The organism is Pseudomonas sp. PH1b, assembly GCF_000633395.1.
In the GTDB taxonomy this organism is placed as follows: domain Bacteria; phylum Pseudomonadota; class Gammaproteobacteria; order Pseudomonadales; family Pseudomonadaceae; genus Aquipseudomonas.
This window is the reverse complement of sequence record NZ_AYMU01000001.1, coordinates 1-56,390: the sequence shown is the minus strand read 5'-3', so window position 1 is coordinate 56,390 and position 56,390 is coordinate 1. Positions and strand designations below refer to the sequence as shown.

The 56,390-nt window shown below is 66.1% G+C and carries 49 protein-coding genes, 1 rRNA gene and 2 pseudogenes (1 of these 52 running past the window's edge); 24 read left to right on the top strand and 28 right to left on the bottom strand.

Translation table 11 applies throughout. From position 1 onward, the window contains the following. Nucleotides 1-580 carry the start of an MFS transporter gene (locus U873_RS0100255; RefSeq protein ID WP_025126322.1) on the bottom strand. It extends 626 nt beyond the left edge of the window, so only the first 580 of its 1,206 coding nucleotides appear in the window; its start codon is at nt 578-580; its stop codon lies beyond the left edge, outside the window. A gap of 133 nt (nt 581-713) precedes the next feature. Here U873_RS0100255 and U873_RS0100250 point away from each other — a divergent pair, with 133 nt between their 5' ends. Next, nucleotides 714-1,340 carry a TetR/AcrR family transcriptional regulator gene (locus U873_RS0100250; protein ID WP_025126321.1) on the top strand — a complete coding sequence of 209 codons (627 nt, stop codon included), beginning with the start codon at nt 714-716 and terminating at the stop codon, nt 1,338-1,340. Between the two features lie 14 nt (nt 1,341-1,354). Here U873_RS0100250 and U873_RS0100245 read toward each other — a convergent pair whose 3' ends face one another. Beyond that, nucleotides 1,355-1,843, bottom strand: a complete 489-nt coding sequence (locus tag U873_RS0100245; protein WP_025126320.1) for a hypothetical protein — start codon at nt 1,841-1,843, stop codon at nt 1,355-1,357. Between U873_RS0100245 and U873_RS0100240 the strand changes: the two genes are divergently transcribed. From U873_RS0100240 to U873_RS0100195, 10 genes are all read left to right on the top strand, one after another. After that, the gene (locus tag U873_RS0100240) at nt 1,842-2,642 is read left to right on the top strand and encodes a glucose 1-dehydrogenase (protein WP_025126319.1); all 801 of its coding nucleotides are present in this window, start codon (nt 1,842-1,844) and stop codon (nt 2,640-2,642) included. The two genes, U873_RS0100245 and U873_RS0100240, sit on opposite strands and share 2 nt — an antisense overlap. Beyond that, nucleotides 2,635-4,458 carry a glycoside hydrolase family 15 protein gene (locus U873_RS0100235; RefSeq protein WP_025126318.1) on the top strand — a complete coding sequence of 608 codons (1,824 nt, stop codon included), beginning with the start codon at nt 2,635-2,637 and terminating at the stop codon, nt 4,456-4,458. The genes U873_RS0100240 and U873_RS0100235 overlap by 8 nt, the downstream gene beginning before the upstream one ends. Nucleotides 4,459-4,500: 42 nt before the next feature. Beyond that, nucleotides 4,501-4,869, top strand: a complete 369-nt coding sequence (locus U873_RS0100230; protein ID WP_025126317.1) for a VOC family protein — start codon at nt 4,501-4,503, stop codon at nt 4,867-4,869. A 72-nt stretch (nt 4,870-4,941) separates the two neighbouring features. After that, nucleotides 4,942-5,403 (top strand): cysteine hydrolase family protein, encoded by a 462-nt coding sequence (locus U873_RS0100225; protein ID WP_025126316.1) that lies wholly within the window; start codon nt 4,942-4,944, stop codon nt 5,401-5,403. A gap of 264 nt (nt 5,404-5,667) precedes the next feature. Continuing rightward, the gene (locus U873_RS0100220; RefSeq protein WP_025126315.1) at nt 5,668-6,054 is read left to right on the top strand and encodes a hypothetical protein; all 387 of its coding nucleotides are present in this window, start codon (nt 5,668-5,670) and stop codon (nt 6,052-6,054) included. Nucleotides 6,055-6,087: 33 nt separating this feature from the next. Then, entirely contained in the window at nt 6,088-6,540 is a 453-nt protein-coding gene (locus U873_RS0100215) for a hypothetical protein (RefSeq protein WP_025126314.1), read from the top strand. A gap of 60 nt (nt 6,541-6,600) precedes the next feature. Continuing rightward, on the top strand, nt 6,601-7,506 hold the full coding sequence (locus tag U873_RS0100210) for an alpha/beta fold hydrolase (protein WP_025126313.1): 906 nt from the start codon (nt 6,601-6,603) through the stop codon (nt 7,504-7,506). An 88-nt stretch (nt 7,507-7,594) separates the two neighbouring features. After that, nucleotides 7,595-8,068, top strand: coding sequence for a hypothetical protein (locus U873_RS0100205; RefSeq protein WP_025126312.1), 474 nt, complete (start codon nt 7,595-7,597; stop codon nt 8,066-8,068). A gap of 22 nt (nt 8,069-8,090) precedes the next feature. After that, nucleotides 8,091-9,533 carry a TIGR01777 family oxidoreductase gene (locus U873_RS0100200; RefSeq protein ID WP_025126311.1) on the top strand — a complete coding sequence of 481 codons (1,443 nt, stop codon included), beginning with the start codon at nt 8,091-8,093 and terminating at the stop codon, nt 9,531-9,533. Nucleotides 9,534-9,542: 9 nt separating this feature from the next. Then, nucleotides 9,543-11,981 (top strand): alpha/beta fold hydrolase, encoded by a 2,439-nt coding sequence (locus U873_RS0100195; protein WP_025126310.1) that lies wholly within the window; start codon nt 9,543-9,545, stop codon nt 11,979-11,981. Nucleotides 11,982-12,074: 93 nt separating this feature from the next. Here U873_RS0100195 and U873_RS0100190 read toward each other — a convergent pair whose 3' ends face one another. Further along, nucleotides 12,075-13,058: a GlxA family transcriptional regulator gene (locus tag U873_RS0100190; protein WP_025126309.1), complete on the bottom strand. Its 984-nt coding sequence runs from the start codon at nt 13,056-13,058 to the stop codon at nt 12,075-12,077. Between the two features lie 92 nt (nt 13,059-13,150). On the opposite strand from U873_RS0100190, the gene inhA reads away from it, so the two are divergent. Then, nucleotides 13,151-13,837: an isonitrile hydratase gene (inhA, locus tag U873_RS0100185; protein WP_025126308.1), complete on the top strand. Its 687-nt coding sequence runs from the start codon at nt 13,151-13,153 to the stop codon at nt 13,835-13,837. Here inhA and U873_RS0100180 read toward each other — a convergent pair. Both U873_RS0100180 and U873_RS0100175 read right to left on the bottom strand, forming a co-directional pair. Next, nucleotides 13,826-14,185 carry an antibiotic biosynthesis monooxygenase gene (locus U873_RS0100180; protein WP_025126307.1) on the bottom strand — a complete coding sequence of 120 codons (360 nt, stop codon included), beginning with the start codon at nt 14,183-14,185 and terminating at the stop codon, nt 13,826-13,828. The two genes, inhA and U873_RS0100180, sit on opposite strands and share 12 nt — an antisense overlap. A 24-nt stretch (nt 14,186-14,209) precedes the next feature. Next, a complete protein-coding gene (locus tag U873_RS0100175) occupies nt 14,210-14,842 on the bottom strand; it encodes a LysE family translocator (protein ID WP_025126306.1) in 633 nt (210 codons plus the stop codon). An 87-nt stretch (nt 14,843-14,929) separates the two neighbouring features. Here U873_RS0100175 and U873_RS0100170 point away from each other — a divergent pair, with 87 nt between their 5' ends. After that, nucleotides 14,930-16,255: a PLP-dependent aminotransferase family protein gene (locus U873_RS0100170; RefSeq protein ID WP_025126305.1), complete on the top strand. Its 1,326-nt coding sequence runs from the start codon at nt 14,930-14,932 to the stop codon at nt 16,253-16,255. A gap of 50 nt (nt 16,256-16,305) precedes the next feature. On the opposite strand, the gene U873_RS36510 is transcribed toward U873_RS0100170, so the two are convergent. The 3 genes from U873_RS36510 to U873_RS0100155 form a co-directional block, all read right to left on the bottom strand. Next, nucleotides 16,306-16,875: a hypothetical protein gene (locus tag U873_RS36510; protein WP_157838041.1), complete on the bottom strand. Its 570-nt coding sequence runs from the start codon at nt 16,873-16,875 to the stop codon at nt 16,306-16,308. 24 nt (nt 16,876-16,899) lie between these two features. Beyond that, a complete protein-coding gene (locus tag U873_RS0100160; RefSeq protein WP_025126304.1) occupies nt 16,900-17,703 on the bottom strand; it encodes an aminoglycoside phosphotransferase family protein in 804 nt (267 codons plus the stop codon). Nucleotides 17,704-17,824: 121 nt separating this feature from the next. Next, on the bottom strand, nt 17,825-18,283 hold the full coding sequence (locus U873_RS0100155; protein WP_025126303.1) for an SRPBCC family protein: 459 nt from the start codon (nt 18,281-18,283) through the stop codon (nt 17,825-17,827). 155 nt (nt 18,284-18,438) lie between these two features. Between U873_RS0100155 and U873_RS0100150 the strand changes: the two are divergent. The 3 genes and pseudogenes from U873_RS0100150 to U873_RS0100145 all read left to right on the top strand — a co-directional run. After that, nucleotides 18,439-19,353 (top strand): annotated as a pseudogene (locus tag U873_RS0100150) (ADP-ribosylglycohydrolase family protein); the annotation flags it as partial. Beyond that, a complete protein-coding gene (locus tag U873_RS37100) occupies nt 19,354-19,761 on the top strand; it encodes a GFA family protein (protein ID WP_256244256.1) in 408 nt (135 codons plus the stop codon). Between the two features lie 39 nt (nt 19,762-19,800). Continuing rightward, nucleotides 19,801-20,199: a lysozyme inhibitor LprI family protein gene (locus tag U873_RS0100145; RefSeq protein ID WP_025126301.1), complete on the top strand. Its 399-nt coding sequence runs from the start codon at nt 19,801-19,803 to the stop codon at nt 20,197-20,199. Nucleotides 20,200-20,304: 105 nt separating this feature from the next. On the opposite strand, the gene peaD is transcribed toward U873_RS0100145, so the two are convergent. From peaD to peaA, 4 genes are all read right to left on the bottom strand, one after another. Next, nucleotides 20,305-21,423, bottom strand: coding sequence for a quinohemoprotein amine dehydrogenase subunit beta (gene peaD, locus U873_RS0100140; protein WP_025126300.1), 1,119 nt, complete (start codon nt 21,421-21,423; stop codon nt 20,305-20,307). Nucleotides 21,424-21,446: 23 nt separating this feature from the next. Then, complete coding sequence (gene qhpC, locus U873_RS0100135; RefSeq protein WP_025126299.1) at nt 21,447-21,770, bottom strand: quinohemoprotein amine dehydrogenase subunit gamma; 324 nt, start codon at nt 21,768-21,770, stop codon at nt 21,447-21,449. A gap of 1 nt (nt 21,771) precedes the next feature. Next, a complete protein-coding gene (peaB, locus tag U873_RS0100130) occupies nt 21,772-23,205 on the bottom strand; it encodes a quinohemoprotein amine dehydrogenase maturation protein (RefSeq protein WP_025126298.1) in 1,434 nt (477 codons plus the stop codon). Between the two features lie 79 nt (nt 23,206-23,284). Beyond that, nucleotides 23,285-24,865 (bottom strand): quinohemoprotein amine dehydrogenase subunit alpha, encoded by a 1,581-nt coding sequence (peaA, locus tag U873_RS0100125; RefSeq protein WP_025126297.1) that lies wholly within the window; start codon nt 24,863-24,865, stop codon nt 23,285-23,287. 414 nt (nt 24,866-25,279) lie between these two features. Here peaA and U873_RS0100120 point away from each other — a divergent pair, with 414 nt between their 5' ends. Together U873_RS0100120 and U873_RS0100115 are read left to right on the top strand one after the other, a co-directional pair. Further along, the gene (locus U873_RS0100120) at nt 25,280-26,950 is read left to right on the top strand and encodes a WG repeat-containing protein (protein WP_025126296.1); all 1,671 of its coding nucleotides are present in this window, start codon (nt 25,280-25,282) and stop codon (nt 26,948-26,950) included. A gap of 132 nt (nt 26,951-27,082) precedes the next feature. Next, nucleotides 27,083-27,748 carry an HAD family phosphatase gene (locus U873_RS0100115; protein ID WP_025126295.1) on the top strand — a complete coding sequence of 222 codons (666 nt, stop codon included), beginning with the start codon at nt 27,083-27,085 and terminating at the stop codon, nt 27,746-27,748. 528 nt (nt 27,749-28,276) lie between these two features. Here the strand turns inward: U873_RS0100115 and U873_RS0100110 are convergent. After that, a complete protein-coding gene (locus tag U873_RS0100110; RefSeq protein WP_025126294.1) occupies nt 28,277-29,992 on the bottom strand; it encodes a 2-isopropylmalate synthase in 1,716 nt (571 codons plus the stop codon). A gap of 339 nt (nt 29,993-30,331) precedes the next feature. Here U873_RS0100110 and U873_RS0100105 point away from each other — a divergent pair, with 339 nt between their 5' ends. Then, entirely contained in the window at nt 30,332-31,099 is a 768-nt protein-coding gene (locus U873_RS0100105; protein ID WP_029978011.1) for a helix-turn-helix domain-containing protein, read from the top strand. 4 nt (nt 31,100-31,103) lie between these two features. On the opposite strand, the gene U873_RS0100100 is transcribed toward U873_RS0100105, so the two are convergent. Genes U873_RS0100100 through U873_RS0100090 form a run of 3 tightly spaced genes read right to left on the bottom strand, consistent with a single transcriptional unit; the run spans nt 31,104 to nt 35,270 of the window. Beyond that, nucleotides 31,104-32,693: a DHA2 family efflux MFS transporter permease subunit gene (locus tag U873_RS0100100; RefSeq protein ID WP_025126292.1), complete on the bottom strand. Its 1,590-nt coding sequence runs from the start codon at nt 32,691-32,693 to the stop codon at nt 31,104-31,106. Then, nucleotides 32,686-33,795, bottom strand: coding sequence for an HlyD family secretion protein (locus tag U873_RS0100095; protein WP_025126291.1), 1,110 nt, complete (start codon nt 33,793-33,795; stop codon nt 32,686-32,688). Before U873_RS0100095 ends, U873_RS0100100 begins: the two co-directional genes overlap by 8 nt. After that, nucleotides 33,792-35,270: an efflux transporter outer membrane subunit gene (locus U873_RS0100090; protein WP_025126290.1), complete on the bottom strand. Its 1,479-nt coding sequence runs from the start codon at nt 35,268-35,270 to the stop codon at nt 33,792-33,794. The genes U873_RS0100095 and U873_RS0100090 overlap by 4 nt, the downstream gene beginning before the upstream one ends. 238 nt (nt 35,271-35,508) lie before the next feature. Here U873_RS0100090 and U873_RS0100085 point away from each other — a divergent pair, with 238 nt between their 5' ends. From U873_RS0100085 to U873_RS0100075, 3 genes are all read left to right on the top strand, one after another. Further along, complete coding sequence (locus U873_RS0100085; protein WP_025126289.1) at nt 35,509-36,087, top strand: DUF4337 domain-containing protein; 579 nt, start codon at nt 35,509-35,511, stop codon at nt 36,085-36,087. Nucleotides 36,088-36,290: 203 nt separating this feature from the next. After that, a complete protein-coding gene (locus U873_RS0100080) occupies nt 36,291-37,781 on the top strand; it encodes an aldehyde dehydrogenase (RefSeq protein WP_025126288.1) in 1,491 nt (496 codons plus the stop codon). 39 nt (nt 37,782-37,820) lie between these two features. Beyond that, a complete protein-coding gene (locus U873_RS0100075) occupies nt 37,821-38,144 on the top strand; it encodes a hypothetical protein (protein ID WP_025126287.1) in 324 nt (107 codons plus the stop codon). 178 nt (nt 38,145-38,322) lie between these two features. Here the strand turns inward: U873_RS0100075 and U873_RS0100070 are convergent, their stop codons facing one another. The 7 genes from U873_RS0100070 to U873_RS0100040 form a co-directional block, all read right to left on the bottom strand. Beyond that, a complete protein-coding gene (locus U873_RS0100070; protein ID WP_025126286.1) occupies nt 38,323-39,666 on the bottom strand; it encodes an NAD(P)/FAD-dependent oxidoreductase in 1,344 nt (447 codons plus the stop codon). Beyond that, nucleotides 39,663-40,334: a S8 family serine peptidase gene (locus U873_RS0100065; RefSeq protein ID WP_025126285.1), complete on the bottom strand. Its 672-nt coding sequence runs from the start codon at nt 40,332-40,334 to the stop codon at nt 39,663-39,665. Before U873_RS0100065 ends, U873_RS0100070 begins: the two co-directional genes overlap by 4 nt. Continuing rightward, entirely contained in the window at nt 40,324-42,042 is a 1,719-nt protein-coding gene (locus U873_RS0100060; RefSeq protein WP_025126284.1) for an ABC transporter ATP-binding protein, read from the bottom strand. Before U873_RS0100060 ends, U873_RS0100065 begins: the two co-directional genes overlap by 11 nt. Then, nucleotides 42,042-43,946 carry a sigma-54-dependent Fis family transcriptional regulator gene (locus U873_RS0100055; RefSeq protein WP_025126283.1) on the bottom strand — a complete coding sequence of 635 codons (1,905 nt, stop codon included), beginning with the start codon at nt 43,944-43,946 and terminating at the stop codon, nt 42,042-42,044. The genes U873_RS0100060 and U873_RS0100055 overlap by 1 nt, the downstream gene beginning before the upstream one ends. A 769-nt stretch (nt 43,947-44,715) precedes the next feature. Next, nucleotides 44,716-45,741 (bottom strand): histone deacetylase family protein, encoded by a 1,026-nt coding sequence (locus U873_RS0100050; protein WP_025126282.1) that lies wholly within the window; start codon nt 45,739-45,741, stop codon nt 44,716-44,718. A gap of 10 nt (nt 45,742-45,751) precedes the next feature. Then, complete coding sequence (locus tag U873_RS0100045) at nt 45,752-46,981, bottom strand: Zn-dependent hydrolase (RefSeq protein ID WP_025126281.1); 1,230 nt, start codon at nt 46,979-46,981, stop codon at nt 45,752-45,754. A gap of 18 nt (nt 46,982-46,999) precedes the next feature. Beyond that, nucleotides 47,000-48,313, bottom strand: coding sequence for an MFS transporter (locus tag U873_RS0100040; RefSeq protein ID WP_025126280.1), 1,314 nt, complete (start codon nt 48,311-48,313; stop codon nt 47,000-47,002). Nucleotides 48,314-48,491: 178 nt separating this feature from the next. On the opposite strand from U873_RS0100040, the gene U873_RS0100035 reads away from it, so the two are divergent. Continuing rightward, nucleotides 48,492-49,427, top strand: coding sequence for a LysR family transcriptional regulator (locus U873_RS0100035; protein ID WP_025126279.1), 936 nt, complete (start codon nt 48,492-48,494; stop codon nt 49,425-49,427). Here the strand turns inward: U873_RS0100035 and U873_RS0100030 are convergent. The 3 genes from U873_RS0100030 to U873_RS0100020 are packed head-to-tail and all read right to left on the bottom strand — an operon-like array spanning nt 49,421 to nt 52,400. After that, nucleotides 49,421-50,350 carry a glyoxylate/hydroxypyruvate reductase A gene (locus tag U873_RS0100030; protein WP_025126278.1) on the bottom strand — a complete coding sequence of 310 codons (930 nt, stop codon included), beginning with the start codon at nt 50,348-50,350 and terminating at the stop codon, nt 49,421-49,423. The genes U873_RS0100035 and U873_RS0100030 overlap by 7 nt on opposite strands. Further along, complete coding sequence (locus U873_RS0100025) at nt 50,347-51,102, bottom strand: class II aldolase/adducin family protein (RefSeq protein ID WP_025126277.1); 756 nt, start codon at nt 51,100-51,102, stop codon at nt 50,347-50,349. The genes U873_RS0100030 and U873_RS0100025 overlap by 4 nt, the downstream gene beginning before the upstream one ends. Then, nucleotides 51,099-52,400: an MFS transporter gene (locus U873_RS0100020; protein ID WP_025126276.1), complete on the bottom strand. Its 1,302-nt coding sequence runs from the start codon at nt 52,398-52,400 to the stop codon at nt 51,099-51,101. The genes U873_RS0100025 and U873_RS0100020 overlap by 4 nt, the downstream gene beginning before the upstream one ends. 156 nt (nt 52,401-52,556) lie before the next feature. Between U873_RS0100020 and U873_RS34155 the strand changes: the two are divergent. Next, a pseudogene (locus U873_RS34155) lies at nt 52,557-53,544 on the top strand (LysR family transcriptional regulator). Between the two features lies 1 nt (nt 53,545). Here the strand turns inward: U873_RS34155 and mrdA are convergent. Both mrdA and rrf read right to left on the bottom strand, forming a co-directional pair. After that, nucleotides 53,546-55,438, bottom strand: a complete 1,893-nt coding sequence (gene mrdA / locus U873_RS0100010) for a penicillin-binding protein 2 (RefSeq protein WP_025126275.1) — start codon at nt 55,436-55,438, stop codon at nt 53,546-53,548. 749 nt (nt 55,439-56,187) lie between these two features. Continuing rightward, nucleotides 56,188-56,303, bottom strand: a 5S ribosomal RNA gene (gene rrf / locus U873_RS0100005). Nucleotides 56,304-56,390: the final 87 nt, after the last annotated feature.

Sequence of the window (56,390 nt, the reverse complement as noted above, 5' to 3'; positions counted from 1 at the left end):
CGGTGGCTTTCTGCAGGACGAACAGACTGACCCCAAGCACCAGCGCCAGCAACGCCATCAAGGGCCCGGCTTCGGGAAACAGTGCCACGCTGAGCCCCACCGACAACGGCGGGCCGACAATGAAGCAGACCTCGTCGAGCACCGACTCCAGGGCATAGGCGGTCTGCAGTTGCGGCTGGCCGCGGTACAGCTCGGTCCAGCGGGCACGGACCATGGCCGACATGCTGGGCATGCAGCCGGCCAGGGCGGCAAACACGAACAGCGTCCACTGCGGCGCCTGCAACCGTGTGCACAGCAGCAGGGCCAGGAGTGCGCCGCCACCCAGCCCCGCCGCCAGTGGCAGCACCCGCCCCTGGCCGTATCGATCCACCAGCCGCGAGACCTGGGGCGCACAAAAGGCCGTGGCCAGGGCAAAGGTCGCCGCCACGCCACCGGCCAGGGCATAACCGCCGTGCAGTTGCGCGAGCATGGTGATCAGGCCGATGCCGGTCATGGAGATCGGCATGCGCGCGATCATCCCGGCCAGGACAAACGCCCGGCTGCCCGGGGCGGTGAACAATTCACGGTAGGGGTTTGCCATTTACAACGACTCCTTGGGGGGCTGCAACTTGCCACAAAATGCTCCGGCAGTAGAAATACATACGCCGCGTATGTTAAAAATCATGTAAACATACGCTCCGTATGTCAACCCATCATTTGCTGGAGAGCGCCCCATGAGCAGCCGCCCACGAGCCGAGATGATCGAAGCCACCCGCGCCAAGCTGATTGCCAGCGGCCGCCAGGCCTTTGCCCGCCTGGGCTACGCCAAGACCTCCATGGATGACCTGACCGCCGAGGCCGGCCTGACCCGGGGTGCGCTGTATCACCACTTCGGAGACAAACAGGGCCTGCTGGCGGCCGTGGTGGCACAGATCGACGGCGAGATGGATCAGCGCCTGGCACTGATCTCCCGCCAAGTGGCAGACCCCTGGCAGGCCTTCTGCGAACGTTGCCGGGCCTACCTGCAGATGGCCCTGGAACCGGAGATCCAGCGCATCCTGCTGCAGGATGCCCGGGCCGTGCTGAGCGATGTCGCCCAGGCCAGCGAGGAGCAATGCGTCGCGTCCCTGTGCGCCCTGCTGGAGCAACTGATCGAGGCCCGGGTGATTGCGCCGGGAGCGCCCCAGGCCCTGGCCCGGTTGATCAACGGCGCCCTGGTGGAAGCGGCCCTGTGGATAGCCAACGCCGCGCAACCGGCAGACAAGCTCGAAGAGAGCCTGGTCGCCCTGCAACTGCTGCTGCGGGGACTGCGCCTCGACAGCGCCGCGCCCTGCGCTGAAATGCTCCCTGGCACAAGGTAAGCCGCCATGGACAGCTAGACCGCCCCCCACCTCAGCCGGCCGCCACCTGCTTTCTGTTCGATGTCTCGACACTCCAGGTAGGCGACATTCTGCCGAGCCGCAGCGCTGCCCTGTAGAGCAGCCTGATCCAGTCCGCCACCGATTCCGGCTTCAGCCACGCGGCGCTGTTCGTGCATGCCGGCGCAGTGCTGATCGAGGCGATCAACAGCGGGGGCAAACTGAGCTCGGTACTCGGCCGGGCCGCCCGCGCCCGGGCCAGCATCAAGCTGCTCAGGCTCAAGAATCCCGGCGCGCTGGACCAGGCCCAACTGGCCGACGTTGCCAAGTCCCACCTGCACAAGCATTACTCGCTCAAGGGCGCCTGGCTGACCCAGGTCGCCGGCGCCGAGCTGATTCGCCAGCAGTTGAACAGTGGCCCCGCCCCTGAGCCTAAAAAAACCGCTGAACTCCCGGGCCCTTTTGTCAGTCAGCTGAACACGCTCCCTGATAAAGGAACGCCCCATGCAGCTCTCCCTCGATCAACAAGTGGCACTGGTCACCGGCGCCAGTTCCGGCATCGGTGCGGCCACCGCCATCGCCCTGGCGGCGGCCGGCGCCAGCGTGGTGCTCAACTACCATTCCCAGGCCGCCCCCGCCGAGGAACTGGCGGCCAGGATCAACGCCGAAGGCGGCCGGGCCATGGCCCTCGGAGGCGACGTGTCCGATGAGAAGCAGGTCGAGGCGCTGTTCGCCAAGACCCTCGAAGCCTTCGGCTTCCTCGATATCCTGGTGGCCAACTCGGGGCTGCAGAAAGACGCCCCGGCGGCCAGCCTGAGCCTGGCGGACTGGAACCGAGTGATCAACGTCAACCTCACCGGCCAATTTCTCTGTGCCCGCGCCGCGCTGCAGATTTTCCAGCGCCAGGGCGTGCGTGCCGGGGTGTCCCGGGCGGCCGGCAAGATCATCCACATGAGTTCGGTGCACCAGCTGATTCCCTGGGCCGGTCACGTCAACTACGCGGCGTCCAAGGGCGGTGTGGAAATGCTCATGCGCACCCTGGCCCAGGAATTCAGCCAGCAGCGCATCCGCATCAACGGCATCGCCCCCGGGGCGATCCGCACCCCGATCAACCGCGCCGCCACCGAAGGCGCGGCGGAGCAGGAACTGCTCAAGCTGATTCCCTACGGCCGGGTCGGCGACCCCGAGGACGTGGCCAACGCAGCGCTGTGGCTGGCCTCGGATGCCTCCGACTACGTGATCGGCAGCACCCTGTTCATCGACGGCGGCATGAGCCTCTATCCGGAGTTTCGCGGCAATGGCTGAACACCACTCGACCCAGCGGCCGATCGATGCCCACGGCATCATCGGCGACCTGCGCAGCGCCGCCCTGGTGGACGACCAGGGCAGCATCGACTTCTTTTGCTGGCCGGAATTCGACAGCCCGTCAATCTTCCTGTCGCTGCTGGATTCCCCCGCCGCCGGGATCTTCCAGCTGGCGCCGGTGCTGGCCAATGCCAGGCGCCAGCAGATCTACCTGCCCGACAGCAACGTCCTGCAGACCCGCTGGCTGGGGGACGAGGCGGTGGTGGAAGTCACCGACCTGCTGGCCATCGACGAGGATCCGCAGCAGCCGCCCCTGCTGGTGCGTCGGGTGCGGGTGGTCAGTGGCCGCGCCACCTTGCACCTGCAATGCGCGCCACGCCATGACTACGGCCGCGCCGCCACCCGGGCCCGCCTCGACGGCGCTGGGGTGTGCTTCGAAGCACCGGGGCAGCCCGGCCTGCGCCTGGTGGCCAGCCAACCGCTGCACATCGAACGGGACGCGGCGTTGGCGCAATTCACCCTGGAACAGGGCCAGGGCGCCGAATTCATCTTTGGCGGCCTGGAAGACCCGCGGGTGACCGGCAACGACAGCGACCTGCACCTGCGCCGTACCCTGAAGTTCTGGCGCGACTGGATCGGCCAGTCCAACTACCGCGGGCGCTGGCGGGAGATGGTCAACCGCTCGGCCCTGGCGCTGAAGCTGCTGACCTCGCGCCGCCACGGCTCGATCCTGGCGGCGGCCACCTTCGGCCTGCCGGAAAGCCCCGGCGGCGAACGCAACTGGGACTACCGCTACACCTGGGTGCGCGATGCCTCGTTCACCGTCTACGCCTTCATGCGCCTGGGCTTCGTCGCTGAAGCCAACGCCTACATGGGCTGGCTGCGCGGACGGGTCAGCGACTGCCACGGGCAACCGATGAAGCTCAATATCCTGTATGGCATCGACGGTCGCCAGGAGTTGCCGGAAAGCCCGCTGCCGCACCTGTCCGGTCACGGCGGCGCGCAGCCGGTGCGGATCGGCAACCAGGCCTATGACCAGGTGCAACTGGACATCTTCGGCGAGCTGCTGGACGCGGTGTACCTGGTCAACAAGTACGGCGAGGCGATCTCCCACGAAGGCTGGCAACACACGATCAAGGTGGTGGACCAGGTCTGCGCCACCTGGCAGCAAAAGGACGTGGGGATCTGGGAAATGCGCGGCGAACAGCACCACTTCCTGCATTCGCGGCTGATGTGCTGGGTCGCGTTGGACCGCGCCATCCGCCTGGCCTCCAAGCGTTCGCTGCCAGCCCCCTTCGCCCGCTGGGACCAGACCCGGCAGGCGATCTATGACGACATCTGGAGCCAGTTCTGGGACGAGCAGCGGGGGCACTTCGTGCAGCACATCGGCAGTACCGCCCTGGACGGCTCGATGCTGCTGATGCCCCTGGTGCGCTTCGTCAGCGCCAAGGACCCGCGCTGGCTGGCCACCCTCGACGCCATCGAGAACAGCCTGGTGCGCGACGGCATGGTCTACCGCTACCGCAACGACGACAGCGGGATCGACGGCCTGCCCGGCCGCGAAGGGGCCTTTGCCGCCTGCTCCTTCTGGTACGTGGAGTGCCTGGCCCGGGCCGGGCGCGTGGAACAGGCGCACCTGGAGTTCGAGCAACTGCTGCGCTATGCCAACCCCCTGGGGTTATACGCCGAGGAATTCGACAGCCATGGCCGTCACCTGGGCAATACGCCCCAGGCCCTGACCCATCTGGCGCTGATCAGTGCCGCGTGTTTTCTCGACCGGCGCTTGAGCGGTGACAAGAGTGTCTGGCAACCTTGAGCGCCGCCGGCCCCCGCTGCCGCCCGAAATGGAATGTTCGCCATGCCCGACTCGCCGATTATCGCGGTGATGATCCACGCCGCCGACTGGCGCGCCGCCACCGACTGGTACGCCCAAGCGTTCCCCCAGGCGCGGCGCATCGTCCACCAACCCGATGACTTCGGCCACCTGCAGATTAACGGCATTGCCATCGAGATCGTCGCCGCCGACGCCAAGGTGGGCCAGGGTCCGGCCGGCTCGGTGGTGTATTGGCGAGTGGCCGACCTGCCGGCGCGACTGCAGCACCTGACCGCCCTCGGCGGGCGCCTGTACCGTGGACCGATGGCCATTGGCGACGGTGAATGGATCTGCCAGGTGCAGGATCCCTGGGGCAATTGCATTGGCCTGCGCCAGGGCGCAACGCTCGCCTGAAGGAAGCGTTCCCGGCAGAATGACGGGTCTTTCGCGCCTGGTCCTCAAACACCGGCCCCTGGAGAACGCCCCATGCAGCAGGTCCTGCTGATCATCGATGTGCAACCCTGCTTCAACCCGCCCCAGTGGCTGGTGGACGGCATCAACCGCCTGCTGACGCGCATGCCTTCGGTGGCCACGGTAGAACGCCACGATGAAAGCCAAACGCCCTTTGCCCGCCAGTTGGGCTGGCAACCTTCCGCCGACGACCAGAGCCTGGTGGCGGCCGAACGCATCTTTATCAAGCACGGCTATGGACCGACGCCGGAGATGCTCGACTACCTGAAACGCCTGGCCCCCGAGCGAGTACTGGTGTGCGGCATCCAGACCGACACCTGCGTGCTGGCAGCGGGTTTTGCCCTGTTCGATGCCGGCTTGCAGCCGACCCTGATCACCGACCTGACGCAGGGCTCGTCCCTGGACCGCAGCGGCCAGCTGGGCATCGACCTGTGGCGGCATCATTTCAAGCACCTGATCCACAGTACCGACCTGTAGGAACCGGCTTGCTGGCGAAGGCGATCTTGCGGGCCTCTTCGCTGGCAAGCCAGCTCCTACAGTTGACTGGGGTATCGGGGGGAGCCCGTAGGAGCCGGCTTGCCGGCGAAGGCGATCTCGCGGGCCCCTTCGCTGGCAAGCCAGCTCCTACAGCTGGCAGGGGTATCGTGTGGGGGCCGTAGGAGCCGGCTTGCCGGCGAAGGCGATCGTGCGGGCAGCGCAGCGTTAGAATCAGCACCTCGCCCTCCTCCATAAGGAACCCCCATGAGCCTGGATCTGCACCTTGAAGCCGACAAGCACCTGACCACGGTGCTGCTCGGCCATCTGTTGCAAGGTTTCCCCGGAGCCGAGCAGGCCCCCATACCCGGTGGCCTGCAGGCGACCTTCACCTCAGGCCTGAGCCTGTACAGCGAAGAGGCGGGACTGGAACCCGAGATCCGAGCCGAAGACCGTAAAGGCTGCGACTTCGCCGTCGGCCTGCGCTGCTATTTGCGCATCAAGGGCCCCGAACCCGAGGGTCACAGTTGCCTGGAAGACATCCGCCGGCTGCTGGAAACCATCGTCCAGCACTGCGAGACGATGTTCATCCTCTCGTTTCAATACGAATCCACCCTCTACTGGCGCGACGCTGACGGGCTGCATGCAGCCTGAGCACTGAAAACACCCCTGAGTGATGCCAAGCCGATGAGAATACTATTCGCCCTGCTTGCCCTGCTGTTCAGCAACACCGCGCTGTGCGCTGCATTCAGCGATTCACCCGAAGCCCTGGTGCGCCAGTTCATTGCCGACTATCAGCAGTGGAGCGACCAGGCCAACGCCCGCCAGCCGCTCGATGCGCCCCTGCAAGCGCTCGACCTGGCGCAGCAGGAGTACGCCCAGTTGCTGGCCAAGTTCTGCCCGCCGGGTTTTCAGGGCCAGCCGATTGCCTTCAGCGACCCGGCCAACCACGGCACCGGCTATGAGCAGATCCTCTCCAGCAGCCGTACCGCCGATCGCGCCCTGTTGAAAACCCGGGCAATCCAACCCGGGACGGGGTTTGCCGCCGACTATCACTACCACCTGCTGTTCAGCCATCAGCGCTGGTACCTCAGCGAGGTGTTCTATGTCGACCAGGATGGCCAGTACGAGTCGCTGTAAGCTCCCTGGCGACGAACTTTTCAGCTAGGGTTTCCCGGTCCGACCCGCCTTGGAGCCATCATGCCCAGCCAACCGTTCCTGCATCATGTACAGACCCCGAGCCTGAACATCGCCTACGAGCAGCACGGCCCCCTGGGCGGCGAGCCGGTGATCCTGCTCCATGGTTTCCCCTACGACCCGCGGGCCTACGACGAGATCGCCCCGCCCCTGGCCGAACTCGGCTATCGGGTGATCGTGCCCTACCTGCGGGGCTACGGGCCGACGCGCTTTGCCAGTGCCCAGGTGATGCGCTCCGGGCAGCAGGCGGCCCTGGCCCAGGACCTGCTGGACCTGATGGATGCCCTGTACCTGCCCCGGGCCACCCTGGCCGGCTACGACTGGGGCGGGCGCGCCGCGTGCATCGTCGCGGCGCTGTGGCCGCAACGGGTGCGGGCCCTGATGAGCGCCGACGGCTACAACATCCAGGACATTTCCCGGGCCTGTGAACCCCGCGCCCCGGAGACCGAGCACCGGCTGTGGTACCAGTACTATTTCAACACCCAGCGCGGGGTCGACGGGCTGACCGCCAATCGCCGGGAGCTCTGCGAACTGCTGTGGCGCCTGTGGTCGCCCACCTGGGCGTCCGGGCCCGAACTCTATGGCCTGAGTGCGGCGTCCTTCGACAACCCGGATTTCGTTGCGGTGGTGATCCACTCCTACCGCCATCGCTTCGGTTATGTGGCAGGCGACCCGGCCCTGGAGGCCATCGAGCAGGCGCTGCTTGCGCAACCGCCGATCCGGGTGCCGACCATTGCCCTGTGCGGCGCCGACGATGGCGTCGGCCCGGTGCTCGAGCCCGATCCGGATGTCGACCTGTTCAGTGCCGGTTACCAGCGCCGAGTGCTGGCCGGGGTCGGCCACAATGTGCCCCAGGAGGCGCCGCAGGCCACCCTCGATGCCTTGCTGGAATTACTCCAGGAGCACTGAGCGCACACCTGTCGCCGGCAACGGACACACTGCATCCGGGGAAAAATCGGTACACTTCGCGGCCTCGATTCCCCCCACAGGACATGGAATGTTATCTGCCGCTTCCTCTCCCCGGCCCGGCCTGCGCCGGGCCCTGGTGCTCTGGCTGTACGCCGCCGGCGCCGGCCACCTGCTGGCCGGCCTGCTGCTGACCTGGGCCGGCCACAGCGCGCTGTTCAACGACTACCTGGGCACCATCGAGCAGGCCTTCTGGGGCAGTTCTGCGCCCAGTGCCGCACGGGCCCAGCAGGTCTGGTGGCTGGGCCTGTTCGGCGCCACCCTGCAAAGCTACTCCCTGTACCTGCTGGCCCTGGTGCACCTGGGCAACCGCCTGCGCAGCCCGGCGGCCTGGGCCTGGCTGATGGCCGGGATCCTGCTCTGGGCGCCCCAGGACATGTGGCTGTCGTGGCAGGTGCAGATGACCTCGCACCTGTGGATCGACAGCTTCGCCCTCCTGGTGCTGCTGCCACCGCTGCTGTGGCTGTACCGGCATGACCGCCGGTTCCGCGCTGCTTCCTTGTAACCCGTAAAAGGACTTCACCATCGTGGCTGACTTGCCAATCCTGCAGTGGGCCATCGCCCTGCTGCTCGCCCAGGGGGTGCTCGGCGCCCTGGACACGATCTACCATCACGAACTCACCGTGGCCCTGCCGCAACGCCATGGCGCCCGCAAGGAACTGGCGATCCACGCCCTGCGCTCGTGCTTCTACGGGGTGCTGTTCATGGGCATCGCCCACCTGGCGTTCCAGGGCATCTGGGCCCTGGTGATCGCGCTGCTGTTCGCCCTGGAGATCGGCCTGACCCTGTGGGACTTCGTGGTCGAGGACCGCAGCCGCAAGCTGCCGGCCATCGAGCGCATCATGCACACCGTGCTGGCGATCAATGCCGGGGCCTTCTTCGCCCTGTACGGCCTGCAACTGCTGGAATGGTCGCGCCTGCCCAGTGCCCTGGCGCCCCTGGACCTGGGCTGGCAAGGCTGGGCCCTGAGCCTGTTCGCCATCGGCGTGAGCGCCTCGGGCATCCGCGATGGCCTGGCGGCCCTGCGCCTGCAACGCCAGGGCCCGGGCAGCAACCCGTTCACCGGCGGCCCCGGCAAGCGGGTGCTGGTCACCGGTGGCACCGGTTTCATCGGCGAGACCCTGGTCAACCAACTGCTGGATGCCGGGCACACCGTCAGTGTGCTGGCCCGCGATCCGCTGCGCGCCGCCTACCTGTTCGACGGCCGTGCGCGCTGCTTGCGCAGCCTCGGCAAGCTCGGCCACAACGAAGCCTTCGACGTGATCATCAACCTGGCCGGGGCTCCGGTCGCCGGCCCGCGCTGGTCGGCCAAGCGCCAGGCGCAACTGCTGGCCAGCCGGGTGGGTACCACCGAGGCCCTGCTCAACTGGCTGCAGCATGCCCAGCACAAGCCGCAACTGTGGATCCAGGCCTCGGCCATCGGTTTCTACGGGGTGCGCGATGCCAGCCAGACGCTGGATGAAAACGCTGAGCGCGGCGAAGGCTTCATGGCCGACCTGTGCGCCCGCTGGGAGTCCTCGGCCGAACCGGCGACCCGTTTCGGGGTGCGCCAGGTGGTGCTGCGCCTAGGCATCGTATTCGGCCCCGGCGGCGCCCTGAAACCCTTGCTGATTCCGTTCCATTTCGGCTTTGGCGGACGCATGGGCGACGGTCGCCAGATCATCAGCTGGGTGCACCGCGACGACGTCCTGCAGGTGATCGCCAAAGCCATGGCCGACAACTCCCTGGCCGGCACCTACAACCTGGTGGCACCGGAACCGGTGAGCCAGGGTACGTTCGCCGCCACCGTTGGCAAGCTGCTCAAACGCCCGGTATGGCTGCATGTGCCGGCGGCGCCGGTACGGGCCCTGGCCGGGGAAATGGCCGAGCTGTTCTTCGACGGCCAGAAGGTGGTGCCCGCGCGCCTGCTGCAGGCCGGCTACCGCTTCCGCTACCCGACCCTGGACGCCGCCCTGCGCGACCTGACCTGAGGATTGTCCATGAGCAAGCCCCTGTTGTACCTGCTGGCGGGCAATGGCAGCGCCGCCGACTGGTGGGACGATGCCCTGCCGCACTTCCAGCGTTATCAGGTGCAGGCCCTGGAGCTGCCGGGGTTTGGCGGCAACCGGCAAGCGCCCTGCAACGACCTGGGCGAATACGCCGAAGCGCTGCTGGCCATGACCCTTCCGGGCAACGCGATTGTTGCGGTGGGGGTCAGCGCGCTGATCGTGCTGCATGCCTTGCAGCGCCGTCCGGGGCATTTTTCCCGCAGCGTGCTGCTGTCGCCGGTGGGGGCCTTTCTCTGGCAACGCCGCCTGCCGGCGCTGATGTCGCCGTTACCGGCGCGCTGGCTGATTCATGGCTTGCTCAGCCACAAGCCCGAATGGTTCGCCGGCAAGTTTTCCCGCCAGCCGTGGACGCCGCAACAGTACCGGCGCATGGGCGCAGGCTATGCCCGTTGCCGGGCCTTTGTCCCCCTGTGGGAACAGCTGCGGGCCGACACCGCATTGCCGTTGCTGGAGTGGATCAAGGACCCGGTGGAACTGGTCTGGGGGGATCAGGACCGGCTGCTGGGGATTGCCCAGGCCGCGGCCTGGTCGGCGATCCTGGCCCGGGCCGACCTGCGGGTCAGCCTCAAGCCGGGCTGGGGCCATTACCCGTGGATCGACGCCCCGGGTGAATTCGTCACTTGGCTGGAGTCCGGCGAGCCGGGGTTCGTCGCCCACACCAAGGGCGGTCGCCTGCGCCTGGCGCAGCTGGCCGGCCAGCCGGTGCCCAGCGCCCTGTCCCTGGACCGGGCCGACGACCCGCGCCTGCCGGCCCTGCTCGCCAGCCAGCCGCAGGCCCTGTGGGCGGTGCGCTCTTCGAGCTATGGCGAGGACCAGGCCGACTCGGCCAATGCCGGGCTGAGCACCACTTACCTGCGGGTCGCGACCGCGGAAGTGGCGCCGCGGATCAATCAGCTGCGCAACGCCGGCGTCGAGGAAGTGGTGGTGCAACGCTTTATCCAGCCGGCCCTGTCGGGGATCGCCTTCGTGCGCCACCTGGCGGTGGAACTGGAGTGGGTCGAAGGCCATCTGGAAAGCCTCGCCGACGGTCAGGCCAGCCCGCAGCGGGCGGTGCTCTCACGCCTTGGCGGGGCCTGGGCCAGCGGCGCGTTCGCCACGCTCCAGGGCTTGAGCGAAAGCGCCTTGTGGGATTTCCTGCAAGGGGTGCTGAAAGCCTTCCACTACGTGCCTGGTGATGTCGAATGGGCCTGGGACGGCAGCCAACTGTGGCTGCTGCAGTACCGGCCCATCAGCGATTACGGCTGGCGCCGACACCTGACCGCAGCCAATATCGCCGAGATCCTGCCGCCCCAACCCAGCCGCTTCGTCGAGTACGGCCAGCGCCGGGCGGCGGCGAGCATTCCGGCGATCATGGCCCGCTGGGACGCCCGGGTGCTGGAGGACAACGAACCCTTCACCGCAGTGTTCGGCGGCGCCTCCTACATCAATAACGACCTGTTTCTGGCGCGCCTGGCGGATTGGGGCCTGCCGTCTACCGGCTACGCCGGCGAAGTCGGTGGCGCGGCCCCGGCCCTGCCCTTGCGGCCAATGCGGGTCCTGCGCGCGCTGCCACGCTTGCTGCGCATGCAGCAGATCGCCCGGGGCCAGCTGCTGACCCTGGAGCGCGGGCTGCGGCGCTTCGATGATGAACTGACGCGCCTGCACCAGGCCGGAGCCGATGGCCAGCAACTGGCGGACTGGTTCAGCCGCTTCTATGTATTCGTGGTCCAGGGCAACCTGTGCATCGCCACCGCCCTGGCCAGCAGCGGCGGCGCCTGGCTGGGCCGGCCGCCCACCGCTTACGACAACCTGGAGCACAGCCCCCACAGGCTGCCCTGGGAAACCGATCCCGGCACCCCGCGACCGCCCTGCAGCGACCTGCCATTGCAAGCCTTTCCCCACTGGCGCCCGGCCATCGCCCTGGCCCATCGCCTGGGCCTGCCGGGGCTGCGTGGCTATTACCTGCAAGTGCGCGAATGGTATCGAGACAACCTGATGCGGATCTTTTTCCGCCTGCACCATGCGGTGCCCGAAGCCGACCGCGCCCATTGGTTTGCCCCCCACGAGCAGGTTCGCAGCCGCAGCGGCAGCTTCTGGCAGGACGGCCGCGAAGGCCACGAACAGGCCAGCGGCTTCATGATCTACCCGGGGCAGGTGCAGGGCGTGCTGGGGGTCGACATTCTTCTGGAAGACACCCTGGACCCCGGGCGCCACGCCCATTACCAGCAAGCCCGGGCAGTGATCGCCCGGATGGGCGGCCGGCTGTCCCACGGCTCGACCCTGCTGCGGGAACTGCGCAAGCCCTCGGCAGTGCTGCCCCAGGTGGACCCGGCCTGGATCGGCCGCGAGGTGCGCTACGAGGACGGGCAACTGAGCCTGGTCCAGGACTGAGGCCGGGGTTGAAGCCCGCCTTGCCTTGACCCTGGCCCGGCGCAACAGCGAGCTGCGCCGTCAATCGCCTTGGTCAGGCAATGACCAGCGGAATCAGGATTCCGGGCTTGCCGCGAAACGCTCGCGGTAGGCTTGCGGGGTCACCCCCAGGGCCCGCAGCACGCTGCGACGCAGGGTTTCTTCACTGCCGAACCCGCATTGGGCGGCAATGCGCTTGATCGGCAGGCCGCTGTCGGCCAACAGCCGCCGGGCGGTCTCCACCCGGATCAGCTCGATGGCCCGGGCCGGCGTCTGGCCGGTGTCGGCACGGTAGTGGCGGACGAAGCTGCGCTCGCTCATGGCGGCCTGCTGGGCCAGGACTGGCAGTGTCAGTTCGCGATTGAGGTTTTCAGCGATCCAGGCATGCAAGCCATCGAAACGCCCGCCTCCATTCTGCAACGCCAGGGTCACGCTGAACTGCGACTGGCCGCCCGGGCGCTTGAGAAACACCACCAATTGCCGCGCCACGTCCAGCGCCGCCTCGCGCCCCAGGTCGGCTTCCACCAGGGCCAGGGCCAGGTCGATGCCGGCGGTGACCCCGGCCGAGGTCCACACCGGACCGTCATTGATAAAGATCGGATTGGCCTCCACCCGCAGTTGCGGGTACTCCTGGGCCAGTTGATCGCAACGGGTCCAGTGGGTCACTACCCGGCGCCCATCCAGCCAGCCACTGGCCGCCAGCAGAAAGGCCCCGGTGCACACCGAGGCCACCCGCCGCGCCGTCGTGGCACGGGCGGCGACCCAGGCCACCAGCGCCGGGTCCCGGGCCGCTTCATAGACGCCCCAGCCCCCGGCAACGACCAAGGTATCGCAGGCCACTTCCGGCGCCGGCAGCGGCTCGGCCAGCAATGCCAGCCCCGCTGAGCTCAGGGTCGGCCCGCCCGGGCTGGCGATCACTCGGGGCTGGTAGGGCAAGGGCAGGCCCAGGCCACGGGCCCGGTCATTGGCCGAGGCGAACACCTGCAACGGGCCGGTGACATCCAGCAACTGGGCATTGGCAAAGGCCAGGACAAACACGTTTTTTGGGGAGCTGGGCATGATTGGCGTAATTCGAGGGCAGGTTGGCGTACCCGCCAAATCCTAGAAGGCTAGAGTCACGCCGTCCACCTCATCGACACAAGGAACAGGCAATGACAGTGCAGATTGGTTTTCTGTTGTTCCCCGAGGTCCAGCAACTGGACCTGACCGGCCCCCACGACGTGCTGGCTTCGCTACCGGATGTGCAGGTGCACCTGATCTGGAAGGCGCCGGGGCCGGTGGTGGCCAGCTCCGGGCTGGTGCTGCAGGCCACCACAAGCGTCGCCGACTGCCCGCCGCTGGATGTGATCTGCATTCCCGGCGGTGCCGGGGTCGGGGCGCTGATGGAAGACCCGCAGACCCTGGCGTTCATCCGCCAGCAGGCGGCGCAGGCGCGGTATGTGACCTCGGTGTGCACCGGCTCCCTGGTGCTCGGCGCCGCCGGCCTGCTCCAGGGCAAGCGCGCCACCACCCACTGGGCCTACCACGAACTGCTGGCGCCGCTGGGGGCGATCCCGGTGCACGAGCGGGTGGTGCGCGACGGCAACCTGCTGACCGGCGGCGGCATCACCGCCGGCATCGACTTCGCCCTGACCCTGGCCGCCGAACTGTTCGACGCCGCCACCGCGCAGCGGGTACAGCTGCAACTGGAATATGCCCCGGCACCGCCGTTCGAGGCCGGCAGCCCGGACACCGCCCCCGCCAGCGTGGTGCAGCAAGCCCGCCAGCGCGCCGCAGAGTCGCTGCACCAGCGCCGGGAGATCACCCTGCGCGCAGCCGCGCGGCTGTCAGCCGGCTGAATCCTCGGCGCGGCGCACCGGGCCCTGGCGGGCATTGCCCAGCAACTGGGTAATGGCGCCATCGCCATAGGTGCGCTCGACCCTGGAAATCACCACCTGATAACCGGCGTACCAGCGCCGGTACTGGCGCTTGGCCTCGATGTGCCTGGGGTGGCTGGCAAAGGCCTGGATCGAGGCTTCGTCCTCCCAGTAATAGCTGGCGTTGATCAGCCCCTGATCGGCGCTGGTCCAGGATTGGGCGCCGACGAAGCCCGGCAGGCTGATGGCAATTTCGTCGATCAGCGCGCTGAGGCGGTGGAACTCCTCGTCGCGCTGGCCTGGCTGGTAGATAAAGGCGGCAATGTACATCGGCAAACTCCATTGGGTGATGAATCAGAGCGGACGCGCCAGCAGCGCCAGGCGCAGGGCCAGGGCCAGCAGCACCGCCGCCAGCAGCCAGGATTGCCAGCGGGCCAGCCGCGAATCGCCGCTGGGCCAACCACGGCGCAGGGCCGCGCCGAAGACCCCCAGGCTAGTATGGAAGACCCCGCTGACCAGGGTCAGCAGCAAGCCCAGGACCAGCAGTTGCACAGCGATGCTGCCGTGCTCGGGGCGCACGAACTGCGGCAGGAACACCATGAAGAACAGCAGCGCCTTGGGGTTCAGCAGGCTGTTGCACAAGGCCCGGACAAACACCGTGGACAGCGGCACCCGCGGCGTCTCGGCAAGGTTGGGGGTGCCACGCTCGCCCAGGGCCTTGCAGGCCAGCCACAGCAGGTAGGCGACCCCGGCATAGCGGAACAGGTCGAACGCCGGCGGCCAGCTGGCTACCACGGCGGTCACGCCCGTGGCCGTGAGCAGGGTCAGGCCGATGTCCGCCGCACCTATCCCCAGCCCCGACGCCACCCCACCGCGCCAGCCATAGGCTGCGCCGTGGCTGATGACAAAGGCCATGTTGGGGCCCGGCGACAGCAGCAACAGCAGCACGGCGCCGAGGAAGATCGACAGGGTGGAAAGGTCCGGCATGTGAGCGCTCCTGCGCAAAAGCCGCTAGATTAGGGCGCCTACCTGATACAAACAAAAAAGTGTTCTAGATACATAAGGTGGCCGAGCATGCGCCGTACCCGCTACAAAACCATCGTCGATCACTTCGCCCAGCGCATCCGCGCCGGCCAGCTGTGCCCGGGCACTCAGCTACCGACGGTACGCGCGCTGATGGCCAGCGAGCAGGTGGCCCTGGCCACGGCGCTGCGGGTCTACCACGAGCTGGAGGCCATCGGCCTGGTGGTGGGCGAGCCCGGGCGCGGCACCTTCGTGCGCGACACCAGCCTGCCCCGGGGCATGGGCCTGGAACAGCACCCGGCCAGCGCCGCCTCGGTGGACCTGGCGTTCAACTACCCGTCCCTGCCCGGCCAGGCGGAAAGCCTGCGCGAGGGGCTGCGGGCGATAGCCGCCTCCGGCGACCTGGATGCCCTGCTGCATTCCGCGCCCCAGGGCGGCCGCCCCCATGAGCGCCAGACCGCGGCGCGGCACCTGCGCAACCGCGAGATCCGCGTCGCCGCCGAGCAGGTGCTGATCGTCAACGGCGCCCAGCAGGGGCTGGCGGTGAGCCTGCTGGCACTGCTCCAGCCCGGGGACATCCTGGCGGTGGATGCCCTGACCTATCCCGGCCTGAAGACCCTGGCCCAGGTCCATCGCCTGGACCTGGAGCCCTTGCCCCAGCACAACGGCCAGATGGACCTGGACGCCCTCCAGGCCTTGTGCCGGCGGCGCCCGGTGCGGGCGCTGTACTGCATGCCGACCCTGCACAATCCCCTGGGCACGGTGATGCCCCTGGCCGAACGCCAGCGCCTGGCGCAATTGGCTCGCGAGCATGACCTGCTGCTGATCGAGGACGGCGCCTACGCCTTCCTCGCCGAACCGGCACCGCCGCCGCTGCAGACCCTGGCCCCGGAGCGCACGCTGTATATTTCCGGGCTGTCGAAAAGCGTCGCCTCGGGGTTGCGCCTGGGGTTCATCGTCGCGCCCCTGGAGATGATTCCGGCCCTGGAGCGGGCGATCCGCGTGTCCACCTGGAGCACTCCGTCATTGACCGTGACCCTGGGCTGCCGCTGGATCGAGTCGGGGCTGGTGGACCGCCTGGAAGAACAGAAGCGCAACGATGCCCGCAACCGCCAGCAACTGGCCCGGCGGGTACTCAAGGGCTACGAGTACCAGGCCTATGGCTCGTCGTATTTTCTCTGGCTGAAACTGCCGGAAGGACGGCGGGCCGATGCCGTGGTGACGGCCCTGGAACATCAGGGGGTCACGGTGACCTCGGCCGAGCCTTTCGCCACCACCGCCCACGTGCCCCAGGCGTTGCGCCTGGCCCTGGGCTCCATCGGCCTGCCACTGCTGGAACAGGCTTTGGAAAAGGTCCGCAACGAGATCACCCGCTAAGCACACCTGTAGGAGCCGGCTTGCCGGCGAAGAGCGCCCGCTCACCGGCGTCAATGGCCGCAGGCATCATCCGTGGCGGGCGGCTCGCACGCCTCACGGCCATTCGGAGCACGCCAGCGCCGCCAGAGCAGCTTGATCTTCCGACCGATCATCCACAGCGCACCAAGGATATTGGCCAGGACAAAGGCCCCCAGGAAAAATGCCAGCATCGTCAGCATGCCGGGGCAATCCGGCCCTTGGCACGACATTCCCGCCCAGCCCAAGGTGGGCAACAGCGCCGCCCCCAGTCCAACGATCTGCGGCAACCACGGCCAGTTGCCCAGAAGCCCGCGCTTAGGGTCGGGCTGAAAAAACCTGCCAGGTTGATGTTCCACTGCGTGAAGTAGCAAAGCGGCCACCGCACCCAGGCAGCAGACACGAAATGCCGGACGAAAAAAAACCCGCCGAAGCGGGTTTTTTCCAAGACCATTATGACTTCCTGTCTGCAGCATCCGTGCTAATGGTCGACCTTCCTTGATCCTGAGCGCTTCCTGCGCTGCAGTTGTGGAAAAGAAGATTAAACACAAAGTCATCTGGTAAAAAGACGCATTAAATAACAGCGCGTGTAAGACATTCGCCATGCGCTGCTTCCGAAAACCCTTATTTCAACGCGCCAGGACCTGCATCGCCAACGCCGCGACCTTGAGCTGGTGGCGCACACCGGCTTGATCAGCGTCCTGAACAAACCAGGCGGCCGACAAGCCACTGAACGCCAGGACCCACTGCACCAGGCGACGCGGCTCGAGCCCGGCGCATTGTCCGATCACCTGCACCTGGCGGCTGAAGCGTGCAGGATCGGTGGCACTGGGCAGGTCGGGATTGGCAATCAGGTTGGCGAAATCAAAACCGCGCTCGCCGTACACTCGCTTGGGGTCGATGACCTGCCAGCCACGGGCACCGAAATCGAGAACATTGTCGTGGTGCACATCGCCGTGCAGCACCACCACATCCTCGGGCGCCGCGAGCAACTGCTCGGCCATGGCCAGGCACTCCAGAAGAATGCCGCCCTCAACCCGCGCCACCTGGCGCAGGTCCTCGAACCAGAGATCGAGCCCTAGCAGCTGCGGCAGAGGCTGCTCACGCGGCGCATGCAGCCGCGCCAGCTTGGCACAGACAATCTGGCTGACTTCATCGTGGCGGCCTTCGAGCGCCATGCCCATCAACGACCCCGAGCCCATGGCCCGCTCCATCAGCAAGGCCTGGTCCGCCTGGGCATAGACCCGCGCAGCACCCTGCCCGGCCCACCAGGCCATCAGCCGATTGCCGGCCTGCTCATTTTCATCCAGGGCGATCTTCAACATGGCCGGCGCTTGATCCGCCAGCCGCACCGGCAGCAGACGGCTGCCAGGAGTGACAATAGGCTCACCGTCAGGCAGCAAGCGCCAGCGATCGATATAAGTCTCAAACATCGATGAATCCAAGGGCAGCAAAAGCGAGCTGCAAGTTTCCAGCGACCAGCTGCAGGCAGCAAGCTCTTATGCTCCGCTTACAGCTCCTGGCGTGCCGCTTGTGACTTGCAGCTGCCCCTCTTCAACCCTGCTGCAGATAGTTCTCGATATTGCTCATCTGCTCGTCCCAGCCCCGGCTGTTCATGCGAAAGGCCTTGAGCCGGCGCTCAGCGGGAATGCCGTCGAAACCCGACTCGGTGACCCGCAGCAAGGTGCCGTCATCGCGCTCCTCCAGTTCGAATTGCACCAGGGTCGTGGGCTCGGCCGAGTAGTCCTGCTGAGGGTCCACGGCATAGGGATGCCAACTGAAGGAAAACAGTTCGTCCACCAGCAGTTGCTCGACCCTGACGTCCCAGGTCAGGTGCTCGTACCCCGGGTAGGTAATGGCCCCGCGCACCTGCTGGCCCGGGGTGAAGCGCTGACCCTGCAGGGCCACGCCGAACCATTGGCCAAAGGCCTCGGCCTGGCTCAGGGCAGCCCAGACCTGGGCCCGGCCGGCCTTGAGCAGGATCTTTCTTTCAATACGGTCTGATGAGTTCATAGGACACCTCCAGTGATCAACACTAGACCGCCTGGGCGCTAGCGCAACCGGCAAGTTGCACGATCGGCACGTGCTCCGGGCCCGGCCTGAATGACACTTGGGCCTGGGTAAACAAATGCTAATGTCGGCGGCCAATCCCTCCTCAAGGACGAGCCATGCCGCTGACCCTTTCCGATCGCTACCGCGGCTGCCTGCTGGGCCTGGCCTGTGGCGATGCCGTGGGCACCACGGTGGAATTCAAGCCGCGGGGCTCGTTCCCCGACGTGACCGACATGCTGGGCGGCGGGCCTTTCAAGCTCCAGCCGGGGCAATGGACCGACGACACCTCGATGGCCCTGTGCCTGGGCGAAAGCCTGTTGCGCAAGGACGGTTTCGACCCCGCCGACCAGATGGGCCGCTACCTCAACTGGTGGCAATGGGGCTACCTCAGTGCCACCGGTGAATGCTTCGACATCGGCAGCACCGTGCGCCAGGCCTTGAGCGAGTACCAGGAGCACGGCCAGCCATTCGCCGGGGCGACCGATCCCCAGACCGCCGGCAACGGCTCGCTGATGCGCCTGGCGCCGGTGGTGCTGTTTCACTACCCGGACCTGGCCCAGGTCCGCGAGTTTGCCGGCGCCAGTTCGCGCACCACCCATGGCGCCGCTGAAGCCATCGAATGCTGTCAGTTGTTGGCCGGGTTGCTGGCCAAGGCCCTGGCCGGCGCCTCCCGGGCCGAGCTGCAAACGCTGGATGATCCGCACCTTGGGCAACCCAAGGTGATGGCCCTGGCCCGGGGGCATTACCTGGACAAGCGCCGCGACCAGATTCGCGGCAACGGCTACTGCGTCGACGCCCTGGAGGCCGCGCTCTGGTGCTTCCAGCACAGCGACAGCTATGCCCAAGCGGTGCTCGCCGCCGCCAACCTGGGGGACGATGCCGACACCACCGCCGCCATCGTCGGGCAGTTGGCCGGGGCCTTCTACGGGGTCCAGGGCATACCGCCACAGTGGCTGGCCAAGCTGCACATGGGTGAGGAGATCCGGGCCATGGCCGACGACCTGCTGGCCGCCGCCCAGCGCCGCACGCCTGTGCGACCGCTGCTCGGCAGTTGCCTGTGCAAGGCGGTGCAGTACCGGGTCGAGCGCCTGGACATGCCCATCGGCCATTGCCATTGCCAGACCTGCCGCAAGGCCCATGCCGCAGCGTATGCCTCCACCGCCGGGGTGATGCGCGAACACTTCCAGTGGACCCAGGGCCAGGAGCGCCTGAGCAGCTATGAATCGTCCCCGGGCAAGCTGCGGCACTTCTGCTCGGTCTGCGGTTCTCACCTGCTGGCGGAGCGCCCGGCACAGCCCCACGTGATCCTGCGGGTGGCGACCCTGGACGATGACCCGGGGCAGACGCCCCAGGTGCATATCTGGACCTCCCACGATGTGCCCTGGCTGGCCGACGAGGGGGCGCAACGCTGGCCCGAGTGGCAACCCAGCCGCGACTAGACTGCCTTTCTACCTCATTCACCGATTGCGAGACTATCCATGCGTGCGATCCTGTTCCTGGCCCTTGCGCCACTGCTGCTTGCTCCATTGGCCCAGGCCGACGAGTGCGACAGCAGCACCCAGACCGACATGAACCTGTGCGCCGGCGTGCAGAGCAAGGCCGCGGACAAGGAGCTGAATGCCCTTTACCAACAGATCAACCAGCGCCTGAAAGACCAGCCACACACTAAAAAGCTGCTGCTCAGCGCTCAGCGCGCCTGGGTAGCGTTCCGCGATGCCGAGTGCAGTTTTTCCACTTCCGGCGTGGAAGGTGGCAGCCTTTATCCGGTGGGCTACAGCAACTGCATCACGGCCTTGACCCAGGCTCGGGTGGAGAGCTTCAAGAATTACCTGAAGTGCATGGAAGGCGACTTGAACTGCCCGGTACCCGCCCGGTAGGAGCGGGCTTACCCGCGAAGGCGTCGGTGAGGGCGCTGCATGGCTTGCCGGCCTCTTCGCCGGCAAGCCGGCTCCTACAGCAGGAGCCGGTAGCTGCAGACAAGCTCAGCGCACGAAGATCTGCGCCGTGGTAATCGCCATGTCGCCGCCGGGCAAGGTGATCTTGCCGACCTGCTGCATGCTGTCGACATCGAAGATCGCCACGTCGTTGAAGGTCCCCGCCAGGTAGATCTTGGTCCCCGCCTTGTTGAACGAAATGCAGTAGTAGGAGTGCTCCAGGGTGGCGGCCTGGATCAGCTTCTTCTGCTTGATGTCGTACTTGGCCAGGCGGTTGAGCACGCCGAACATCAGGTTCGGGTCCTTGGGCGAGCGCATGCCGCTGAAGTAGATCTCGGTCAGCGGGCCGAAGTCGGTGGTCTCGGTCTTGCCGGTTTTCAGGTCGACGCTGAACAACCCGTAGAGCGCTTCGGCGGTGGCCGGGTCCTGCTTCTGGTCCTTGAACTTCGCCGTGGTGTAGAGCAGCGAGAAGTCATGACGGAAGGTCTGCTGGTTCCACACGTAGAGCACGTCCGGGGCGCTGTAGTTGGGGCGTTTCCAGTGGCGGCTGGGGATCAGCACCTCGAACTTGCCGCTCTTGACGTCGACCTTGTACAGGTCCGGCCCGGCCACATACAGGGTGCCGTCGTCGCCACTCTGCATGATGGTCAGCTGGCGCGGCGCGGGGAAGCTGCGCAGCGGCTTGGCATCCAGCCCGGCGTCGGTGGCGTAGACATCCAGCCGCGGCTCCTTGACCTCGTAGCGGTCATTGCGCAGCAGGGTCGGGTTGGCCACGGTGTACAGCTCCTTGCCGTCGTGGCTGACGGTGAAGGCGAACATCGAACGGGCCTTCTCCCCCGGGTGCTGGGTGATGCTGGCGTGGAACACCTGCTTGCAGCTGTCGAGCTCGACGCCATAGACATCCGCATAGTGGTTGTTCAATACGTAGGCAATCTTGCGGTCCGGGGACAGTTGCACGGTGCCGGGGCCAAAGGCGTCGGGCATCTTGCAGGTCTTGTACAGGCTGTCGGTGGCCAGGTCGAGAATGTGCAGGTTGTTCGGGTAGTTGGTGGTCACCATGTATTCGTGACCCGGGTTGAGGGCCGGGTTTTCATCGCCCAGGGCACTCAGTGAAACGAGGCCGAGGACCGCGCTGGCGGCCAGGCCGCAGACGTTGATAGCTCGCATGCTGGAATCCTTGTGCTGTCCGGTTACTTGTCTTTGGGGAAGACGGTGCCGAGGTTGCGCCAGTTGTCGTTGGAGGCCTGGGCGTCCTTGTTCCAGTCGGGGTAGGTGCTCATCATGTCCGGCACCTGGGCCGGCCACCAGCAAGGGTCGGAACAGCCGTAGAGGTCGGCCTCCATGGGCTGGCAGAGGGACGAGACGCCGCCAAAGGCGTCGATTTCCCAGCCCGGGTCGGTGGTCGAGGCGCAACCGGCCACGGAGTTCATCGCCAGCACTTCTTCGATACGGTCCTCGGCGGCAGCCTCGGCCAGTTTCTGGGCTTTGTTATTGATCGGCTTGAGATGTTTCATGTCAGTGGGCCTTGCGCGGAGTGATGTAACTGCTGATGAACGCAGGGTTGTGAGCCATGATCCGGCTGTAGACTTCGATGCCGAAATCCACCCAGTCACGCATCAGTTCGCAATAGTGATAGGTCGGGTGCGCCGGGTCGCCATAACGGGCGTAGCTCTCGTGGTAGCAGCCGCCGGAACACAGGTTGCGGATCCGGCAGCTGTCGCAACCGGTGTCGGTGCGGTCCAGGCGCTGGGACAGGAAGTCGTTGAGTTCCACCTGCTTGACCCCGCCACCGTGCACGTTGCCGAAGGTCGGCAATGAGGAGCCGGTGAAGCGGTGGCACAGGTTCAGCTCGCCCTTGTGATCCACCGCCAGCATCTTCAGCCCGGCGCCACAGGGCAGCGCCTTCTTGTGACCTTCGTGGATGTCGGTGATCAACTGGTGCAGGTTGGAGAAACCGATATTGCGGTGCTCCAGGGCCGCCTCCAGGTAGCGTCCACCCAGGCGCTTCATGCTGGCGAAGACTTCGATCAGTTCCTCGCTGCTGAGGTTGAAGCTGCTGATGTCCCCCGAGGTCACCGGGGCGAAGCCGACTTCGGCAAACCCCAGTTCGTTGAACAGGTGATCCCAGATGGTCTCGACATCGGTGACCCCGGTGGTCAGGGTGACCCGGGCCCCCACCGGCCGGCTGTTGTAGCGCGACAGGAGCATCTGCGCCTTGCGCCGCACCACGTCATAGGTGCCCTGCCCGCCCACGGTGATGCGGTTACGATCGTGCACGGTCTTGGGCCCGTCGATGCTCACTGACAAACCGAAGCGGTGGGCGTTGAGGTAGTCCACCACCTCTTCGGTGAGCAGGGTGGCGTTGGTGGTCATGACGAACTCGACGAACTTGCCCGCCTCGCCGAAGCGTCGCTCGCAGTACTCCACCATGGCCTCGATCAGCGGCCGGTTGCTCAGGGGTTCGCCGCCGAAGAACACCACGGTGTAGCGCTCCTCGTCCGGGGATTCCTGGAGCAGCATCTCCACCGAGGCGATGGCGGTGTCCAGGCCCATCTTCTTGCCCGCCGAGGGCTTGTCCAGGTCTTCCTTGTAGCAGTAGGTGCAACTCAGGTTGCAGCCGGTGTTGACGTTGAGCACCACGGTATTGATTGCCGTACGCTCGACCCGTTTGACCCCGATCTCCGGGGTCAGCGGTGAACCGTCACTGACCAGTTCCAGGGCGATCAGCTCACGCAGGGTGTCGCTGACATCGGCGCCGTCATAGGTGCCCGCCAGGCGCTGGATCAAATCTTCCGGGGTACAGCCGGGCCCGCGCAGGGCATCGATGATGCTGCCGGTCAGGGCATCGCTGGCAAACAGCGAACTGCTGGGGATATGGAACAGCATGCGGTCGGCGTCCACCTGCACTTCGTGCAGGTTGCGCTCTACCAGGTTCAGAATTGCGCCCATCACAACCTCCTGTGCAAACCCCGGATGCGGGGCCTGCGGTCATTGCCTGAAAATGTCTGTGGCTACGGCTCGACAGCACTCAGGGAATGGGTGGATTGTTCCAGCGTTGCACGGTGACGATCAGGTGCCCTTCGCCGGTCAACGCCTTACCGGCGTCATCCACGGCGGCGATCACCTTGAGGTTGCCGGCGTTGTTGGTGGACATCTTGCGCTGCGGGTTGGGCCCGGCGTCGCCGGGGATGAACACCCCGCTGTCGGCTTGCATGGTGCCGGCGAACCGGACGTCCTGATCCTTGGCCGCCTGCTCGTCGAAGGCCTCGACCTTCCACTGCGCCGGCACCACCCCGATGCGGTACGGCTTGCCATCGGCGCCCTTGCCCCAGGCTTCGGCATCGAAGCGCCCCTGGACCTTGGGCGTCGAACCGCCGCCCTCGCCGACTCGCGCCACCGAGAACGCCGGCACCACCTTGACCTCGGCAATGCTGCTGTAGACCGCCAGGGTCAGCCCCTTGAGGCTGCCGACACTGACTTGGCGCAGGCCCGGCTGGGCATTGGCGGCAGCCTTGAGCTTGAGGCGCACGCGTTGCGGGCTCTGCTCCAGGACCTGCACCACCTCGACGCCCTGGCCAAAATTGGGCGTGCCTGCGAGGCCGGCCCCCACCAGGGTCACTTCGCGCTCTTCACCGGCCTTCAGGTAACCCGGTTGCACCGCCAGCAGACGGCTGCTGCCCTGCTTGGCGGCGACGAAGTCCAGGCCGCGCTCATCGTGCTCGGCCTCGAACATCCGCCCTTGCAGCGCATTGCCCTGGGCCGCCAGCACCTGGCGCATGACCACGCCGTCGACGGTGACATTGGCGCGCCATTCATAGCCGCTGTAGAGGATCGCGCTGCCCTCGCCGTTGAACGGGCTGCCGTCGGCGTACTGGCCCTTGACGCTGACCTTGAACTGATCGCCGTCGCCGGCGCTGACGCTCATCACCCCGGCCAACTCGCCCTTGCCCGGCAGGTGGCCGCTAAAACTCCAGTCGCCCACCAGCGCCGTCGCTTGCGGGCGGGCCTGCTGCCAGGCCTTCCAGGCCGGGTTGTCGAGGGGATAACGCTTGGCCAGGAGCGGCACCATTTCCTTGAGGGCGATGGGTAACCACTCGCGGTCCCGGGACAGGGCCTGGTACTCCAGGGACGGCCACTGGCCGAGGTGGAAGTTCACCAGGTGCTCCCATTCCTGGGCCGGACGCCGCTGCAGGGCGATGCGCGCGCCAGAGTGACAACGGGCGCACATCTGGGAGGTCTGTTCGTCGAAATGCTCGACGGTGTTCAGGCGCCGCTCCAGAGCGTAGCGCACGCCGTCGGTCTCGCTAGGTGCCAGGCCCTGGGTATCGGCCAGGTACTTGACCAGGGTACGCCGGTCATCGTCGCTGATCTGCAGGCCATGCATGGTCTGCATGCGGGCAATGCTCATCAGCCAGCCTTCCGGGGTCTTGCGCTGGTGGCTGATACGACTCAGGGCTTCCCCGGCCTCGGAGGTGTGGCAGCCCTGGCAGGTCTGTTTGAGGATGCTCTGCGCATCCCGCGCGGCGAAACTCGATGGGGCATGCAAGGCGGTACAGGTGGCAACGGCCAGCAGGCTGGCACTGAGCCTCAGGCGGAGTTTTCTCTTCATCAGGGTCGAACCTCCCACGGTGCTTTCTTATTTTTAGCGCGTCGTTTTTATGGTTTCTGCCATGCCTGGCAGTGCCGGGCATGGAGGCAAGAGAAACGTCTGCAGGTAAGCAATACACGGAGCGTGCCAGCTTGGAAATGAACGCAGGATCAATGATTTGGCTGCAGGCAGCGGGCGCTGCGGGACCTGGCGGTGTTACCCGACGTTCAATTTCGCGACACCGGTCTCAGTCTGAGACAGCCCTTGCCAGGCCCAAAGAGCTCGCCGAGCGCACCGGCCGGCGTGCTGTACCTGTGATTTTCTTTTTGATTGGATCTTGCATTTATCCACCGCCACCGCAAAATCACGCGGTTTTGTTCGCCCTGCTGTCCAGGGCGTTCTGCTCGTCCCCCCATTAAAAGGAACCACACGTTCATGGATAGAAGCGCCAGTGCCCGTCTCGGCTCGCTGATCCTCTCGTTGTCTGCTCTGACCCTGGTCGGATGCAAGGAAGAATCCAGTCCCAAGAGCGCAGCCGTCGCCCCGGCTCCCGCTCCGGCCGCCATGGTGATGCCGATCTGCGCCAATGGCGAATGCGCGGTTCTCGACCAGAACGGTGCGGTGCTGGTCAGCGCCGACAACGACTACGATGCCGTGGTCGCCCTGCCCCTGGACAAGAGCTTCCTGTTCGCCAAGGACGGTACCTGGAACCTGGCCAGCGCCGACGGCAAGCAGCTCCTGCAGACCGCCTTCACTGACGACCTGCGCCTGTTGACGCCCGGCTACTTCGGCTTCGGCCAGGACGGCAAGCTGGGCATCATCGACCAGAATGGCAAGCAGGTTCAGCCCCCACGCTTCGACGACCTGTACGTGGGCGGCAAGGATGACTTCATCGTCTACGAAGTGGGCGGCAAGCGCGGCATTCTCAGTGCCAGCGGCCAAGTGGTCACCGAAGCGCTGTATGACAGCAGCGTGGTGCGCGACGACTTCGCCAAGCGCGGCTGGTGGATGACCGCCGAGCGCGGCAATGAAAAATGGGCGCTGAACCTCAAGACCGGCGAGCAGAAAAAAGTCGACTTCGACAGCATCGACAGCGCCGCCAACCAGCACCTGGTGGTCAACACCGAACAGGGTAAGGCCCTGGCCGACGCCCAGGCGCAACTGGTCAGCGCTGCCACCTACAACTGGATCGGCGTACCCGGTGACGGCCTGGTGGCCTTCCGGGAAAAATACGACAGCCCCTGCGGCTACATGGATTTCCAGGGCAAGACGGTGATCCAGGCCCAGTTCGGCAAATGTGAAGTGTTCGGCAAACAGGGCGCCCTGGTCAGTGCCAAGGACGCCGACGGCTCATCCGGCAAGGCCGGGCTGATCGACCGCCAGGGCCAGTGGACGCTTCAACCGACCTACGACTCGGCAGACCCCGCAGGCTTCAGCCCCCTGGGCATGTTCAGGCCGGTGACCGGGCTGAATCAGGTGGCCGTGCTGCAGAACGCCTTCAGCGCCACCTTCGGCATCTTCGATGTGGACAAGGGCGTCGAGCTGTTCAAGCCGACCTACCGGCAGATCGGCGCGCTCAATGCCGACCTGTTCATTTTCAGCAACGCCGACAGCCCGACCAAGCAGGCCACCCTGTTCGGCCAGGCCACCCAGGTGCCGACCGTGGGCCTGATGGACGCCAATGGCAAGGTACTGCTGGAGCCGGGCGAGTACGTCGACATCCGCCTGGATGCCAGCGGTCACTACCTGCTGGCCAGCGATGACACCTCGAACCTGGCCACCTCGGCGCTGTACGACCTCAAGGGCAAGCGCCTGATCGCCGGCAAGTGGCAGGAACTGGTGGTGGACGAAACCCGCGGCGCGATCTTCGGTTTTGCCGTGGAAGGCCTGGGCGACGACCAGACCCGCAGCCTCAAGGCCCTGTACCGCCTGGATGGCACGCCTAGCTTCCAGGTCAGCCAGACGCAGTGCGGTGCCGAGCAGGTACGTGACGGCCAGGACAAGGTGCTGTGGCCGACCAACCCCCAGGACTATTGCCCACAGGACGACGAGGATGTGGATAACGGCGCCCAGGCCGAAGACCAGGACGACAATCAGCCTGGCTGATCGCCGTCGGTAACGGGTCGGATGGCTGGATCAAGCCTGCCAGGGTTTGTCGCCCTGTGGTGACAAGCTCTAGAATGCGAGCTTGATCGATTCAGCCATACGGCCCGGATGGGGCCCGCAAGGAACTGTCCCATGCTCAAAGCTCTGCTCTTCGACCTCGACGGCACCCTCACCGATACCGATGCCCTGCACCTGCTGGCCCTGCAACAGCTACTGCAGGAAGAAGACGGCCGGGTGTTCACCCAGGAAGCCTTCCAGGCCCATGTCAGTGGCCAGGCCAACGCCAGCATGTGCCGCTACCTGTTCCCCGACCGCAGCGTGGCCGAACATGAGGCCTTCGCCGAGCGCAAGGAAGAGCGCTTTCGCCAACTGTCCCCGCAACTCAAGCCATTGCCCGGTCTGCTGCGCCTGCTGGACTTTGCTGCCGAGCACAAGATTGGCGTGTGCGTGGTGACCAATGCGCCTCGGGCCAACGCCGAGCACATGCTCAAGGTGCTGGGCCTGCAGGAGCGTTTTCAGACGGTCCTGGTGGCCGAGGAACTGCCCCGGGCCAAGCCCGACCCCCTGCCCTACCTCAGCGGCCTGGAATCCCTGCAAGCCACGGCCGCTCAGGCCCTGGCCTTCGAGGACTCGGTCCCCGGGCTGACCGCCGCGGTCAAGGCCGGCATCTGCACCTTCGGCCTGGCCACCAGCCAGCAACCTCAAACCCTGCTGAGTGCCGGAGCCCATCGGGTGATCCAGGACTTTGACGACCCGCAGCTGTGGGCCGAGATTCACCGCCGCCTCAATCTGGGGTGAATGGCCGGGCGCCACGAAGCCGGGCGCCCATAAAGGCACGGAGCATGGATCCATTGTTGAACGGCATATCGCTGGAGCGTGCAGCGCAACGATTGGCGCGGGCCAAGCAGAGCGGAAGCTACAGCTAGGAAATACAGTTGGGCACTGCAGCAGATGGGAACTGCGGCCAGGAAATGACCGGTCGGAAATGAGAAGCAGGAAAAAGCAGGAAGGAAAAAGTGCTCGCCCATCACTTCGGCCGTGGTACTGAGGCCGAAGTACCCCCTTTGGCTGGGCGAGCAGAGGGGAATATACGCGGGCGCTGGGGACGGTCCTATCGGACAGATCCTAAAACTCGGTGCGATCTGGACAAATGACTTTAGGCTTTTTCCTCAGCACGAGCTTTTTTTCACAGGCCTTTCACCTTGCCTCCCTTAGATTGATTGCCACTCCTGAACACATCCCATTTGGCCCGCCCACCGCGGGCTTTTTTTGCCCGGGCATCCGGCGGCCGGCACTACAGGGTGTAGTGCTGGCCGCCCGAGTCACTCAGCGAGTCGCGGGCTCCAGGACGGATTCCGGAGCGGGAGTGAATGTCAGCACTCGCTCCGGATAAAACCGCGCCGCGGCATTGATCACCGCCTGCACCGAAGCGGTGACGATGTTGGCGTGACACCCGGCGCCAAAACGTGAGCCGGCAACCCCGGGCCACGCCGCTTCAACAATAGCCAGCGCCTGGGCGTCGGCTCCCGCTCCCAGGTTGCGCTCTTCAAAACTGTCGATGCGCAGCGGCAAGCCCAGGGCGGCCAAGGTCGCGGCGATAGGTCCGTTGCCCACCCCCCGCAAGCACAGGTCCTGGCTCCCGGGCGTGGCGATGCGCAATTCGATGCCTTGCCCCTCGGCGGCATCGAACAATCGGTGACCCAGATACACCAGGCTCGCCGTCCCCTCTCCAAGCGTCAGGTAAGTGCGCTGGAACAACCCCCATAACGCCTCACTGCTCAACTCGGCATCACTGGCATCGGCCAGCTTCTGCACAATGGCGCTGAACTCGATCTGCATGCGCCGGGGCATGACGATGCCGTGGTCGCGCTGCAGCAGGAAAGCGATCCCGCCTTTGCCGGACTGGCTGTTGACTCGCACGATGCTGTCGTAGGTCCGCCCCAGGTCCTGAGGATCGATGGGCAGGTAGGGCACCTCCCAGAAACCATCGGCCGACTGGGCGGCAAAGCCTTTGGCGATGGCGTCCTGGTGCGAGCCGGAAAAGGCGGTGAACACCAGATCGCCGACATAGGGGTGGCGCGGATGGATCGGCAGCGCCGTGCACTCCTCGGCGACTCGGGCCACCGCCGCGATATCGGAGAAGTCCAGCCCGGGGCTGATGCCCTGGGTATAGAGATTCAGGGCCAGGGTCACCAGGTCCAGGTTGCCACTGCGTTCGCCATTGCCGAACAGGCAACCCTCCACCCGCTGGGCGCCCGCCAGCAGCGCCTGTTCGGCACAGGCCACGCCGGTACCCCGGTCGTTGTGCGGGTGCACCGACAGCGTCACCTGGTCACGGCGCTCCAGGCGCTTGTGCATCCATTCGATCTGGTCGGCAAAGACGTTGGCCGTGGCCACTTCGACGGTGGTCGGCAGGTTGATGATGATCGGGCGCCCCGGGCCGGCGTCCCAGGTGCGGATCGCGGTGTTGCACATGCGCAGAGACACCTCGAGCTCCGCCATGCAGAACGTTTCGGGGGAGTACTGCAGCACCCACTCGGTTTCCGGGTGCTGCTCGGTCAAGTCGCGCAACAGCCTTACATGACGCTCGACCAGGGCCTCGACCTCCGCCACCGCAAGCCCGAACACCACGCGCCGCCAGACCGGGGCGATGGCGTTGTACAGATGGACGATGACCCGGCGCGCGCCCTGCACACTGCGTACGGTTTCGCGGATCAGGTCCTCGCGCAGTTGGGTCATCACCATCGGTGTGACATCGACGGGAATCCGCTGCTGCTCCACCAGCTCGCGAACCACCTCGAAATCGGTGCGCGAAGCGGCGGGGAATCCCACTTCGATTTCCTTGAAGCCCAGGCGCACCAGTTCCTCGAACAGGCGCAGCTTGCGCTCGCGATTCATCGGCTCGAACAACGCCTGGTTGCCATCGCGCAGGTCGGTGGACAGCCAGATCGGAGCCTGGGTGAGGGTGCGTGAAGGCCACTGGCGCGAGTCCAGGTCCACGGGGGCAAAGGCACGATATTTGGTATGGGGATGGGTGAGCATACTGACCTCGAAAGCACAATGGAGAACGCGACGGATCTCCCCTGCTTTCATCGTGGAAAGCGCATCGAGGCCGGAGTCTGGGGGAGATCAGCCTGGGTGCCCGCTTCCTCGCAGCACCGGCAGACCCCGGCCGTAAGGCAGGGGTAGCGCTAGTAGCAGGGTCAGGAACCGGGGATTCATGGGCTATGGCAACCGTCTGGGAAAGAGGAGTGGCTTGCAGTCTAGGCGGCGGCCATCTGAATGTAATGCGCTAAACACCCTTTGATTATCGTGAAATGGACATTTGCACTTATGATGGGCGCCCCAATGATCCCTTCCGGTCCGGAGGCGCTGCGCCGCATGTCCGATCTGCTTGTTGTCTCGTCCATCGACTGCCTGTCCATGCCGGTCACCAGCATCGCCGTGGATTACCCCAACGGCCATGAAATACCGGCCCACAGTCATCCCCGCTCACAGTTGGCCTACGCCATCGAAGGCGTGCTGGTGATCGACACCGAGTCCGGACGCTGGGTGGTGCCGCCCAGTCGCGGGGTGTGGTTGCAGGCGGGCGTCGAGCATCGGGTGCGCATGCGCGGCGCGGTGCGCATGCGCAGCCTGTTCATCAACGTCGATGCCATAGCCGGCCTGCCCGAGCATGACTGCGTGATCGAGGTCTCGCCGTTGCTGCGCGAGCTGATCCTGGCCGCCGCCCAGGTCGGCACGCAGTATGCGCCGGACAGCCGCGACGGCCGCCTGATGCGCTTGATCCTTGATGAGATGCGCTCGCTGCCGGTGCTGCCGTTCAGCCTGCCCTGGCCCCATGAACCGCGCATGCTGCGGGTGTGCCAGGCGCTGGCGGACGACCCGGCGGACAACCGCACCGCCGAGCAATGGAGCGACTGCCTGGCCATGAGCGCCAAGACCTTCCATCGCCAGTTCCAGCGCCACACCGGCATCACCTTCGGGCGCTGGCGCCAGCAGGCGCGGTTGCTGATGTCCCTGGAGTGCCTGGCCGAGGGCATGCCGGTGGTGCAAGTGGCGCTGCAGCACGGCTACGACAGCCAGAGCGCCTTCGCCGCGGCCTTCAAGCGCCAGTTCGGCACGCCACCTTCGGAGTTCTACCGCTGAAGGCTCAGGTCCGGCGCAGCAGCAACCCGGCCACCACGCACAACAGCATGGCCAGCCCCGCCAGCAGGAAGGCATCGCTGTAGGCCAGCAGCAGGGCGTCGCGGTGCAGCACCTTGTCCACCATGCCCAGGGCCTGCTGGCGCAGGGGCGCCAGCGCCGCCGAGTGCAGGGCCGTGGCGTACTCCAGCGGTGCCTGGGCCAGCAGGCGCACCAGTTCCACCAAGCGCTCCTGGGTGGCCTGGGCGAACAGGTTGATGGATTCACCGATGCGCTGGGCATGGAGTTTCTCGCGCTCCACCACGATCTGGCTGGAGAGCGCGATACCGATCGCCCCGCCCACGTTGCGCACCATGGAGAACAGCCCGGAAGCCGAACCCACCTGGTCCTTTTCCAGCCCCTGGATCGCCATCACCCCCAGTGCCACCACGACCAGCGACTGGCCGATACCGCGCACCACCAACGACGGCACGATGACATTCACCGAGGCATCGGGGTTGAGGTGGATATTCATCAGGCAGCCGATACCGGTGATGGCGAACCCGGCAATGATGATGGTGCGGGCGCTGCTCCAGCGCATCAGGCGCGGGGTGGCGAAGGACATGACGAACTGGATCAGGCCGTAGGGGATCATCATCAAACCGATCTGCCGGGCGTTGTAGCCGTGGATCTGGGCAAAGTAGTTGGGCACCAGGAACACCACGCCGAACACCACCGCACCGAAGGTGAATTGCATCAGGCTGGCGATGCCGAAGTTGTAGCGGCCCAAGAGGCGCAGGTTGATCAGCGGCTGCTCGCGGCGCAGTTCGATGGCCACGAAGGCCAGCAGGCCGAACGTCGCCAGGATCGCGCAATTGATGATGAAGCTTGAGGCGAACCAGTCATGGCGGCCGCCCTCCTCCAGCATGATCTGCAACGCCGAGAGGCCCACGGCCATGCTGGCGATGCCGCCCCAGTCACCCTGGCGCAACTTTGCCAGGACCATGGGCTGGGGTCGCACCGACCAGCCGATCGCCGCCAGCAGCAACAGCCCCGGCGGCACTTGCAGGTAGAAGATCCAGCGCCACGAATAGGCATCGGTGAGCCAGCCGCCCAGGGACGGCCCCGCGGCCTGGGCGACATTGTTGGCCACGGCGAACAGGGCCATGCCCATGGGATGCCGGACCGCCGGCAGCTCGGTGACGATCAACTGGAACGACAAGGGAATCAGCACCCCGCCAAAGGCCCCTTGCAGCACCCGGGCGAAGATCAGGCTGTGGATAGTCGGCGCCAGGGAGCAGGCAATGGAAAAGAGCACGAAACCGGCGGTGCCGACCATCAGCACCCGGCGCATGGAGAACACCGAAACCAGCCAGCCGGTCATGGGAATGATGATGATCTCCGCCACCAGGTAGGCGGTGGTGATCCACGACCCCTCCTCGAAAGTCGCCCCCAGGGAGCCGCGCACGTCCGGCAGGGAAGCGTTGGTCACGTGCACGTTCATCCCGGCCATGAAGCAGCCCACCACGCTGCCCAGTACCGCCACCCAGGTGCGCAGGGAAATCCCCGGCGCGGCGGCCTCGCCGGTGGTTTCCGGTAGGGCCTGGGCACTAGTCATGACGGGTATCCACAGTCACCACCACCGACATCCCGGGGCGAAGCTGCGCCTGTCGCGGCTGCCCCGGATCGAGACGGATGCGCACCGGCATGCGCTGCACGATCTTGGTGAAGTTACCGGTGGCATTGTCCGCCGGCAGCAGGGCAAATTCCGCGCCGGAGGCCGGGGCGAAGCTCTCCACCCGGCCCTGCAGCATATGGCCGCCCAGGGCGTCGACCTCGACCCGCGCCAGCTGCCCGGGGCGCATGCCGTCGACCTGGGTTTCCTTGTAGTTGGCCACCACATAGGCGTCCTCCGGCACCACCGCCAGCAGTGGCGCGCCGACTTCGACGTACTGCCCCAGGCGCAGGCGGCGCTGGCCGGCAATCCCGTCCACCGGGCTGCGGATCAGGGTCCGCGCCAGATCGATGCGGGCCAGTTGCCGCTGGGCCGTGACCCGGGCCACGCCCGCTTCGAGCTTGTCCAGTTGCGCCCGGGCGCTTTGCTGCTCGGTATCGAGCACCTGCACTTCCTGGCGCCGCGCTGCCAGGGTGGCGCGGGCCGCACCCAGCGCGGCATCGGCCTGACGCGCCAGGGCCGCGGCATTTTCCAGTTGCTGCACGCTGCTGACCTGCTGGCTGGCCAGATGTTGCTGTCGCCGTCCTTCCTGGCCGGCCCGTTGCGCCTCGGCCTCGGCGGCGCCGACCCGGGCCTGAGCCTCGGCGATCAGGCTCTGCTGCTGTTGCTGGCGGGCCGCCAGATTGGCCAGCCGCGCCAGCCCGGCACGCTGTTCGGCCTGGGCTTCTCGCAGCGCCGCCTCGGCCTGTTCGACCCGGGCCCGGTAGTCGCTGTCGTCGATTCGCGCCAACAGGTCGCCAGCCTTGAGCGGCTGGTTGTCCTGGACCTCGACCGCCGCCAGGTAGCCGGCGACCCGTGGCGCGATGGTGACGATGTCCGAACGCAGGTAGGCGTCGTCGGTCTCCACCAGGAAACGCCCGCTGAACCACCAGTGCAGGCACCAGGCCAGGATCAGCAACAACACCAACGCCAGCCCGGCATAACCGAGGAAGCGACGGCGGGTGACGGCTTGCGCCGGGGAAGGGGGAACAGGGGTCTGGGTCATTGCAGAGGCTCGTTGGAAGTTCGCAGGAAAGGGTGGGCCGCCGCCCGACTCGGCGACGGCAGGACAATCGGCGGTGCGCTGCGCCAGCCACCGCCCAGGGCCTTGAACACCAGCACCTGGGTATCGATGACGGCGGCATCGGCCTGTGCCGCAGCGGCCCGGGTGCGCACGTCGGTGCGCTGGGCATCGAGGTAATCCAGGGCCGTGGAGGCTCCGGCCGCCCTGGCCAGCCCGGCCAGGCGCAGGGCCTGGTGGTCGCGCTCGGCCGCCAGGTGCAGGGCGCCCTGGCGCTGCAACGCGGCCTGATAGTCGCTCAAGGCTTGCTGCTGTTCCTTCAAGGCAGCCAGGATGCTGCGATCGAAATCCGCCAGCGCCGCGCTTTCCCCGGCGTCGGCCTGGGCGATGCGCGCACGCGCGGCATTGAGGTTGGGGAAGCTCCAGGACAGCAGCGGCCCCAGTTGCCACACCGAAGCGTCACGGTCATCGAAACCCGAGGGGTGGTGCGCCGAGGTGTAGACCCCGGCCCCCAGGCTGACCCGCGGATAGAGGTCGGCCCGGGCCACGCCGATGCGCGCCGTGGCCGCCGCCAGCCGGCGCTCGGCCTGGCTCACATCGGGACGTCGGCGCAGCATGGCCAGGGCATCGCTCTGGGGCATGGGCGAACCCAGGGTCGGGGCCTGGCGACAGGCCTGGGCCGCCGCCGGCGCATCGCCCGGTGGCCGCCCGAGCAAGACTGCCAGTTCGGCCAGGGCCCGCTGCCGCCCGGCCTGCAGCGGCGGCAGGCTGGCCTGCACCTGGCCCACCAGGCCTTCGGCGCGCACCACATCCAGGGTCACCGCGGCGCCGGCCTGATACAGCCGGGCGCTCAGGGCCCGGCCCTGTTCCACCAGCGCCAGGGACTCGCCGGCCACCTGCAGGCGCTGGCCGTAGCTGCAGGCCTGCAACCAGGCGCGGGTGGTTTCCGCAGCCACCACCACCCGCAGGCCATCTTCGGCAGCCCGGGCCGCCTCGGCATCGGCCCGGGCGGCATCGGCCAGGCCATGCAGGCGGCCGAACAGGTCGGCCTCCCACTGCACATCCAGGCCGAGCCCATAACGGCTGCCGGTGCGGATGCGCTGACTGTCCTGCAAAGCAGCTTCCAACTGGTCGTCGGCGCTACTGCCGTAGCCGGCCCGGGCCGTCACCTGGGTGGAAGGCTGGCGCAGGGTATCGGTTTCGCGCAGCAGTGCCCGGGCCTGCAGCAGGTTGGCCGCGGCCATCCGCAGGTCGCGGTTCTGGCTCAGGGCTTCCTGGACCGCGGCATTCAGCCCAGGGTCACGGTAGAGCTGCCACCACTGGTCGAGCCCCTGCTCGGTGGCTGCATCCAGGTGACTCACGGGCAGGGGCACAGTGCTGCCGGGTGGCCGTTCCGGCCCCAGGGTGCAACCGGCCAACAGGGCGCACAGGGCCCATGCAGGCCTTGGGTAAATGGGCATGGGAAGTACTCACGGATTCGAAGCGCCTACTGTAGGAAGGCCAGCTGGCGACCGTCTAACGAGGATTTCTTTTCGATTGTCGCAAAATGGTCAAATTTCATCCCCAGCCCCCTCCTTCAGGCCCGTGCCCGCGGCCTCAGGCTGTCGGCCAGCTGAACGAACTCGCACTGGCTCTACGGCGCTCCAGCACCGTGGATACAATTTGAAACTTCTCCCCCCACTCCGCCGATCGATCGCCATGACCGAAGACTTCGAAGTGCCCAGCCCCCACGAAAAGCACGTGGAACACCTGGCCGAACACGCTCACGCCCGCAGTGACAATTTCGCCAGCAAGATCGCGGTGATGACGGCGATCATGGCCACCCTGGGAGCACTCTTGAGCTACCAGGCCGGTTCCTCGGAAAGCCTCGCGGCCATGGACAAGAACAACGCCGCGATGAAAAAGACCGAAGCCGCCAACCAGTGGAGCTACTACCAGGCCAAGTCCAGCCGGCAGAACCTGGCGGAGCTGGCGACCCACATTCCCGGAGTCGATGCCGCGCACTACGGCATCGAGGCCCAGCGCTACCAGAAGGAAAAGGACGCCGTGCGCCTCAAGGCCGAGGCCCTGGAAGCCGAGGCCCGGGACTGGGACGAGCAATCGGCAGCTGCGCTGCACCAGCACCACCGTTGGGCCCAGGCGATGATGGCGATCCAGATCGCCATTTCGATGGCGGCCATCACCCTGCTGACCCGCAAGGAATGGCTGAAGAAGCTCGCCTATGGCGCGGCCGGGGGCAGCGTGCTGCTGGGCTCCCTGGCCTGGCTGCACCTCTAGAAAACCCAGTGGGGTAGCGCCCGGGCCCGCGAGCCGGTGCGTCTCTTGAATCTCATCGGGCTGTCGCAGTTTGCGAAAAGCCATCGCCGCACCCGCCTCGGCAGTGCGCCCAAGCCCCCGCAATACCGAGGCCACGTGGCCTCGGCGAAACTGGCATAGCCATTGCGAAAGCCCCGGCCTCACCTACAACAAGAGGCTTCGTCATGGCTATTGCTCCCCTGCTCGCCGCCACCACGGCATTTATCCAGCGCGCCCCGCGCATGTTGATCGGCGCCCACTGGGTCGAGGCCAGCGATGGCCAGACCATGCCCCTGCGCAACCCCGCCACCGGCGAACAACTGTGCCTGGTGCCCCGGGCCACGGTGGACGACGTGAACCGCGCGGTATTGGCCGCCCGCCAGGCCTTCGACGACTCGCCCTGGACCCGCACCCGGCCACGGGAGCGGCAGAACCTGCTGTGGAAACTCGCCGACCTGATGCAGCGCGACGCCGAGCTGCTGGCCCAGCTCGAATGCCTGAACAACGGCAAGAGCGCCGCCGTGGCCCAGGCCATGGACGTGCAACTGTCCATCGACTTCCTGCGCTACATGGCCGGCTGGGCCACCAAGATCGAAGGGGCCAGCGTCGAGGTTTCGCTGCCGCTGATGCCGGACGATCAGTTCCACAGTTTCATTCGCCGCGAGGCAGTGGGCGTCGTGGGGGCCATCGTCGCCTGGAACTTCCCCTTGCTGCTGGCCTGCTGGAAGCTCGGCCCGGCCCTGGCCACCGGCTGCACGGTGGTGCTCAAACCCGCCGATGAGACCCCGCTCAGCGCCTTGAAGCTGGCGGAACTGGTGCAGGAGGCCGGCTACCCCGAAGGCGTGTTCAACGTGGTCACCGGTACCGGCATCACCGCCGGCTCAGCCCTGACCCACAACCCCCTGGTGGACAAGCTGACCTTCACCGGCTCCACTGCGGTGGGCAAGGAAATCGGCAAGATCGCCATGGATTCCATGACCCGTGTGACCCTGGAACTGGGCGGCAAGTCACCGACCATCGTCATGGCCGACGCCGACCTCGGCAACGCCGCGGCCGGTGCCGCCAGCGCGATCTTTTTCAACCAGGGCCAGGTGTGCTGCGCCGGCTCCCGGCTCTATGTGCAGCGCAAGCATTTCGACAATGTGGTGGCCGATATCGCCGGCATCGCCAATGCCATGAAACTCGGCAACGGCCTGGACGCCAGCGTCGAAATGGGCCCGCTGATCTCCGCCCGCCAGCAGGAGCGGGTCTGGCGCTACATCGAGATGGGCCGGGAAAGCGGCGCCACCATCGCCTGTGGCGGCGAACAGTTCGGCCCGGGCTACTTCGTCAAGCCGACGGTGATCGTCGATGTCGATCAGCAGCATTCCCTGGTCCAGGAAGAGATTTTCGGCCCGGTGCTGGTGGCCATCCCCTTCGACGACGAGGCCGATGCCCTGCGCATGGCCAACGACAGCCCCTACGGGCTGGGGGCGAGCATCTGGTCCAACGACCTGGCGGCGGTGCACCGAATGATCCCGCGAATCAAGTCCGGCTCGGTCTGGGTCAACTGCCACAGCGCCCTGGATCCGGCGCTGCCGTTCGGCGGCTACAAGATGTCCGGGGTCGGCCGGGAGATGGGCCATGCGGCGATCGAACACTACACCGAACTGAAATCGGTGCTGATCAAGCTCTGACCCGAACAGCCCGAAGGCCCGCGCCCACGGGCCCTTCGAGTGCCATTCAGCACTGACCAGCCACGCCTGCCAGGGGCGCCGGAGCATGACCGGCGCTCCCCGACCAATGCCCGCTTCAGTGGCGAAACGGCTGCTGCCCTCAGCCCGAGCCACCCCGCCAGCCGGCACCGCAGCTCGAAGCTGGTGCTCAACGCCTGCTTCCTGACTCACCCCAGGAACCTGCAGGAGCAGAACTTCGCCGGCTGCGTGATCCTCGAGCAGGACTCGCTGGACGAAAAGGTCCCGGCCACCCGCATCAGAGACATCAAGGTCTGCGAAACCTGGAAAGGCGCAAACCGGGTATCCCTCAAAGCCACTGGCTGACCGCAGGCAATCACCACCCGGGGCTCTGCATCAGCTCCGGGTGGCCGCCCCAGGCCAGGATGATCGGCGCGGGAGGCCGCTACGTGGATCGCGAGCCCGCTCGCTGCCACAGAGAGTGACGGCGCTGATTCAGATACGGATCAACACTCGGTTGTCCACATCGCTGCAGCCGCGGCCTTCATGGTCGATACCCCTGTCCCAGCAACCAGCTGCGCACCGCCCTGCCCTGTTCTTCGTCAAGACCGGACAAGGCTTCGCGGGGCGTTTGCTGCTGCAGCCGGCGCAACAGCGGCGCCAGCTCGACACCCTGCACATGCCAGACACCCAAGGGCTGGTCCGGGGTGATCACCACCTCGGCTTCATCCACCAGGCCATCGCGCAATACCGGCGCGCGCTCGATGCGCAAAGCCGAGAAATCCTGCATACGGTGCGCTGGCTGCCGGTCCGGCCATTGCCGCCGCGCCTGCCAGAATGGCTGTTCGGGCCAGCGCTGTTCGTCGGCATAGAAGTCCCGGCCAATGCGCGCAAAACGCAGGAACAACTGCTCCACCCGCTGCCGGTGGAAACGCTGCACCAGCGCGGCACGTTGCGGCTGCTGCAACAGGGTGTTGATCACCGCCGGCGCCTGCAGGGCGCAGGACAGCGACTGGAAAATGCCATTGCCCGATAACGGGTCCACCGCCATGGCTGCGTCGCCGACCCGTAGCCAGTGATCGCCACACACTTGGGGGCTGAGGATCGCCGTGCTGCTGCGGGCGTGCAGTTGCAGGTCGTGCTCTGGTGCGTCGGAAAAAAAACTCCGGGCCATGGCCGAAGCCCGGCGGCGCTGGCGACAGTACTCCAGCAACTGCGCCTTGCCCGGCAGCCCGGCACTGGCCACGTCCAGCGTGAGCTGCCAGTAGCACTGGCCGTCCGCGCGCCGGGCCATCCAGGCCCAGCCATCTTCCAGGCTGTGCACTGCACTGGCGGCCTGGCCGATCGGGCCTTGCCAGCGATTGAGCAGGCTGAGGGTTTCCGGGCCGCGCAGGCCCTTGTCCGGCCCCTGGTTCAACTCATCGTCCGAGGTCTTGCGCAGGCCCTTGGCCAGTGCCGGAGCCTGGCGCCCGCGGGCCTCCACCAGGAACTCGCCAGCCAGCTCATCCTGGCCCTCGACCTGCACCCGATGCCCGGCCGCCGTGGACTGCACCTGCAGCACCCGACCCTCGATCAGCCGCACCCCGGCCAGGCGCAAGGCGTGCCGCAGGCCCTGGTCGAAGCTCGGGCGATCCAGCAGGTATTCGATGTTCTGCGCGTGCTCGGCACCGTTCCAGGCCACCTGCCGCTGGGAAGGTTGCAGGGCCTGGGCCAGTGCCTGCTCCAGGCCGGCGCTGCGCAACGCCTCCAGGACTCTTACCGACACCCCTTCCAGCGCCGCAAAGCGGCGCCAGTCGCTGACCAGGGTTACCGGATAACCGAGACGACGCAGGCCCAGGGCCACCGTCGCCCCGGCGGGACCGGCGCCGAGAATCAGGATGCGGCTCATCCCGGCCGCCGCCGCTCGGGGCCGTGGAAATCGGCATGCTCGCGCAGCCACTGGGCGACCTGCGCCTTGCTCGCGTCGGGGTGCCGAGCCAGGTAGGCACCGATGTGCCCACTCAGGGCCGCACACCCCAGGCTGGCACCGGACTGCCCGGAGCCTGCGCCCTGCACACAGGCGGCAAAATCGGCCTGCGCGCTGCCCAGCCAGGCCCATTGTTGAGCACTGCATCGAGCATCACCCGTCGCCCGCAGCACCCCGGGGTAACGAGCCGGATACACCGGCTCGCCCTGGGCCGGGCTGGAAGCGCAGAGCAGTACGCCACGTGCTTCGGCCTCGGCACAGGCCTGGCGCAACGACGGGCGATCCTGGCGCAGGCCAAGGCTGAGGTTGATCAGGCGCACCTCCTGCTCCAGCAGCCAATACAGCGCAGCGCTCACCTGGGCGGCGCTGGTGACCCCACGCTGATCGAACACCTGGGCCACATACAGCTGCGCATCAGGGGCGCGCTGCTGGATGGCCTCGACGATCGCGCTGCCATGGCCCAGCGTATCGGGCTGCAATCGGCCCTCGCCGATGCCTTCGGGCTGCAGAAAGAACCGCCGCCCCTGCACGACCCGTTGCTCGGCAGCGTGACCACTGTCGATCACGCCAATGCGCACCTCAGGCTTCATGGGCCACCTCCACGCTGCGCAGCACACCGCCCTGCAACTCGAACCGCAGGTCGGCATGGGCCAGGGTCGAGGGCCGGTGGCTGATGAGGATCCGCGTGCGCCCGGCGAACAGCCGGTCGATGGCTTCGATCACCTCGCGCTCGGTGGCCTCATCCACCGCCGAGGTGGCTTCGTCCAGCACCAGGATCATCGGGTCCTGGAGCAGTGCCCGGGCAATGGCGATGCGTTGTTTCTGGCCGCCGGAAAGCTGCTGCCCGCGCTCTCCAAGCGGGCTGTCCAGGCCCTCGGGCAAGGACTCGATCAGGCCCTGCAACTGCGCCAGCCGCGCCACTTCGGCCACCGCCTCGCGGCTGGCATCGGGCACGCTGTAGGCCAGGTTGTCCGCCAGGCTGCCGCGAAACAGCACGATGTCCTGGCTGACCACCGCCACCTGCCGGCGCAATTGCGTCAGGTCCAGCCGCCGCAGGTCCACGCCCCCCAGCAGCACCTGCCCGGACTGCGGGTCGTGGTGACGCTGCAGCAGGTCGATCAGGGTGCTCTTGCCCGCCCCCGAAGCACCGCTCAGGGCCACCTTGAGGCCATAGGCAATCCGCGCGTCGATACCGCAGAGGATCAGGCCCCGGCCGGGATGGCTGAAGTGCACGCCATCGAAGTACAACTCGCCGTTGTCCGGCAGCGGCAGCGGATCTGGCGGGGCACTGATGCCCGGCTCCTCGCCCCGCAGTTCCATGACCCGGCCCAGGCTCACGGTCATGCGCTGGATCGCCACATACAGCCCCAGCAGGCTCTGCACCGGTCCCACCGCCATGCCCAGATAGGTGGAGAAGGCAATCAGCGCCCCCAGTTGCCAGGTGCCCTGCACCACCCAATAGCCGCCGATCAGAAAGGCGCAGGCCCGGGACAGGGACGTCAGGGTGCCGGGCACCGCCTGGGTGAAGAACTCGGTGACCTGCAGCTTCAGCAACTGGTTCATGTAGCCCTGGCCGAGCCGGTCCAGGCGCTGGGCTTCGCGCTGCTGCTGACCGGCGCTCTGGATGAACTTCATCACCGGCAGGGTTTCCACCATGAACGAGGACATGTCCGCCGAACGCTCGCGCAACTGCCGCACATCGCGCTCCACCTTGCGCCGCATCCAGCGCAGCCAGAGCACGTCCAGGGGGATCAGCAGCAGGGCCAGCAGCGACAGTTGCCAGGACAGGGTCAGGAGCATGGCCAGCGCCACCACCAGGCCGATCACGCTGGACACTGCGGAGAACAATGAGTCCACGGCAAAGCGCTGGATCTCCGCCACATCGCCATCCAGGCGCGACATCAGGTCGCCGATCCGCCGCTGGCCGTAGAAGCTCGGCGACAACCGCTGCAGGTGGCGATAGAGGTCATCGCGCAAGGCAAACAGGATCCGTCCCGACAGCCGTGTGTGCAGGTAGCGGTTGATCCCGGACAGCAGCGTGCCCAGCAGGCCGGCAAGGATCATCAGCCCGGCGACCAGCACCAGCGTGGGGAAATCCCGGGCCAGCAGGCCATCGTCGATCAGCAGCTTGGTCAGCCAGGGTTGCACCAGCACCAGCAACGAGGCGCACACCGACAGTGCCAACAGGCCGCCGATGGCCAGCCGGTGGGGCCGCACAAAACTGTAGAGCCAACCCAGGGCGGCGCCCAGCGCTCGGGAATCGCGGCTGTCCACCAGCCGAGTGAGCAGGCGCAGCATCAACTGCGCAACTGTTTGAGCTTGCGGTACAGGGTCGCGCGGCTGATACCCAGGGCATCGGCGGCGGCCGAGACATTGCCCTGATGGCTGTCCAGGGCATTGCGGATCAACTCCAGTTCGTTCTCGCGAATGCTGCCCCCCAGAGGCCGGGCACTGGCATTGAGGTCGTCGAGCATGCTGTCCGGCAAGTGCTCCAGGCCGATGTGGCTTTCACCCTCCTCGCGCAGGGCCAGGGCGGTGCGCAAGACCATCTCCAGCTGGCGGATGTTGCCCGGCCAGTGGTAGTCCGCCAGCAGCCGGCGCAGCTCCTCGGCGATGCTCACCTCGGCACCACCGAGTTTGTGCAACAGCCTGTCCACCAGGGCTGGCAGGTCCTCGCGTTCGCGCAGGGCCGGCAGCAGCACGCTGATGCCATTGACCCGGTAGAACAGGTCTTCGCGAAACGCCTGGTCCTGCACTTGCTGCTTGAGGTCGCGGTGGGTGGCGCAGATCAGCGCGATGTCGATGTCCTGTTCCTCGCCGGCGCCCAGAGGTGCGACCTTGCGATCCTGCAGCACCCGCAGCAGGCGCGCTTGCAGGGCCAGGGGCATGTCGCCGATCTCATCGAGGAACAAGGTGCCGCCGTGGGCCTGCTGCAAGCGCCCGATCATCCCGCCACGGCGCGAACCGGTGAACGCGCCCTCGCGGTAGCCAAACAGCTCGGACTCGATCAGGCCCTCGGGAATCGCCGCGCAGTTGACCGCGACAAAGGGTTTCTCGGCACGGCTGCCGGCCTGGTGCAGGGCCCGGGCCAGGACTTCCTTGCCCGTGCCGGTCTCGCCCAGGAGCAGCACCGGCAAACCATTGGCCAGGCCCTGGCGAGCCATGCGCAAGGTGCGCGCGTAACGACCGTTGCCGCCGGCCAGGGCTTCCAGGTCTTGGGGCATGGGCGGGCTTTTCGGCGCAGTCCGCGGTGCCCGGTGCAGCGTCAGCGAAGGCTGCGGCGCCCGCAGGGCCTTGTAGAACAGCTCGCCCTTCGCCGTCTGCAAACTGCCCACCGCACCTTGCTGCAGGCGCGCCAGCAATTGCAGGCCGTCGACCCCGAGAAACTCCTCACAGCGCCGCCCCAGCAAGGCCCCGCGGGAGGTGTTGAGCAACTGGCAGGCCTGGCCGCTGACCGCAAGTATCTGGCCTCCCAGGCTCAGGGCCAGCAGCCCCTGCCACGGCGACTCCAGGTATTGCCGGCGGCTGTGGAAGGCCAGGACGATCTGTTCCGGATAGGAGGCCTGGAACACCCGCGCCTCGATCTGGCTGACCGCCATGGACAGCAGCGCGGTGCTGTCCTGGGCGCGCCCCAGGGGACCTTCGCGGGTCAGGTCGAGAACCCCGAGGATGTCGCCCTGGGGGCATTGAATCGGCACCGAGGTGCAGGAGAAATGGCTGAGGCGATCCAGGTAGTGTTCGCCGCAGTCGATCAGGGTCGGCCGGGCTTCCACCAGTGCCGTGCCCAGGGCGTTGGTGCCCCGGGTGGCCTCACTCCAGCAGGCGCCGAGGGTGATGTCCTGCACGCCGCTGTGCTTGAGCCGGTCGGCACGGCCTTCGATGGCCAGGATGGTGGCGTCGGCATTGGCCAGGATGATCAGGCCGTCCTGGCCCTGGTGCTGGGTCAGGTAGTCGATGGCCGGGATCGCCGCGTCCAGCAGCAAGCGGTTACTGGCCAGCAGCACCTCGAGGCTGGCGCTGGATTCCAGGGTCAATTGGTGTGGGCTGGCAACGTGCACGCCATGGCTGAGGCTGCGTCGCCATGAGGCATCGATTTCCGCACGCAGGACCCCGTCGGGGATCTCGCCTTCCTGGTGCAGCCGTTCCCGGGCCAGCCGGGCTTCCTGCTGCCACTCACCCTTTATTGTTTTTATAAGAGTCATCAAGCGCTCCGAATCAGTCCGCCGGCGGCTTCCCGCTCCAGTCCCTTGAATTGCGCGAAGCACGCAAGCCGTGGTCGATGTCTACACCGGGTACAGAGGGCAGTAAAGGGGTTTGCCCGGAATCGGACACCCTGCACCTGCGCCTGTTGAAAGCAAAGCAAAAGCTGCGCCAGCCTGGCCGGCGCTCGAGCATCTTGACGTTAACGTAAAGCAAATGGCAAGTGCCGCATGCCCCCTCGCGGACTCTCCCGTTGGCGTTGGCTTGCCAGCGCCGAGAGCCTTGAGACGAGCGCAAGACTTGAGACCCCTTCGCCGGCAAGCCGGCTCCTACGGCGAATGCATGCCAGCTTGTGCAGGAGCTGGCTTGCCAGCGATCGAGGGCCTTTAGTCGGGTGCAAGACGTGAGGGCCCTTTCGCCGGCAAGCCGGCTCCTACGGCAAATGCATGCCAGCTTGTGCAGGAGCTGGCTTGCCAGCGAACGAGGGCCTTTAGTCGGGTGCAAGACGTGAGGGCCCTTTCGCCGGCAAGCCGGCTCCTACGGCGAATGCATGCCAGCTTATGCAGGAGCTGGCTTGCCAGCGATCGAGGGCCTTTAGTCGGGTGCAAGACGTGAGGACCCTTTCGCCGGCAAGCCGGCTCCTGCGGCGAATGCATGCCAGCTTGTGTAGGAGCTGGCTTGCCAGCGATCGAGGGCCTTTAGTCGGGTGCAAGATGTGAGAGCCCTTTCGCCGGCAAGCCGGCTCCTGCGCAAGAGCGGGGCTGGTGGTGCCTACAGGGCCCAGGCGGCGGAATCGGCGAAGAACGCCCGGGCGTTGTCTTCCAGGCTTTCCAGGTGATACCCCCCTTCCTGGACGATCAGGCACGGCAGGCCCAGGCTGCGGATACGCTGGCCCAGGGTGGCGAAACCGTCGCGGGTCACCGCCACCTTGCTTTGCGGATCCAGCTCGTAGATATCGAAGCCCAGGGACAGCACCAGCACCTGGGCAGCAAAATCCTGCACCGCGCTCAGGGCCTGCTCCAGCCGTTCAAGAAAGTCCCCTTCGCTGGATCCGTGGGCCATGGGCAGGTTGAGGTTGTAGCCCGCGCCCGCGCCGCTGCCGCGTTCTTCGGCAAACCCCGCGACGCCCGGATAGAAGTTGGTCGGGTCGCCGTGCACCGAGACGTAGAGCACGTCGTCGCGGTCGTAGAAGATTTCCTGGATGCCCTGGCCGTGGTGCATGTCGGTGTCGAGCACCGCCACCCGGCTGAACCTGTCCCGCAGTACCTGGGCGGCAATCGCCGCGTTGTTCAGGTAGCAGAAGCCGCCTGCGGCTTCGGCCCGGGCATGGTGCCCCGGTGGCCGGCACAGGGCGTAGGCCGCTGGCTCGCCGTCGAGCAGGGCCCGGGCCCCGGCGATGGCGCTCTGGGCCGACCAATAGGCCGAGCGCCAGGTCTGCTCGCCCACCGGGCAGCTGCCGTCCGCCAGGTAGCGCGCGGCCTGGGCCAGGATTCCCCGCAGGGCATTGGGCTCGCGCACGAAGATGTTGGACATGACCTCGTCACCCCAGTCTTCGGGGATTTCCTTCCAGCGCTGATGGGCCTCCTCAAGAAAGCTCAAGTACGCCGCGCCATGCACCGCCAGCAGCGGTTGCAGGCCGGCGTCCTCGGGCTGCAGCAGGTCGAAGCCCAGAGAGTGGGCGGCCTGTACCAGGCGGCTGGCGCGTTCGGGGACTTCCTGGGGGGTACGCATCTGGCCCCGGGAGTAGTAGCTGCGGGGATGATGAAGCAGCTGTTCAGGGTGGAAGAAACTGCGCATGACTCTCTCCTCAGGCAACTTGGCCGGCGCGGGCCAGCACGGCATTGAGCAATACATCGGCGCCCTGGCACACGTCCTCGGGCAACACGTCTTCGGCCTCGTTGTGACTCAGGCCACCGACACAGGGGATGAACACCATCGCGGTCGGACAGTAGCGCGCCAGCAGGATGGCATCGTGCCCCGCGCCGCTGACGATGGACTGCTGCGCATAGCCCAGGGCGTCCACCGCCTGCTGCACCGCCGCCACGCAGTCGGCATCGAACGGGGTGGCCGGGCTGACCCAATGACGGTTGATACTGACCTTGAGACCACGCTGGGCGGCAATGGCCTGCAGGCGCTCCTGGACCTGCTGCTCCATGGCGGCAATCTGCGCATCCTGGTGATGGCGCAGGTCGACGGTAAAGTCCACCACCCCGGGAATGGTGTTGCGCGACGACTTGGCAATGCTCAATTCGCCCACGGTGGTCAGGCCCTGGGGCGCGAAGTCCGCCGCCAGTTGTTCCACCGCGAGGATCATCTGCCCGGCGCCGTAGAGGGCGTCCTGACGCAGCGGCATCGGCGTGGTGCCGGCGTGGGCGGCCATGCCTTGCACCTGCACGTCGAGCCAGCGGATCGCCTGGCCGCCGCTGACCACGCCGATGCTCTTGGCGTTGTCTTCAAGGATCGGCCCCTGTTCGATGTGGGCCTCGAAATAGGCATCCACCTGCCCGCCCAGGGGCCGGCTGCCGGCATACCCGGTACGCTCCAGCGCCTCGGCCACGCTGATGCCCGCGGCATCGCGCACCGCCAGGGCCGATGCCAGGGTCATGACCCCGGTGAACACCGCCGAACCGAACATCGCCGGGGTGAAGCGTGCGCCCTCCTCGTTGGTCCACACCGCCACTTCCAGGGGCTTGCGGGTCTGGATGCCCAGGTCATTGAGGCGGCGCAGCACTTCCAGGCCGGCGAGCACGCCGTACACACCGTCGAAGCGCCCGCCTTCGGGCTGGGTGTCGAGGTGGCTGCCCATCATCACCGGGGCCGCGTCCGGATCGCTGCCAGGGCGCCGGGCAAACAGGTTGCCGATGGGGTCGACACTCAGGGTCAACCCGGCCTCGCGGCACCAGTGGGCGAACAGTTCGCGGCCGGCTTGGTCTTCATCGCTCAAGGCCAGCCGGCAACTGCCGCCACGGGCGGTGGCGCCGATCTCGGCCATGGCCATCAGGCTCGCCCACAGGCGTTGACCATTGATTTTCAACATGCAGGATTCTCCAAGCATTCAGGCGCCGTGCGCCATTTCCAGACGGTGGGCGGTGGCGTGCCGACGGGCCAGGGCCAGCACGCAGATCAGCGAGACCGCGGCGATCAGGCTGTAGAACACTGCCATCGGCCACCACTGGCCGATGAATCGATGGGCCAGCCAGGTGCCGACCAGCGGCGTCAAGCCTCCGGCCAGGGCACCGCAGACCTGATAGGCCAGGGAGATCGCGGTGTAGCGCACCCGGGTCTCGAACATGCCGCTGACATAGCCGGCGATCACCGCGTAGAAGGACGCCATGCACACCACCGCCAGGGCGATGCCGAGAATCATCAAGGGGGCCTGGCCAGAGCTCACCAGCACGAACATCGGGTACGGCGAGGCCATGGCCAGCAGCGACACCAGGCACAGAAAACGCGTGGCACCGATCTTCTCGGCGGTCCAGGCGGCCAGGGGCTGGATGCAGAACTGGATGATAGCCACCACGAACAGGCATTCCAGGATCAGCGACCGGGGGATCTCCAGCTGCTGGGTGGTGTAGGCGATCATGAAGGTGTTGGTGAAATACACCCCGGCAATTCCCAGGGTGTTGGCGCCGATGCACAGCAGCAAGGGACGCCAGGCACTGCGCAGCACTTCCATCACCGGGGTCTGCTCCTTGCGCTGGGCCTTGACCGCCTGCTCGCGGCTGGCAAGAAACTCTGGCGACTCGTTGACTCCCAGGCGAATCGCCAGGCCCACCAGCAGCAACAGGGCACTGGCGAGGAACGGCAGGCGCCAGCCCCAGCTCATCAGCGCCTCTTCCGGCAGGCGAGTGACCGCGCTGAAAGCCAGCAGCGAGAGAATCAGCCCGGCGGGGCTGCCCAATTGGGCGAAGGAGGCGAAGAAGTTGCGCCGGCCCTTGGGCGCATGTTCGCCGGCCATCAACACTGCACCGCCCCACTCGCCGCCCACGGCAATGCCCTGGACGATACGCAGCAGGATCAGCAGCACCGGTGCCAGGGCGCCGATCTGTGCATAAGTCGGCAGCAGGCCGATGCACACCGTGACCACGCCCATCATCAGCAAGGTGATGACCAGGGATTTCTTGCGGCCGATGCGGTCGCCGATATGGCCGAAGATGATCCCGCCCAGGGGCCGGGCGAAGAAGCCCACGGCGAAGGTGCCGAACGCGGCCATGGTGCTGAAGAGCTTGTCGTCGGAGGGGAAGAACAAGGCCCCGAACACCAGCGCCGCGGCGGTGGCGTAGATGTAGAAGTCGTACCATTCGATCATGGTGCCGATAAAGGCGGCGGCCGCGGCCCGGCGTGGCTGCGGCGAAGCGGAAGGCTTCATGGGTCAGGCTCCCTTGGTTATTTTTTTGGCAGGAGTGAGGGTCAAGCGCAGGGGCTTCTGCTGGCGCCTGTCTGGGGAGGATTTATCCGTTGCGAGGGATAATTAGTCAATTTTCTATTGTTTATCTCGATTATTATCCCTGCTTATTATTCGTCGATTGCTTGATCCAGAGCCTCCCATGTCCGACCGTGAGCCCCATCGCCTGCTCAATGACCGCCTCGACTGGAACCTGCTGCGCACCTTCCGGGTGATCGGCCAGGAGCTGAGCATCAGCCGTGCCGCGGCGCGCCTGCACCTGACCCAGCCGGCGGTGAGCCAGGCCCTCAAGCGCCTGGAGGAACAACTGGGGCGACAACTGATCGCCCGCCGCGGGCCGCGCTTTGCCCTGACCGAAGTCGGCGAACAGATCTTTGCCCTGGCCGGGGAGATCTACGGCCAAATGTCCCAGGTCAGCAGCCTGCTGGAGCAGCCCGCCGACGAGGTCAGCGGCAGGGTCCGGCTGCTGATCATCAGTCGCATCTTCAGTGAGCGCTTCGATGCTTTTCTGGCCGACTTCCATCGTCAACATCCCCGGGTCGATTTGGAGGTGGAGGTGATGCGCAGCTCGGACATCGTCAGCGCCCTGCTGGAAAAGACTGCGACCCTGGGCCTGAGCCTCAACCGACGGCCGCAGCCGCGCCTGGAGCAGCGGCTGTTCCTGCGCCAGCGCTACGGTTTCTTCTGCGGCAAGCATCATCCTCTGTTCGGCCGCGAAGACGTCGCCGAGGGCGACCTGCAGCGGGAGAACTTCGTCAGTTTCACCAGCGACCAGATTGGCGGCATGCTTTCGCCACTGACCATTTTTCGCGACCAGCAGGGCTTCAGCGGGCGCATTGTCGCGTCGTCGCCGAGCCTTGAGGAGGTTCGGCGCCTGGTGATCGCCGGCTTCGGCATCGGCTGCCTGCCGGAGCACGTGGTGGCCGCCGATGTCGACGCCGGGCTGCTATGGCGCCTGCCCCCTCACGAAGGCATTGCCGATGTCGACATCCACCTGCTGTGGAATCGCGAGCAGCGCATGAGCCGCGCCGAGACGATCTTCCTCGAACGCCTGCAGGGCTGCCTCGAAGCTCAGTAGCCGCGCGCCCGGTCCACCAGGTTCAGCGGCGGCTCCCCGGCGTGCAGGCGGCGCAGGTTCTCCGCCACTTGCATGGCGATGCAGTCGTGGGACGCGGCCGAAGCCATGTGTGGGGTGATGGTCACCCCGGGCAGGCTCCACAGGCGCTGATCCGGCGGCAGCGGTTCCTCCTCGAAGACATCCAGCAAGGCGCCCCGCAACTGCCCACTGGCCAGGGCTTGCTGCAAGTCCTCGAGCCGCAGGTGCGCGCCCCGCCCGCAATTGACCACCGCCGCTCCCGGCGCCAGTCGGGCGAAGGTTGCCTGACCGAGAATGCCGCGGGTCTCGGTGGTCAGCGGCAGCAAGTTGATCAACAGTTCCAGGCCATCGAGAAAGGCTCCCATAGCCTGGGGGCCGGCGAAGGTCTGCACCGCCGCCAGTTGCTTGCCGCTGCGGGCCCAGCCCCGGACTTGATAGCCGGCGGCAGCCAGGTCTTCGGCAATGGCCGCGCCGAGGGAACCCAGGCCCATGACCCCGACCTTGAATTCGGCGGCCGGACGCTGCCGGGGGCGCTGCCAGACTTTGCCAGCCTGCTGTTGCAGCACCTGGTCGAAACCCCGGTGATAGTGGATGGCGGCCCAGCGCACATACTCGGTCATGCCCTGGCGATGTCCGGGGTCCACGACCCGGCATACCGGCAACGGCGGGCAGGACGGATCGTGCTGCAGATGATCGATCCCCGCGGCCACCGAATGAATCAGCCGCAGGCCGGGCAAGGCCCCGAGGCTGCCGGCGGGGGGAAACCAGCAGGCGGCCACCTGTGCCTCCCCGGCCAGCGGATCATCCGCCAGCACCGCATCGAGCTGCGGCGCACTGCGGGCAAAGGCCTGCTGCAACTGCTGCAGGAGCGTCGTATCACGGGACAACAGCACCACCGGACTCATGACCGGTAGGACTCGCGCTGAGACTCGATCAGGGTCAGGGCCGCTTCCCAGGCCAGTTGGATGATGTTGTCGGCATCATCGCGCTCGAACTGCTCGGCGGTGTGGGCACAGACCTCGGGTGACGGATAATTCAACTCCGAGCCTCCGGCCAGGGCCTGTACCTGGGCCTGGCAGGCACGCTCGAGGAAGTGGATCTCCTGGAAGGCATGGGCCACGCTCAGCCCGCCCACCAACAGCCCATGGTTGCGCAGGATCATTGCCCGGTGCGGCCCCAGGTCGGCGATCAGCCGCTCGCGCTCGTCCAGGGACAGGGCAATGCCCTCATAGGTGTGATAGGCCAACTTGCCGTAGAACTTCAACGCGTGCTGGCTGATGGGCAGCAGCCCCTGCTTCTGCGCTGCTACCGCCATGCCGGCGGCGGTGTGGGTGTGGATCACGCAGTTGAGATCGGGGCGCGCCATGTGGATCGCCGAATGGATGACGAACCCCGCGGCATTGACCCGCTGCTGGCTGGAATCCGGGTCGACGATGCGCCCCTGCTGGTCAATGCGCACCAGGTCGCTGGCGCGCATGCGATCGAAGATCACCCCATAGCGGTTGATCAAGAAGTGATGCTCGGGCCCGGGAATGCGCAGGGTGATGTGGGTGTCGATCAGGTCGGTCATGCGAAAGTGCGCCACCAGGCGGTACAGTGCCGCCAGTTCGCAACGGGCCTGCCATTCAACGGCACTCATGTGTTCAGGTTTGCTCACGAATACACCTCTTGGGGAGCTGTGTGGGTGGCTGGGCTGGCGCGCATCCGCGCCAGCCCGCAGACACCGATCAAGGACAGGGCCGACAGCAGGCTGAAGAACAGCGCCAAGGGCAGCCATTGCCCGGAAAACTGGCTGGCCAGCAGCGTGCCGATCAGCGGCGTGGTGCCACCGGCCAGGGCGCAGCTGAGCTGGTAGGCGATGGAAATGCCGGAATAGCGCAGGTGCACCGGAAAGGCCTGGGTCATGTAGCCGGCGATCACCGCGTACAGCGCCGAGAGGATCACCACCGCCAGGGCGATGCCGAGGGTCATCAGCAGGATGTTCTGGGTGCCCACCAGGAGGAACATCGGGTACGGCGTGACCATGCACAACAGGGCCACCAGGGTCAGGAAACGGCCCTCGCCGAAGCGTTCGGCAAGCAGCGCCGAGATCGGTTGGGACAGCAACTGGATCACCGTCACCAGGAACAGGCAGTCGAGAATGGTCGCCCGGGGAATGCCCTGGTACTGAGTGACATAGGTGATCATGAACGTGTTGGTGAAGAAGAACCCGGCCGAGCCGATGGTCACCGCCGCTGCGGCAAAGAGGATCTGCCGCCAGCAGTTTCGGATCACCTCCATCACTGGGTAGTCGGCGGTTTCGTGGTTGTCCCGGGCCTTGGCGAACTCTGGCGACTCATTCACCCCGGAGCGGATCATAAAGCCGACCATCATCAATACACCGCTGGCCAGGAACGGCAGGCGCCAGCCCCAGGCGAGGAAGTCCTCGGGCGCAAGGCTGGTGACCAGGCGAAAGGCAATCAGTGCCAGCAACAAGCCAGCGGGGCTGCCCAACTGGGCGAAGGAGGCGTAGAACGTCTTGCGCTTGGCCGGTGCATGTTCGCTGGCCATCAACACCGCCCCGCCCCACTCGCCCCCCACGGAAATCCCCTGGATCAGGCGCAACACGATCAGGCTGATGGGCGCCCAGATACCGACGCTGGCGTAGCTGGGCAGCAGGCCGATGCCGGTGGTGGCCAGGCCCATCAGGGCCATGGTCACCAGGAGCATTTTCTTGCGACCGAGGCGATCTCCCAGGTGGCCGAAGACCATGCCCGCCATGGGCCGGGCAATGAAGCCCACGGCGAAGCTGCCGAACGCCGCCAGGGTGCTCATCACCGGATCGCTGCTGGGAAAGAACACCTGCCCCAGGACCAATGCCGCTGCAGTGGCGTAGATATAGAAGTCGTAGAACTCGATGGTGGTGCCGATGAAGGCCGCCGCCGCCGCGCGTCGCGGCTGAGAGGTGCTGTGCATGCAAGGACCCTGTGTATTTGTAGTTATGGGCAGGTGCTGAAGGCTCGGTCACGGGGCGCTCTGTGGCGCTTGCGGGCTTTATCGCCGCCATGCAAGGATTAGTCAATTTTCAAATTCTTAACCTTGGTATTAGCCAAACTACTAACAGAGGTGGGCATGGCCTCCCCCAGCGTTCCCGACACTGAATGGGTCGGCCGGCGTTTTCTCAACGACCGCCTGGACTGGAACCTGCTGCGCACCTATCTGGTGATCGGCCAGGAAGGCAGCATGAGCCGCGCCGCTGCGCGCCTGCACATCACCCAGTCAGCCGTCAGCCAGGCATTGAAACGCCTTGAGGAGCAACTCGACTGTGTGTTGATCGTTCGGGGGGGGCCGGCGCTTTGAATTGACTGAAACCGGCGAGGATGTGTTGCGTATCGCCGCGGATATCTACGGCGATATCTCACGCCTGGGCACGGTGGTGGAAAGCCGCCAGGACGACGTGGTGGGCAAGATCCGCATCCTTACCGTCAGTGGTGTGAAGGCGCAGCACTACGACGAGTTTCTCGCCGACTTCCATGCCGCGCACCCGAAGATCGAGCTGGAGGTGGAAGTGATGGGCAGCTCGAATATCATCAGTTCGTTGCTGCAGAAGACCGCCACCCTGGGAGTCGGCCTGTGCCGTCTGCCGCAGCCGCGACTGGAGCAGCGGGTGCTGTTTCGCGAGCGCTATGCCTACTTCTGCGGTCAGCGTCATCACTTGTTCGGGCAACAGGGCCTGAGCCTGGAACAGCTGGCGGCGGAACACTTTGTCAGCTTCACCAGCGACCAGTTGGGGGGCAACCTTTCGCCCTTGACGCTGTTTCGCGATCAGCAGGGCTTTACCGGCAAGATCGTCGCTTCATCCACCAGTTTCGAGGAAATTCATCGACTGATCTGTGCCGGATTCGGCATCGGCTGCCTGCCAATCCACCTGGTGCGTCGGGATGTCGAGCAGGGCTTGCTGTGGCGCTTGCCACCGGAAGAGGGAGTGGTGGATTTCGATATCCAGCTGCTGTGGAATCGCGAACAGAAGATGAGCCAGGCCGAGAGTCTGTTTCTGCAGAGCATCCAGCACATGCTCAGTATCCGTGAGCAGGTGCCGGGGAGCCTGATGCTCAAGTGACTCACACGTGGGGGTCGCCCGGGGCCTTGGCCGGGGCGGCGTACTGCGGCTTGAGGTGGCCATCCTGGTCCAGCAGCCAGGCGTCCATGATCTGCCGCACCACAGGACCGGCGACCCGGCCACCGGCCTCGCCGTTCTCGATCATCACCGAGATCACGATCTGCGGATGCTCGGCCGGGGCGAAGCCGACGAACAAGGCATTGTCGCGGTTGCGCTCACGGGTCTTCAGGCGGTCATAGCGCTCGCCCTGCTTGATCGCCACCACCTGGGCGGTGCCGCTCTTGCCGGCAATGCGGTATTGCGCTCCGGCAGCCGCGGCGCGAGCGATGCCCCGCGGATCGTGCATGACCATCTGCATGCCGTGGTTGACCTGGTCCCACTCCCGCGGGTCCTTGAGGAGGATGTTGGGCATCGGGTGCTCGTCCACAGGGGCCACGCCGTCGATGCTCTTGGCCAGGTGCGGACGGTTCCACACGCCCTTGTTGGCGATCAGCGCGGTGGCCTGGGCCAGTTGCAGCGGCGTGACCTGCATGTAGCCCTGGCCAATGCCGAGGATCACCGTCTCGCCCGGGAACCACGGCTGGCGTCGGGTAGCGCGCTTCCAGGCCTGGGATGGCATCAGGCCGGCAGACTCCTCGAACATGTCCAGGGAAACCTTTTCACCCAGCCCGAACATCGCCATGTAGTCGTGCAGGCGGTCGATGCCAAGCTTGTGGGCCAGGTCGTAGAAGTAGGTGTCGTTGGAGCGCATGATCGCTGCGTCCATGTCGACCCAGCCGTCGCCGCTGTGGTTCCAGTTGCGGTACTTGTGATCGAAGTCCGGCAACTGGTAGTAGCCCGGATCGAAGACCCGGGTCGAAGCCGTGACAACGCCGGTATCGAGGCCGGCGATCGCCACTTCTGGCTTGATGGTCGAGCCCGGCGCGTAGAGGCCGCGCAATACCCGGTTGAACAGCGGCCGGTCGATGGAGTCGTGCAGCGCCGCGTACTCCTTGAAGCTGATGCCGGTGACGAACAGGTTGGGGTCGAAGCTTGGCTTGCTGACCATGGCCAGGACTTCGCCGGTAGCCGGATCCAGGGCGACCACTGAACCGCGGCGGTCACCCAGGGCGTCTTCGGCGGCTTGCTGGAGCTTCGCATCGAGGCTCAGGACGATGCTCTTCCCGGGGATTGGGTCGGTGTGCTTGAGCACCCGCATCACGCGGCCCTGGGCATTGGTTTCCACTTCTTCATAGCCGACGTGACCGTGCAGCTCGGATTCGTAGAACTTCTCGATACCGGTCTTGCCGATGGACTGGGTGCCGCGGTACTCCACCGAGTCCAGGCTCTTGGCTTCCTTCTCGTTGATCCGCCCGACATAGCCGATGGAGTGGGCGAAATGCGCGCCCATTGGGTAGTGGCGGACGAACTGGGCCTCCACGTCCAGGCCCGGCAGACGGTATTCGTTGACCGCCAGTACGGCGATCTGCTCTTCGGTGAGCTCGTAGAACAGGGTCACTGGAACAAAGGGATGACGCGCCTGCTTCATTTCCTTGTCGAACAGCGTGCGGTCTTCCGGAGGCAAGTGCAGCAGATTGACCACGGTGTCCAGTTCACCCTTGAGATCCGTGGCGCGTTCGCGGGTGATGGTGAGGTTGAAACTGGGGCGGTTGTCGGCCAGGACCACGCCATTGCGGTCATAGATCAGCCCGCGGGTCGGGGTGATCGGCAGGACGTGCACGCGGTTGTTTTCCGAGACGGTGGAGTGATAGTCAAACTCCACCACCTGGAGGAAATACATGCGGGCCACCAGGGCGCAGGTCACCGCTACTACCAGTACCGCGCAGGCCAGTAGCCGCTTGTTGACCAGGCGGGTTTCTTTCTCGTGGTCCTTGATTGGAATCGCTTCGGGCATTGCTACAGCTTCTCTTTGAATAGAGGTCGACGCTGATCCGTGCGGGTGAACTCAAGTCCCTTAAAAAGAGCTGCACCATACCAAAAACCATCGACGGACCTTGAGCGGATTTCCAACACGACTGATCAGTGGTGCCAGTGCAACAGGGCATTCGCGAATTTCAATCAACAGTCATGTTTCGACTCATGGTTTTCAGTGGGTGCGAGCGTGGAATGTTCAACGTTGTCATTCCTGCAACTGCTGGCCCGGAAGCGCTGGGCATAGCGTTCCGGGCCGATTACGGCAACCATTTCAACAACACAGGGATTGAGCGGCTCCCCTGATTACGCAGCCTGCGGCTGGACCTCAGGAGGGGTGGCTACGCCATGTGGAATAGCGCTTGGCGAAAAAGCCTTGATAGCTGCATGGCGCATGTCGCCGCGCGGATAGAGGGGTAGCCCAGGTCCCCCTGCTCTTCGTAGGTTGAAGGAGCCTGAGCGCCCCAGTACATGAGTGGCCCGGGGGAGCAAGGGACGGCCCAGGGTTTGAAGACTGAAGGGTCCCGCCCAGCCTTAGGCCGCTGCCTGCACCTAATGCTCGAGGCATGAGGACGCTTGCCAAAGAAGCTTTTGCAGAAAACCCAAACCTTGGCACTGTCACCGGGTGCTGGCAGCCGGGCAGTGTCACCCGAGGCATCCATCTCCTGCGGCTTTTATCTCGCGCAAAAACAAAACCCCAATTGCTTTCGCAATTGGGGTTTCGGAATTTAATCTTGACGATGACCTACTCTCACATGGGGAAACCCCACACTACCATCGGCGATGCATCGTTTCACTTCTGAGTTCGGGATGGGATCAGGTGGTTCCAACGCTCTATGATCGTCAAGAAATTCGGGTACTGAGCCGTCTTTCGACGTATCAGCAAATTGGGTATGTAATAGCTTTGTGTGTTCGCAAACTTTCGGTTCGTTTCG

Excerpts from the sequence above, each read along its gene's own strand:
- U873_RS0100020 (WP_025126276.1), bottom strand. The coding sequence starts at position 52,400 with ATGCACAGCACCTCTCAGCCGCGACGCGCGGCGGCGGCGGCCTTCATC.
- U873_RS0100055 (WP_025126283.1), bottom strand. The coding sequence starts at position 43,946 with ATGACTCTTATAAAAACAATAAAGGGTGAGTGGCAGCAGGAAGCCCGG.
- U873_RS0100205 (WP_025126312.1), top strand. The coding sequence starts at position 7,595 with ATGTTATCTGCCGCTTCCTCTCCCCGGCCCGGCCTGCGCCGGGCCCTG.
- U873_RS0100120 (WP_025126296.1), top strand. The coding sequence starts at position 25,280 with ATGGATAGAAGCGCCAGTGCCCGTCTCGGCTCGCTGATCCTCTCGTTG.
- U873_RS0100040 (WP_025126280.1), bottom strand. The coding sequence starts at position 48,313 with ATGAAGCCTTCCGCTTCGCCGCAGCCACGCCGGGCCGCGGCCGCCGCC.
- U873_RS0100230 (WP_025126317.1), top strand. The coding sequence starts at position 4,501 with ATGCCCGACTCGCCGATTATCGCGGTGATGATCCACGCCGCCGACTGG.
- U873_RS0100090 (WP_025126290.1), bottom strand. The coding sequence starts at position 35,270 with ATGCCCATTTACCCAAGGCCTGCATGGGCCCTGTGCGCCCTGTTGGCC.
- U873_RS0100095 (WP_025126291.1), bottom strand. The coding sequence starts at position 33,795 with ATGACCCAGACCCCTGTTCCCCCTTCCCCGGCGCAAGCCGTCACCCGC.
- U873_RS0100080 (WP_025126288.1), top strand. The coding sequence starts at position 36,291 with ATGGCTATTGCTCCCCTGCTCGCCGCCACCACGGCATTTATCCAGCGC.
- mrdA (WP_025126275.1), bottom strand. The coding sequence starts at position 55,438 with ATGCCCGAAGCGATTCCAATCAAGGACCACGAGAAAGAAACCCGCCTG.
- U873_RS0100155 (WP_025126303.1), bottom strand. The coding sequence starts at position 18,283 with ATGAACTCATCAGACCGTATTGAAAGAAAGATCCTGCTCAAGGCCGGC.
- U873_RS0100085 (WP_025126289.1), top strand. The coding sequence starts at position 35,509 with ATGACCGAAGACTTCGAAGTGCCCAGCCCCCACGAAAAGCACGTGGAA.
- U873_RS0100070 (WP_025126286.1), bottom strand. The coding sequence starts at position 39,666 with ATGAGCCGCATCCTGATTCTCGGCGCCGGTCCCGCCGGGGCGACGGTG.
- U873_RS0100245 (WP_025126320.1), bottom strand. The coding sequence starts at position 1,843 with ATGGGGCGTTCCTTTATCAGGGAGCGTGTTCAGCTGACTGACAAAAGG.
- U873_RS0100035 (WP_025126279.1), top strand. The coding sequence starts at position 48,492 with ATGTCCGACCGTGAGCCCCATCGCCTGCTCAATGACCGCCTCGACTGG.
- U873_RS0100195 (WP_025126310.1), top strand. The coding sequence starts at position 9,543 with ATGAGCAAGCCCCTGTTGTACCTGCTGGCGGGCAATGGCAGCGCCGCC.
- U873_RS36510 (WP_157838041.1), bottom strand. The coding sequence starts at position 16,875 with ATGGCGAATGTCTTACACGCGCTGTTATTTAATGCGTCTTTTTACCAG.
- U873_RS0100225 (WP_025126316.1), top strand. The coding sequence starts at position 4,942 with ATGCAGCAGGTCCTGCTGATCATCGATGTGCAACCCTGCTTCAACCCG.
- U873_RS0100190 (WP_025126309.1), bottom strand. The coding sequence starts at position 13,058 with ATGCCCAGCTCCCCAAAAAACGTGTTTGTCCTGGCCTTTGCCAATGCC.
- U873_RS0100180 (WP_025126307.1), bottom strand. The coding sequence starts at position 14,185 with ATGTACATTGCCGCCTTTATCTACCAGCCAGGCCAGCGCGACGAGGAG.
- U873_RS0100100 (WP_025126292.1), bottom strand. The coding sequence starts at position 32,693 with ATGACTAGTGCCCAGGCCCTACCGGAAACCACCGGCGAGGCCGCCGCG.
- U873_RS0100145 (WP_025126301.1), top strand. The coding sequence starts at position 19,801 with ATGCGTGCGATCCTGTTCCTGGCCCTTGCGCCACTGCTGCTTGCTCCA.
- U873_RS0100030 (WP_025126278.1), bottom strand. The coding sequence starts at position 50,350 with ATGAGTCCGGTGGTGCTGTTGTCCCGTGATACGACGCTCCTGCAGCAG.
- U873_RS0100065 (WP_025126285.1), bottom strand. The coding sequence starts at position 40,334 with ATGAAGCCTGAGGTGCGCATTGGCGTGATCGACAGTGGTCACGCTGCC.
- U873_RS0100235 (WP_025126318.1), top strand. The coding sequence starts at position 2,635 with ATGGCTGAACACCACTCGACCCAGCGGCCGATCGATGCCCACGGCATC.
- U873_RS0100105 (WP_029978011.1), top strand. The coding sequence starts at position 30,332 with ATGTCCGATCTGCTTGTTGTCTCGTCCATCGACTGCCTGTCCATGCCG.
- U873_RS0100045 (WP_025126281.1), bottom strand. The coding sequence starts at position 46,981 with ATGTTGAAAATCAATGGTCAACGCCTGTGGGCGAGCCTGATGGCCATG.
- inhA (WP_025126308.1), top strand. The coding sequence starts at position 13,151 with ATGACAGTGCAGATTGGTTTTCTGTTGTTCCCCGAGGTCCAGCAACTG.
- U873_RS0100060 (WP_025126284.1), bottom strand. The coding sequence starts at position 42,042 with ATGCTGCGCCTGCTCACTCGGCTGGTGGACAGCCGCGATTCCCGAGCG.
- U873_RS0100215 (WP_025126314.1), top strand. The coding sequence starts at position 6,088 with ATGAGAATACTATTCGCCCTGCTTGCCCTGCTGTTCAGCAACACCGCG.
- U873_RS0100170 (WP_025126305.1), top strand. The coding sequence starts at position 14,930 with ATGCGCCGTACCCGCTACAAAACCATCGTCGATCACTTCGCCCAGCGC.
- U873_RS0100250 (WP_025126321.1), top strand. The coding sequence starts at position 714 with ATGAGCAGCCGCCCACGAGCCGAGATGATCGAAGCCACCCGCGCCAAG.
- peaA (WP_025126297.1), bottom strand. The coding sequence starts at position 24,865 with ATGAAGAGAAAACTCCGCCTGAGGCTCAGTGCCAGCCTGCTGGCCGTT.
- U873_RS0100160 (WP_025126304.1), bottom strand. The coding sequence starts at position 17,703 with ATGTTTGAGACTTATATCGATCGCTGGCGCTTGCTGCCTGACGGTGAG.
- U873_RS0100110 (WP_025126294.1), bottom strand. The coding sequence starts at position 29,992 with ATGCTCACCCATCCCCATACCAAATATCGTGCCTTTGCCCCCGTGGAC.
- U873_RS0100210 (WP_025126313.1), top strand. The coding sequence starts at position 6,601 with ATGCCCAGCCAACCGTTCCTGCATCATGTACAGACCCCGAGCCTGAAC.
- peaB (WP_025126298.1), bottom strand. The coding sequence starts at position 23,205 with ATGGGCGCAATTCTGAACCTGGTAGAGCGCAACCTGCACGAAGTGCAG.
- U873_RS0100050 (WP_025126282.1), bottom strand. The coding sequence starts at position 45,741 with ATGCGCAGTTTCTTCCACCCTGAACAGCTGCTTCATCATCCCCGCAGC.
- U873_RS0100220 (WP_025126315.1), top strand. The coding sequence starts at position 5,668 with ATGAGCCTGGATCTGCACCTTGAAGCCGACAAGCACCTGACCACGGTG.
- U873_RS0100115 (WP_025126295.1), top strand. The coding sequence starts at position 27,083 with ATGCTCAAAGCTCTGCTCTTCGACCTCGACGGCACCCTCACCGATACC.
- peaD (WP_025126300.1), bottom strand. The coding sequence starts at position 21,423 with ATGCGAGCTATCAACGTCTGCGGCCTGGCCGCCAGCGCGGTCCTCGGC.
- U873_RS0100240 (WP_025126319.1), top strand. The coding sequence starts at position 1,842 with ATGCAGCTCTCCCTCGATCAACAAGTGGCACTGGTCACCGGCGCCAGT.
- U873_RS0100175 (WP_025126306.1), bottom strand. The coding sequence starts at position 14,842 with ATGCCGGACCTTTCCACCCTGTCGATCTTCCTCGGCGCCGTGCTGCTG.
- qhpC (WP_025126299.1), bottom strand. The coding sequence starts at position 21,770 with ATGAAACATCTCAAGCCGATCAATAACAAAGCCCAGAAACTGGCCGAG.